At 60.0% G+C, this 57,022-nt stretch carries 52 protein-coding genes and 1 pseudogene (1 of these 53 cut by a window edge); 34 read left to right on the top strand and 19 right to left on the bottom strand.

Annotation, left to right across the window (positions count from 1 at the left end; translation table 11 throughout):
• From C2134_RS01530 to C2134_RS01520, 3 genes are all read right to left on the bottom strand, one after another.
• On the bottom strand, positions 1-2,767 hold the 5' portion of the coding sequence (locus tag C2134_RS01530) for an NACHT domain-containing protein (protein ID WP_103316974.1). Its footprint begins 1,394 nt before the window's first position; 2,767 of the gene's 4,161 nt are visible here — the first part of the coding sequence; the start codon lies at positions 2,765-2,767; its stop codon lies beyond the left edge, outside the window.
• A gap of 404 nt (positions 2,768-3,171) precedes the next feature.
• Positions 3,172-3,492 (bottom strand): helix-turn-helix domain-containing protein, encoded by a 321-nt coding sequence (locus C2134_RS01525; protein ID WP_199179845.1) that lies wholly within the window; start codon positions 3,490-3,492, stop codon positions 3,172-3,174.
• A 313-nt stretch (positions 3,493-3,805) separates the two neighbouring features.
• A complete protein-coding gene (locus C2134_RS01520; protein ID WP_103316972.1) occupies positions 3,806-4,018 on the bottom strand; it encodes a hypothetical protein in 213 nt (70 codons plus the stop codon).
• Between the two features lie 173 nt (positions 4,019-4,191).
• Here C2134_RS01520 and C2134_RS01515 point away from each other — a divergent pair, with 173 nt between their 5' ends.
• From C2134_RS01515 to C2134_RS01495, 5 genes are all read left to right on the top strand, one after another.
• Positions 4,192-7,050, top strand: a complete 2,859-nt coding sequence (locus C2134_RS01515) for a type VI secretion system Vgr family protein (RefSeq protein WP_103316970.1) — start codon at positions 4,192-4,194, stop codon at positions 7,048-7,050.
• Complete coding sequence (locus C2134_RS01510) at positions 7,050-8,228, top strand: VRR-NUC domain-containing protein (protein WP_103316968.1); 1,179 nt, start codon at positions 7,050-7,052, stop codon at positions 8,226-8,228. The genes C2134_RS01515 and C2134_RS01510 overlap by 1 nt, the downstream gene beginning before the upstream one ends.
• 15 nt (positions 8,229-8,243) lie before the next feature.
• A complete protein-coding gene (locus C2134_RS01505) occupies positions 8,244-9,422 on the top strand; it encodes a type VI immunity family protein (protein ID WP_103316966.1) in 1,179 nt (392 codons plus the stop codon).
• Between the two features lie 327 nt (positions 9,423-9,749).
• Positions 9,750-14,309, top strand: a complete 4,560-nt coding sequence (locus C2134_RS01500; RefSeq protein ID WP_103316964.1) for a PDDEXK-like endonuclease domain-containing protein — start codon at positions 9,750-9,752, stop codon at positions 14,307-14,309.
• 70 nt (positions 14,310-14,379) lie between these two features.
• Positions 14,380-15,474, top strand: coding sequence for a DUF4236 domain-containing protein (locus C2134_RS01495; protein WP_103316963.1), 1,095 nt, complete (start codon positions 14,380-14,382; stop codon positions 15,472-15,474).
• Positions 15,475-15,945: 471 nt separating this feature from the next.
• Here the strand turns inward: C2134_RS01495 and C2134_RS01490 are convergent, their stop codons facing one another.
• The 6 genes and pseudogenes from C2134_RS01490 to coaBC form a co-directional block, all read right to left on the bottom strand.
• Positions 15,946-16,386, bottom strand: coding sequence for a hypothetical protein (locus C2134_RS01490; protein ID WP_052370317.1), 441 nt, complete (start codon positions 16,384-16,386; stop codon positions 15,946-15,948).
• On the bottom strand, positions 16,373-18,172 hold the full coding sequence (locus C2134_RS21045) for a hypothetical protein (RefSeq protein ID WP_146042050.1): 1,800 nt from the start codon (positions 18,170-18,172) through the stop codon (positions 16,373-16,375). Before C2134_RS21045 ends, C2134_RS01490 begins: the two co-directional genes overlap by 14 nt.
• A 125-nt stretch (positions 18,173-18,297) precedes the next feature.
• Positions 18,298-20,166 carry a hypothetical protein gene (locus C2134_RS21040; protein WP_146042049.1) on the bottom strand — a complete coding sequence of 623 codons (1,869 nt, stop codon included), beginning with the start codon at positions 20,164-20,166 and terminating at the stop codon, positions 18,298-18,300.
• 101 nt (positions 20,167-20,267) lie between these two features.
• Complete coding sequence (locus tag C2134_RS01480) at positions 20,268-21,479, bottom strand: tyrosine-type recombinase/integrase (RefSeq protein ID WP_158248663.1); 1,212 nt, start codon at positions 21,477-21,479, stop codon at positions 20,268-20,270.
• A gap of 525 nt (positions 21,480-22,004) precedes the next feature.
• Positions 22,005-22,256, bottom strand: a pseudogene (locus tag C2134_RS01475) (dCTP deaminase/dUTPase family protein); the annotation flags it as partial.
• 52 nt (positions 22,257-22,308) lie between these two features.
• A complete protein-coding gene (gene coaBC / locus C2134_RS01470; protein ID WP_103316958.1) occupies positions 22,309-23,490 on the bottom strand; it encodes a bifunctional phosphopantothenoylcysteine decarboxylase/phosphopantothenate--cysteine ligase CoaBC in 1,182 nt (393 codons plus the stop codon).
• A 158-nt stretch (positions 23,491-23,648) separates the two neighbouring features.
• On the opposite strand from coaBC, the gene radC reads away from it, so the two are divergent.
• The 7 genes from radC (at position 23,649) to C2134_RS01435 (ending at position 28,197) form a co-directional block, all read left to right on the top strand.
• Complete coding sequence (gene radC, locus C2134_RS01465; protein WP_043626032.1) at positions 23,649-24,323, top strand: RadC family protein; 675 nt, start codon at positions 23,649-23,651, stop codon at positions 24,321-24,323.
• Positions 24,324-24,437: 114 nt separating this feature from the next.
• Positions 24,438-24,689, top strand: coding sequence for a hypothetical protein (locus C2134_RS01460; protein ID WP_043626035.1), 252 nt, complete (start codon positions 24,438-24,440; stop codon positions 24,687-24,689).
• A gap of 153 nt (positions 24,690-24,842) precedes the next feature.
• Positions 24,843-25,217, top strand: a complete 375-nt coding sequence (locus C2134_RS01455; RefSeq protein ID WP_043626038.1) for a Gfo/Idh/MocA family oxidoreductase — start codon at positions 24,843-24,845, stop codon at positions 25,215-25,217.
• 224 nt (positions 25,218-25,441) lie between these two features.
• Positions 25,442-25,861 (top strand): DUF2844 domain-containing protein, encoded by a 420-nt coding sequence (locus tag C2134_RS01450; protein ID WP_158248662.1) that lies wholly within the window; start codon positions 25,442-25,444, stop codon positions 25,859-25,861.
• Positions 25,862-25,872: 11 nt separating this feature from the next.
• Entirely contained in the window at positions 25,873-27,096 is a 1,224-nt protein-coding gene (locus C2134_RS01445) for a DUF3443 domain-containing protein (RefSeq protein WP_103316954.1), read from the top strand.
• Positions 27,097-27,332: 236 nt separating this feature from the next.
• A complete protein-coding gene (locus C2134_RS01440) occupies positions 27,333-27,593 on the top strand; it encodes a hypothetical protein (protein ID WP_103316951.1) in 261 nt (86 codons plus the stop codon).
• A gap of 43 nt (positions 27,594-27,636) precedes the next feature.
• Positions 27,637-28,197, top strand: a complete 561-nt coding sequence (locus C2134_RS01435) for a flavin reductase family protein (protein ID WP_103316949.1) — start codon at positions 27,637-27,639, stop codon at positions 28,195-28,197.
• Positions 28,198-28,269: 72 nt separating this feature from the next.
• On the opposite strand, the gene tyrS is transcribed toward C2134_RS01435, so the two are convergent.
• Positions 28,270-29,544 carry a tyrosine--tRNA ligase gene (tyrS, locus tag C2134_RS01430; RefSeq protein ID WP_103316947.1) on the bottom strand — a complete coding sequence of 425 codons (1,275 nt, stop codon included), beginning with the start codon at positions 29,542-29,544 and terminating at the stop codon, positions 28,270-28,272.
• Positions 29,545-29,773: 229 nt separating this feature from the next.
• Here tyrS and C2134_RS01425 point away from each other — a divergent pair, with 229 nt between their 5' ends.
• Entirely contained in the window at positions 29,774-30,430 is a 657-nt protein-coding gene (locus C2134_RS01425; RefSeq protein WP_103316945.1) for a cytochrome b/b6 domain-containing protein, read from the top strand.
• 69 nt (positions 30,431-30,499) lie between these two features.
• On the opposite strand, the gene C2134_RS01420 is transcribed toward C2134_RS01425, so the two are convergent.
• Positions 30,500-30,943: a c-type cytochrome gene (locus tag C2134_RS01420; protein WP_103316943.1), complete on the bottom strand. Its 444-nt coding sequence runs from the start codon at positions 30,941-30,943 to the stop codon at positions 30,500-30,502.
• Between the two features lie 66 nt (positions 30,944-31,009).
• Entirely contained in the window at positions 31,010-31,438 is a 429-nt protein-coding gene (locus tag C2134_RS01415) for a c-type cytochrome (RefSeq protein ID WP_103316941.1), read from the bottom strand.
• 145 nt (positions 31,439-31,583) lie between these two features.
• Here C2134_RS01415 and C2134_RS01410 point away from each other — a divergent pair, with 145 nt between their 5' ends.
• The 6 genes from C2134_RS01410 to C2134_RS01385 are packed head-to-tail and all read left to right on the top strand — an operon-like array spanning position 31,584 to position 35,663.
• Complete coding sequence (locus tag C2134_RS01410; RefSeq protein WP_103316939.1) at positions 31,584-32,018, top strand: Fur family transcriptional regulator; 435 nt, start codon at positions 31,584-31,586, stop codon at positions 32,016-32,018.
• A gap of 16 nt (positions 32,019-32,034) precedes the next feature.
• Positions 32,035-32,952: a CobW family GTP-binding protein gene (locus tag C2134_RS01405; RefSeq protein WP_103316938.1), complete on the top strand. Its 918-nt coding sequence runs from the start codon at positions 32,035-32,037 to the stop codon at positions 32,950-32,952.
• Positions 32,949-33,134, top strand: a complete 186-nt coding sequence (locus C2134_RS01400; protein ID WP_103316936.1) for a hypothetical protein — start codon at positions 32,949-32,951, stop codon at positions 33,132-33,134. The genes C2134_RS01405 and C2134_RS01400 overlap by 4 nt, the downstream gene beginning before the upstream one ends.
• On the top strand, positions 33,131-33,874 hold the full coding sequence (locus tag C2134_RS01395; protein ID WP_103316934.1) for a metal ABC transporter ATP-binding protein: 744 nt from the start codon (positions 33,131-33,133) through the stop codon (positions 33,872-33,874). The genes C2134_RS01400 and C2134_RS01395 overlap by 4 nt, the downstream gene beginning before the upstream one ends.
• A complete protein-coding gene (locus C2134_RS01390) occupies positions 33,874-34,749 on the top strand; it encodes a metal ABC transporter permease (RefSeq protein WP_103316933.1) in 876 nt (291 codons plus the stop codon). The genes C2134_RS01395 and C2134_RS01390 overlap by 1 nt, the downstream gene beginning before the upstream one ends.
• Positions 34,750-34,766: 17 nt before the next feature.
• Positions 34,767-35,663, top strand: a complete 897-nt coding sequence (locus C2134_RS01385; RefSeq protein ID WP_103316931.1) for a metal ABC transporter substrate-binding protein — start codon at positions 34,767-34,769, stop codon at positions 35,661-35,663.
• On the opposite strand, the gene C2134_RS01380 is transcribed toward C2134_RS01385, so the two are convergent.
• Positions 35,644-36,321, bottom strand: a complete 678-nt coding sequence (locus C2134_RS01380) for a sulfite exporter TauE/SafE family protein (protein ID WP_103316929.1) — start codon at positions 36,319-36,321, stop codon at positions 35,644-35,646. The genes C2134_RS01385 and C2134_RS01380 overlap by 20 nt on opposite strands.
• Positions 36,322-36,679: 358 nt before the next feature.
• On the opposite strand from C2134_RS01380, the gene C2134_RS01375 reads away from it, so the two are divergent.
• From C2134_RS01375 to C2134_RS01355, 5 genes are all read left to right on the top strand, one after another.
• Entirely contained in the window at positions 36,680-37,465 is a 786-nt protein-coding gene (locus C2134_RS01375) for an enoyl-CoA hydratase (protein ID WP_103316927.1), read from the top strand.
• A gap of 170 nt (positions 37,466-37,635) precedes the next feature.
• On the top strand, positions 37,636-38,535 hold the full coding sequence (locus C2134_RS01370) for a LysR family transcriptional regulator (protein WP_103316925.1): 900 nt from the start codon (positions 37,636-37,638) through the stop codon (positions 38,533-38,535).
• Between the two features lie 31 nt (positions 38,536-38,566).
• Complete coding sequence (locus tag C2134_RS01365) at positions 38,567-39,022, top strand: hypothetical protein (RefSeq protein ID WP_103316923.1); 456 nt, start codon at positions 38,567-38,569, stop codon at positions 39,020-39,022.
• Positions 39,023-39,095: 73 nt separating this feature from the next.
• Positions 39,096-39,512, top strand: coding sequence for a GFA family protein (locus C2134_RS01360; protein ID WP_103316921.1), 417 nt, complete (start codon positions 39,096-39,098; stop codon positions 39,510-39,512).
• A 78-nt stretch (positions 39,513-39,590) separates the two neighbouring features.
• Positions 39,591-40,220, top strand: a complete 630-nt coding sequence (locus C2134_RS01355; RefSeq protein ID WP_103316919.1) for a glutathione S-transferase — start codon at positions 39,591-39,593, stop codon at positions 40,218-40,220.
• A 48-nt stretch (positions 40,221-40,268) separates the two neighbouring features.
• Here C2134_RS01355 and C2134_RS01350 read toward each other — a convergent pair whose 3' ends face one another.
• The 3 genes from C2134_RS01350 to ptsP are packed head-to-tail and all read right to left on the bottom strand — an operon-like array spanning position 40,269 to position 45,419.
• Positions 40,269-41,936 carry a PTS fructose transporter subunit IIC gene (locus tag C2134_RS01350; protein ID WP_103316918.1) on the bottom strand — a complete coding sequence of 556 codons (1,668 nt, stop codon included), beginning with the start codon at positions 41,934-41,936 and terminating at the stop codon, positions 40,269-40,271.
• A gap of 28 nt (positions 41,937-41,964) precedes the next feature.
• Entirely contained in the window at positions 41,965-42,921 is a 957-nt protein-coding gene (pfkB, locus tag C2134_RS01345) for a 1-phosphofructokinase (RefSeq protein ID WP_103316916.1), read from the bottom strand.
• Complete coding sequence (gene ptsP, locus C2134_RS01340; protein ID WP_103316914.1) at positions 42,918-45,419, bottom strand: phosphoenolpyruvate--protein phosphotransferase; 2,502 nt, start codon at positions 45,417-45,419, stop codon at positions 42,918-42,920. The genes pfkB and ptsP overlap by 4 nt, the downstream gene beginning before the upstream one ends.
• A 191-nt stretch (positions 45,420-45,610) precedes the next feature.
• On the opposite strand from ptsP, the gene C2134_RS01335 reads away from it, so the two are divergent.
• Positions 45,611-46,597 (top strand): LacI family DNA-binding transcriptional regulator, encoded by a 987-nt coding sequence (locus C2134_RS01335; RefSeq protein WP_103316913.1) that lies wholly within the window; start codon positions 45,611-45,613, stop codon positions 46,595-46,597.
• A 3-nt stretch (positions 46,598-46,600) separates the two neighbouring features.
• Here the strand turns inward: C2134_RS01335 and C2134_RS01330 are convergent, their stop codons facing one another.
• From C2134_RS01330 to aroA, 3 genes are all read right to left on the bottom strand, one after another.
• Complete coding sequence (locus C2134_RS01330; RefSeq protein WP_103316911.1) at positions 46,601-47,146, bottom strand: cytochrome b; 546 nt, start codon at positions 47,144-47,146, stop codon at positions 46,601-46,603.
• An 83-nt stretch (positions 47,147-47,229) separates the two neighbouring features.
• Entirely contained in the window at positions 47,230-47,658 is a 429-nt protein-coding gene (locus tag C2134_RS01325; protein WP_103316909.1) for a pyrophosphohydrolase domain-containing protein, read from the bottom strand.
• Between the two features lie 64 nt (positions 47,659-47,722).
• The gene (gene aroA, locus C2134_RS01320; RefSeq protein WP_103316907.1) at positions 47,723-49,012 is read right to left on the bottom strand and encodes a 3-phosphoshikimate 1-carboxyvinyltransferase; all 1,290 of its coding nucleotides are present in this window, start codon (positions 49,010-49,012) and stop codon (positions 47,723-47,725) included.
• Positions 49,013-49,205: 193 nt separating this feature from the next.
• On the opposite strand from aroA, the gene cmk reads away from it, so the two are divergent.
• From cmk to C2134_RS01275, 9 genes are all read left to right on the top strand, one after another.
• Positions 49,206-49,874 (top strand): (d)CMP kinase, encoded by a 669-nt coding sequence (gene cmk, locus C2134_RS01315; protein ID WP_103316904.1) that lies wholly within the window; start codon positions 49,206-49,208, stop codon positions 49,872-49,874.
• A gap of 95 nt (positions 49,875-49,969) precedes the next feature.
• Positions 49,970-51,661 carry a 30S ribosomal protein S1 gene (rpsA, locus tag C2134_RS01310; protein WP_103316903.1) on the top strand — a complete coding sequence of 564 codons (1,692 nt, stop codon included), beginning with the start codon at positions 49,970-49,972 and terminating at the stop codon, positions 51,659-51,661.
• A gap of 7 nt (positions 51,662-51,668) precedes the next feature.
• A complete protein-coding gene (locus C2134_RS01305) occupies positions 51,669-51,983 on the top strand; it encodes an integration host factor subunit beta (protein ID WP_103316901.1) in 315 nt (104 codons plus the stop codon).
• 130 nt (positions 51,984-52,113) lie between these two features.
• Entirely contained in the window at positions 52,114-52,407 is a 294-nt protein-coding gene (locus C2134_RS01300) for a LapA family protein (RefSeq protein WP_103317006.1), read from the top strand.
• A gap of 56 nt (positions 52,408-52,463) precedes the next feature.
• Positions 52,464-53,621 (top strand): lipopolysaccharide assembly protein LapB, encoded by a 1,158-nt coding sequence (gene lapB / locus C2134_RS01295; RefSeq protein WP_199179844.1) that lies wholly within the window; start codon positions 52,464-52,466, stop codon positions 53,619-53,621.
• 69 nt (positions 53,622-53,690) lie between these two features.
• On the top strand, positions 53,691-54,428 hold the full coding sequence (pyrF, locus tag C2134_RS01290) for an orotidine-5'-phosphate decarboxylase (protein ID WP_103316897.1): 738 nt from the start codon (positions 53,691-53,693) through the stop codon (positions 54,426-54,428).
• A complete protein-coding gene (locus C2134_RS01285; protein ID WP_103316895.1) occupies positions 54,425-55,744 on the top strand; it encodes a UDP-glucose dehydrogenase family protein in 1,320 nt (439 codons plus the stop codon). The genes pyrF and C2134_RS01285 overlap by 4 nt, the downstream gene beginning before the upstream one ends.
• 11 nt (positions 55,745-55,755) lie before the next feature.
• Positions 55,756-56,718, top strand: coding sequence for a D-glycero-beta-D-manno-heptose-7-phosphate kinase (gene rfaE1, locus C2134_RS01280; protein ID WP_103316893.1), 963 nt, complete (start codon positions 55,756-55,758; stop codon positions 56,716-56,718).
• A 30-nt stretch (positions 56,719-56,748) separates the two neighbouring features.
• A partial coding sequence (locus C2134_RS01275; protein WP_146042047.1) for a DUF924 family protein occupies positions 56,749-57,022 on the top strand: 274 nt, incomplete at its 3' end.

Genomic DNA, 57,022 nt, shown 5'->3' with positions numbered 1-57,022 from the left:
GATAGCGAGCAATAGCCTGTGCCCACTTCACGACGAGTTCAGAAAACTCGTCGTTATTACCATGGCCGGTGGAGTACAGGAGCACCAATGCTGCGATACCGGCAGCTTCGTACGGATTCATCTGATTTGCTGCGAGATTTTCAACTGGGCCTGTAGCGTATAAATACGCTCGAGCAACCGCCATAAGCTGATGTTGCGTTATGGTATTTAGCTTTGCCCAAAGTGGGGTAGTAGTTACTTCGAGGCCGGGCCAGCCGTAGCACTCGAAATGTTCTTCGTAGCGTAGATAGCATAGGATATTGACCCACTCCCACGTGTCCCCGTTTTCAGCACGCGACAAAGCGGCCAAGAGTAAGTCTATTGACCGCATTTTCACAGTTGCAGGCTTTGCCGGCGAGGCGTTCTGGGACATGTAGGCCCATGTTTTCCTAAGGTTGTCCGCTTTAGGCGAGTCTAGCAGCACGGGGTTAACATAATCGCTAGCCAATTCTGCCAGCAGAATGTCTCGATTTTCAGCACTCGGGCTGGCCGCGTTCAGTAGCCACTCTCGAACAGCACTATTGTCATGGACATGCCAGAGGGCCAGATGAGCGATGATTTGCTGCTTTGCTTTGGAACCTTGCTCACGTTGGTACGCGTCAATCAAATATGGTCCATCAGTGTCACTGAGTAGCCCTGTCCCGTGGCGTAGCTGCCCAGCAATGTTCTGGGGCTCGCCTTTTGCGGCATTTAGAATTGAATCCAGTAGCCGTAACCGTCTATCGGGATGCTCCTCGAGCCCCAGTCCTTTATCGAAACCTTGTTCCTCGCGCGAAACGGAGAGCTTGTAATGGTTGGCGATGGCAAGCCAAGCCGCTTTTCCTAAAGCCTCCCACTCCTCGTCGCTGGATATGACAGCCAATGCGGCTTTACTAAACATGTGGGCGACAAAATCTTCCCATCCAATGTCCATCCTGTCAGCTTCTTGCTGAAGCTGCAGCACCAACCAAGATAGAAGCGGGAGTATGTCGGTGGCCTGCGTGTCCGTGGTTTCCAACCGCCTCAGGGCTAATGCGTACATGCCACTTAAATTTGAGCGTCTTTCCTTTGTGATGAAACCAATGAGTTCTCCTATTGACGCACCAGAATCCAGCGCACAAAGCAGCGCAAGACCTCTCAACTCATCGTCAATGTCTTCGGGATTGTCGTCGGTAAATAGTGGCCGCAATGCGTTTTTTGCTTTTTGAGAGCCAGTTGACACGGCCTCCACTGCACTTTGTCGAACTTGGTAGTTTTCGGACGCATCTAGGGCAATATCGATGAGTTCAGGGAGGCAGTCAACCATTTCGCACTGTCGCGCCACATCCGCGGCAAACTGGCGCAGAGCAACCGGTCTTGTGTTGTTTGAGAGAATCTCTCGTAGTTTTTCGAGCAATCCAGAATGACGTAACTTATGGTAGGCGCTAATTTGTCGACGGTCGTATATCGGTAGTTTGTGCCGCTCAACTAAAGAGGCTAGTTCATCAAAGATTGCCGAAATGTGTGCCTCGTCCGTAAGCGATATACTACTGTCAAAGACTATCTCTGGCTCAGCGTTCAATATCAAGCCAAGCAGCTCCGGATTACTGTGCCCAAGCCATGCTGCAAGCTCTCGAAGTTGCGGTGCCAAGCGTCCCGAGTTATCGGGGAGGGTGAGAACAGCCATGACTTGTCTGGTTGGGAGATGCAGTGCAGAAATGAAGTGCGCGGCAAGAAATTCTGCGTATGTTCGGTGGGCGAAAACAAATACGCCATCCTCTTTTGTAATGAACAAGCCAGACTGTAGGGTTTCCGTATACTGTGCAATCGTGGCATGCCAGTCGTCACCACAGGCCTCAAGAGGAACCGTCAGTAGTCGCGCCACATCCAAGCATAGCGCCTCGGCGGGTGCAAAGTCGCCGGTGTTGTCCAGCACGATGTCGGAGTTGTTGGTTAGTAGTACGCAGGTTGCAATTAACCCCGCCAGCTGTAGCCGGGATTGGACATTAGGCAAGCAAGAGCTGGCTCCTTCCAATCGGCGCGAGCTATTTTCTTTCAGAAGGGCAGCACAGCCTCTTTCATAAAGCTCCCATCGGCTTGTCGAGAATGTCGAGCCATCTTTGAATTGGGACATCAAGAATTTGAGCCCTAGAGGTTGTCGGGCTAGTCCGTGTGCATTTGAACTGTCTATGGCTTCAAAGAAACTGTCTTTATCGAGGTTCTCTTCAGCTAGGCGTACCAGCACTTGCTCTCGAGAGTAAGGCGCAATTTCGAAAATTGAAACCGAAGATTCTTTGGTGCTCTTATTTTTCCAGTGCTTTTGTAGAAACTCTGTTAGCGAGTCGGGCCAGGCCGGCGTACGGCAGGTAATAACCAACTGTAGTAAGCCAGGAGAAACATCAAGTAGCACATCCTCAAGCACGGTTTCTGCACACTTAATGTTGACTCGAGACTCATCCAGGGAGTCGAGAAAGAAGACGGTAGGGACTCCATCGTTCATGCAGGCTCTCAGCTCGCGTCGCAATGCGGCATCCAAGAGTGCAGCGTCGGAATATCTGCCTAAGTCTAGATAAGATACGTGCCGACTCGCTACCTCATGCGCCCGTGTCTTGAGAAGATTGAGTTCGAAGGATTTGCCGGAACCCGGCTCGCCAAGGAGGACGACAACGTCTGACACATCCTGGAGCTCGTTTGTGAGTTTTGCATCAGTGTTGTAGTACGCACGCCATTTCCCGCTAACGAACACTGTGTAGCCTTGCTCATCAGCCATGACGGGCTGCCCGCGTGGAGCCCAGAGTCTGCTTCCTTCCTGTATAGCGCTATCCATATTGGGTCCGTATTTTCAATTTTTATAAATTAACAATGTCCCGGCAACTCTAGTCGGCACAAATTCTGGTACCAGTCCGTTATTGCGCAATCCCTGTCTCATGGCAACTCAAAGGGGAGCCAGGCGGATGGCTAGCTTAAACGGTCTGATTCCTGTCGGACTGCCCCATCAAGCCAAGTCGTTTTGTCTGAAAAGTGTTCTATTCAGCGTGATGTTGTCTGAAAATTGTATGATTCAGGTTATGGTACAGGGGACGGTACCCAGAAAGGTATCTAGCCACACATTGGGAACGACGCTTAGGTACTGGCATTTGGGCTGGGTCGTGTGCAAGCTCGTACTGGCCAGCTTCACTTGGGCTTCCTGGGCGCGCTGGCCCGCTGACGGGGCACGGCTGCCCGTGTCAGCATCAGTGGATTAATGCTCGGAACAGGAGCAATCGTCTCGAACCACGACTCCCGTCCCAAGACCCGAACCACCTGAATCAGCGTGCGCAACGATGACCCACTGCCGCTTTCCAAGTTTCGCAGTGTGCGGACGCTGATGCCGGCGCGGGCGGCAATCGTTTTTTGGTCGAGGTTACGATGTATCCGCAGTGTCTTCAGGTGTTCGCCTAGCTCCGCTTCTATCTCTTCGGCCGTTTGAGACTTGAGAGCCTTGTTCATCACCATAGCCATCTCCTAAAAGCTGTTCACAACAATAGGCAATATTCTTCCTCTTGTACATGGAATTGGCTAATAAGAAGCACATTTTTGCTGGTTGTTGCGAGTTCGAATCCCTCCGCTACGGCCTGGGTCAGCGTATGTCTTCACTTGACGCGCGACAAGCCCATCAGTTGCAGCACGCTCGGATTTCCCTTGGCCAACCGCTCCACTTCGGCTAAGTAACCAAATCGTTGATGTAGTGCCAGGGCAATGGCGCATGAACGGGAAAATCCACCTTCGCAATGCTCTACTAATGAATGAACGTTATCTGGCTGGCCATTCACGAAGTCGAGGATTTGGGCGGCTTGGGCAGGCGTGAACGCATCTTATGTTTTTGCTGGGCCTTCTTGGAGAGCAAGGGATTCAGGAAGTCCACGTCAGTGAAGCTCAGGCGGAACAAGTACGCGAAGCCGTCAACAGCCGCAATCGGTCGCTCGGGCGCGGTAATGGCGGACGATAGACTTGCTGCCTCAGGCGAGAAAGCTTGTTGCATTTTTCACCTGTACAAAAGGATGGATTTTGGACGGCAAGCCAGGTCGTGCCGATGTATGCCTTGTTGGGTCGGTGAGGGAAACTTAAAGTATTACCGCCATCTAAATTACGTAGCGTCACGACCGTCACCCTCCTCACAGAGGGTGTTTCTTATTCTGCTTCCAGGATTTGTCGATGGACCTCAGCTCCCTGCTTGCCAGTTTTGCTTCCGCGTTCGACCAGAGCCAACGCCTGCTCACCCTGCAGTTGGGAGACGGGCATATCGCGAGCCAGCAGTTGTTGCCGCAGCAGCTGGAGGGCGGGGAAGGGGTCTCGCAGGGCTATCGTTATCAGTTGACCTGCCTGTCGCCGGATGTCGGCATCGAACTCAAAACCCTACTTGGCTTGCCGGCACGCATCGGCATCGTCGGCGCCGATGGGGTGGAGACGATGCGCTGCGGCGTGGTGAGCCAGGCTCAGCTGTTGGGCGCTGATGGCGGCTTCGCGCAGTATGGGCTGACGATTGAGTCCCCGTTTAGCTTGCTGCGGTTTCGGCGGACATCTCGCGTGTTCCAGGACCTGTCCGTGCCAGACATCGTGCAGCAGATTTTTGCCGAGCATCAGGCCGCCAATCCGGTGTTTGTCCGTGTCCAGACCTTGGCCTTTGACGCCGCCAGCCTGCCGCCCCGCAGCTACTGCCTGCAATACAAAGAAAGCGACTTCGATTTCATCGTGCGCCTGCTGCACGAGGAAGGCTTGGCATGGCGCTTCGCCCATTTGGAGGAGGATGATGGTCCCAAGGTCCAGCTGGTGGTGTTTGATGACGCGCACAACCTGCCGCAGGCCGCGGTAGCGCGCGTGCGCTTCCATCGCGCCGACGCGACCGAGCAGGAAGACGGCCTGACAGGATGGGAAACACAACGGCAGGTGGTGGCTGGCCAAACGGCGTTGGCCAGCTTCGATTATCAACCGGTCACCACTCAACATGTCGCGCAGACGAGCCCGCTACAGCAAGGGCAAGGCGGCATGGCGCTGCAATCCAGCTTGCAGCATTACGATGCGCCAGGACTGTATTACGCCAGCGATAGCGAACAACTGGGACGCTATGCCCAGTTGCGGCAGCAAGCCCAGGACCTGCAAGCCAAGCAATTCTCTGGCAGCGGCGCTGTCCGCGGTCTCTTGGCCGGCGCATGGTTCCAGTTGGACGACCATCCCGCGCACGCGGCCGATGCCCCTGAAAAGCGCGAATTCGTTGTTACCCGGCAAACGTTCCGAGCTCAGAACAACCTGCCGGCCGACTTGAGCCAGCAACTGCTAATGGTGGCGCCGCGGCTCAAGCTGGCCCCCGAGTCTGCCAGCCCGTCTCCATTCCAGACCACCTTCCAGGCGCAACGCCGCGGGATTCCGCTGACGCCGCTGTACGCGAATACTGCGCATGCCAAACCGACCAGCCTGGGGAAGCAGACCGCCACGGTGGTGGGGCCGGCGGGCGAAGAGGTCTACACCGACGCGCAGGGCCGCATCAAGGTACAGCTGCATTGGCAGCGTCGCGAAGAACACCCCACTATTGGCGCCGGCATGGATGAGCATTCCTCGTGCTGGCTGCGCGTCGCCATGCCTTCCGCCGGCGCCGGCTTTGGCCACCAGTTCATTCCCCGTATCGGTCAGGAAGTGCTGGTCGACTTCGTCGAAGGCGACATCGACCGTCCCCTCATCACTGGCGTGCTGTACAACGGTAGCCATCCGACGCCGAGCTTCAGCGGAGCCGGCGCGCTCCCCGCCAACAAGACCCTGTCCGGCATTAAGTCGCAGGAACACCACGGCGGCCAGTACAACGAATTATTGTTCGACGACACGCCAGGCGAAGTGCGCGCCAAGCTCAGCAGCGAACCCGGCAAGACGCAGCTCAACCAAGGCTTCCTCACCCATCCACGCAGCAATGGCAAAGCGCAGCCGCGCGGCGAGGGTTTCGAGCTGCGCACCGACCAGCATGGTGCCATCCGCGCCGCCCATGGCCTGCTGATGAGCACCGAGGCGCAGAACGGCGCCAGCGGCAAACAACTGGCGCGCGAACATGCCAGCAGTCAGCTGCAGTCGGCGCTGGCCCTCAGCCAGGTGCTGGCAGAAACCGCGGAAGCCCAGTTGGCGGAGGCGATGGAAACCGGGCCCGAGGAAATCACCGCCGACAACGCCAAAGGTCGTAAACGCCCTGAAGGCCATCTGCAGCACCAACTCGACGCGCTGAAAGCCTGGGAGGCGGGGACCAATACCGACCCGGACGGCAAGACAGCGGCGGGCGACCAGGCTGGCCAGCAGCCATTACTCGTGCTGTCTGCGCCAGCCGGCATTGCGAGCGTCACCGAACAAAGCCAGACCCTGGCTGCCGGCACCAATTTGGACCTGGTGGCACAGCGGGATATGAACCAGACCACGGGTCGACGCTGGCTCGCCAATGTCGGCAAACACATCAGCCTGTTCGTCAGCGGCGTAGCAAACCAGGCCGCGATGAAGCTGATAGCCGCCAAAGGCAAAGTCCAGGTGCAGGCCCAAGCGGGCGAAATAGAGCTGACGGCCGACAAGGACGTGACCATCACCTCGTGCAAGGACCGCGTCACCATCGCCGCGCAAGAGGAAATACTGCTGACCTGCGATGGCGGCTATATCCGGTTGGCCGGCGGCAATATCGAGGTGCATTGCCCCGGCACCGTCAGCGTCAAGGGTGCCAGCCATGCGCTAAGCGGCCCGGCGAGCGTATCGATGCCGATGCCGACGATGCCCAAGGGCTATCAGCGCAGCTATATCCTGCAAGACGAGAAGAGCGGAGAGCCGCTGGTCGGACACGCCTACCGGCTCAAGCTGCCCAATGGCCGTACGCTGCCCGGCTACACGGACTGGGAAGGGCGCACCAGCACGGCCTTCACGCCCAATGCCCAGCCCGTCAAACTTGAGGCGCCCAAGCCGCCGGTCGAGGAAAACCACCAACTGTATGGCTATGGCACCGGCCAGGCGGAGCGCGGCCTGCAGTTGAAAGACGACAACGGAGAAGATGCCTGATGGCCAAGTATCAACCCGCAGGCGGCACGATGACCATCGTGGAGGAGCGTCCCGAATACGCACGGCTGCCGCAACCGGACAACAAGCCCTACCTGACCGAGAAAGCCGACGTAGCGGTTCTGGCACCCAAGTCGGTAGGCGTAACGAGTAAAAAGACCGGGCGCACTTACAATCTCAATATGCGGCAAATCACCATGTCGAACCTGATTCGCCTGGATGAGTACAGCCATGAGTACAAGTGGTTCTACAAGGCAGAGGTGAGTTTCGACCTGACGCGCAACCCGCCAGTGCCTTTCCTCAGCTCGAGCCTGCGCGCCGACGGCGCGAATCGCCGGCATACCATCAACCCCTTTCCCAAGGGGCTGTCAAAAGGCTATTTGCGTCGTCCCGACCTGATTATCGTGAAGGACAAGGGGACGCGCTGGCCAGGCAGAGCGGCTGCTGACCACGATGGCGTAGCTCACGGAGACAACCTTGCACGGGTGGTTGAAATCAAATTTCCTGGTGACGAATTTGGGCGGGGGCAAGAAGATGCCTACAAACGGATTGCTGGTGGTGATGACCGTTTTACTGTCCTTGATGTACTTGATAAAAAGAAGAAAAAGGAAGCCTCGGAGTCGGTAAAAGCGCCTGTTTTTAGCCCCCAGCCCCAGGCAAAATCTAAATCCCAAAGCCAACGTGTACCCGCGCCCATCTACAGTCCCGTTCCGGTCTCAACCCCAGGCTACATCCAGGATTGGGGTCTACAGCTACAGCGCGAGTTGAATGAAATGTGGGCTAACGCCAAAAAAGGCATGACAGGTCTGGCGCAAGACACCCAGGCTTGGCTGGCCAGTGAGGCGGCTTGGCTGCTAGAGTCAGGCCGCTGGGTTCGCGACCAGGCGAGTCATGCCTGGACCTGGGTCAACGAGCAGGGGCAGGTGCTAGCGCGTTGGACCGAAGAGCAGCTGAAGGCGGCGTGGGCTAAAATTGAGCGCTACTGCGACATCGCCTGGGACGAGATTCGTCAGATTGAGTGGGGGCAGATTTTGCTCAACGTGGGCAAGGTGGTCGTCGGTATCGCCCTCGTGGTCTCGATGGCTGTGGTCATGGTGCTCGCATTGCCGGCAGAGCTGGTTGCGGGCTTTCTGGCCTGTGTAGGGATACTTGGTGGCGCCACAGTCGCGTCAGCCGCATGAGTTAGGGATTGCACAATGGAACAAAAAGAGATGCCGCAGCCATTGCTGCGACTTCGCCAGTATCAAGATGAGCTGACTTGGAATTTGGGGTCTGATGATAGCATCGTCATCAGACCTGGTTTGATTGCTACTTTTTTCTTTGAGAAGGGCAGCACTATTGAGGTTAGGAAAAAACTCATCGAGTGTTTCGATAAGTTTTATTCACTCTTTGGCGGGAAGCTAAAGGGGCAAAAATATATGGATGCCAAAACTAAGAAGATGGGGGCATCCGACTATCAAAAGTCCAGAAATAAGATATTGGAAATCACTGACCCGCATGAGCGGATTGAGTGGTTTGTAAGTAGCGAAGCCGTGCCTGACTTGGCACCGGAGTACTCAGTCTCCTGCTTGACGCAGCAAAGTATCCATGAAGGATGGGGTGACAAATCGTTTTTCAAAATGGTGTTGCCTGCCACTACTGTGTTCGACGAAGCAGAACTTGGTCAATACCAGGAGTTGGTCACATTTATATGCGAGGCTTTGCAACCTGTCCATGGTTATGGCGGTTTGTCCCCCATTCTGCCCTATGACTATCATCGGTATTTGCCCAATGAGTATGAGCTTGCGCAGCGTTTCATTGGCTTAAATATCGATACCCGCTCATTCAGTGCTGGTGGGTTCGAACTGAAGAGCCACATTAAGGGTGTAGATTGGTACACGATTCTGGGAAACGAGTTTGTACAGCAGCTCAATGGTGAAGAGGCAATTCGAGCTACACTGGCACCTTGGCAAGACATAATAGTACGTCGTCATTCTGGCGGACTTATTATTCAGGCGGGGCGTTATCCAGACTTGGGTGCGCCAGACAATAGCCCTCCTGAGTCCTATGTGATTGTCAATCACTTGCTGAGGTCGATACGTACCACGGAACCGGGCTCCCTGCATTACTACCTGCCTCAACGGAATGGGTTTGATAAGGCGGAAACCGTAAGCTGGTATGCGCGATTTGACTCGGTGCCACTGCCGGAGGCAGCGCTCGAGTCGGCACCCGCTATCGAAGGTATGCGCTGTGAAGCTGACAAGCCGTGCCCGGAAAGTGGCTACTGGTGGACCCCTGCGATGGAGAATTCACGCCGTCACTTTAGCCAGGGTGAGTTGATGCCGAATTTCCCGAACTCCACATATGGCAGCACGATTTGGTATTTAGAAAAGTAGTAATCTGACCTTGTATCATGGAGGAGTGTGCAGCTAAGTGCTTAAGCCGTGAAGCAAGGCCCCATAAAATGATAATTTTATGGGGCCAATTCCATTGATAGTTTCGTAAAATATATGGGCGTCCGAAGCAGTCTTCTTGACTATATCCGAAGAGCTATCCCCGCTGCAGAACTATGGAAGGTTTGTTGGACAGGAAAACTATCGAGCCTCTCTATTCGTGGCGGGGAAGCACAGGAGTCCGGCATTGCCTCTGCACGCATCCATCTTCAAGCTAACTTGCTAGCCGTTCACAATAGCTGCACCAGAACATCATGAACAGGAGGGACGATGAGCCCAAACAGTTTGCTTAACAAACTTCTGGACTACGTCCTGGAGCAAGACAAAGAAATCGACCCTCGTGGCTTCACGCTGCAGGGCTGTAAGGGCTTTCTGAAGGGGAGGCCTGACCTCCAAGGACTCCCGGGCGTTGATTTCGATATTAAGTTGGATGGTGACCACATTTGGATGGAAGTGGCACGGCTGGAAGCGAAGGCTCCGCCGGCGCTACCCGCGGAACAGTGGAAGGGAATCATCGTCGTCAGCGACAACCCGGAAGGTGCCGCACCACGGATTGACGAGGCCACGCTCAAGAGCCGTATCTTGGCGGAAAGCCAGACCAAGTCGGAGGAGCAGCAGCCCTTGGTTGAAGCTCGGTGGCAGTCGTCGTCCCAACAAGTTTTGGCGCAGTACGCGCCCTTGTGGGCGGCCTGGGCTGCGGGTGAGATTCCGCGCCGCAAGACGATTTCCCTCTACGGCGACCTGTTCGCCATCAAGCACCAGCTGGAGTCCGAAGAGACCGCCAAGCCGCACGAGCTGGTTTGGGGTGTTGGTGTTGCTGCCTGGAAGCTCAACTATGCGGAACGCTTCGGCAGTACCCAGGTGGACTTCCAGTACCCGCTTCTGACCCAGGCCATGGAGCTAGCCTTGGACGAGACTACGCTTGCCATCGCGCTACGCCCCCGGTCCGTTGACCCTCGCTTCGAGTTTGATGCGTTTGCTGCGTGCTTGCTTCCGAGCACTGCGGACGTCGAGCGCGCCGCCCGTGAGGCCCTCGCCAAAGGTGCCGACCGCCCCGTGACTCCGTTCGACCCAGGCAGCTATGAGCATCTCCTGAAGCTGGTCGCCGGGAACCTGCATGAGAACGGACGGTTCGTGAACGGTATCGAAGCGTTCCCGACGCCGACCGACGAGCTGGTGGTCAGCGACAGCTGGGTGGTTCTTTCGCGTCCTCGGCCGAACAACTATCTGCACGAAGACATCGAGCGCCTGAAGCAGCGTCTTGCCGACAACTGCGAGATTCCGCTCGGCCCATTGGCCTTGGTGACGCCTCCGTCGGACCAGCACATGACCTACGAGCCGGTGGCCTTCCGAGGACTGTCTGGCTACACCGGCGGCGCCGGAGCGAAGGGCGAGTCGCGCGAGCTCTACTTCCCCTTGCCGTACAACCAGGAGCAGGTGACCATCGTTGAGCAGCTTGAGCGCTCCGATGGCGTCGCGGTGCAAGGGCCTCCTGGCACCGGCAAGACCCACACCATCGCCAACATCGTCTGCCACTACTTGGCCACTGGGCGGAAGGTCCTCGTGACCTCGAAGGGCGAGCAAGCCCTCGAAGTTTTGCAGTCGAAGATTCCCAAGGAAGTGCAGCCGCTGACGGTTGCTCTGCTGGCAGGCGACCGCGAAGGGATGCGGCAGTTTCAGTCGTCGATTGAAGCCATCATCCACAACGTCTCGCAGCTGAACCCTGAGGTCGTCCGGAAGCAGATTTGCACCTTCCAGAGCGCTATCGAGCGGGCGCACGTGGAGCTCGCGGCCATCGACCGGCGTGTCGATGAAATCGCCCAGTCGCAGCTGTCCGACGTTGAAGTCGATGGCGTCCCGATGCGGGCACAGAAGATGGCCGAGCTTGTGCTCCACGGCAATGAGCAGCATGGCTGGTTCGACGACACCATTTCTCTTGTTCCAGAGAATGCCCCACCGCTGACTGGCGAACAGGCCGCGGCCCTTCGCGAAGCCAGGCGACGCCTCGGACAGGATTTGGTCTACGTTTCTGCGCGTATCCCCTCGAGCTCAGGGCTGCTACCGGCCGCCGATGTTGGCCAGCTGCACCAGGCGCTGGTGGACATGCGGGAAATAGAGGAGACCGAAGCTCAGGGGCGCTTGCTTGCCCTTCGCTCCTCGACACCGGATGTGCTTGATAGCGCACGCAGCCTCCTGCCCCTTGTGGTGCAGGCTCAAGAGCTCGCCCATGAGCTTGAAGCGACCGGTGAGGTCTGGACAGAGCAGCTTCGTAAGAAGTGCGGCCTGCCAACGTGCCAAAGCGAGCGTAAAGCCTTGGAGGCGCTTGTCGGCGAGGTCGAAGCCCTTACCGAAGCGCGCGCCGCGTTCCTGAAGCGTCCCGTTGAGGTGCCCGAGGAAGCCTTGGTCTCGGTCAAGACCCGCGAGGCCATTGCGCGGGGTGCGAGCACGGGCAAGCCGTTCGGCATGATGGCGTTCGGGGCTGGCGCAGCGAAGGAACACGTTGCTACCATCACGGTTGCCGGCCTGAGCCCGGCGAGCGCGGAGGACTGGGGCCATGTGCAGCGATACGTCGAGCTTCACGCGCAGGTGCTGTCCTTTAGTGTTCGCTGGAATGAGTTCGCCGATGTGCTGTCGGTACCAGCGGTACGCGGCGGAGTCTTTGGACTGCGCAACATCGAGCTGGTCACGACCCTCGCGCTGAAAGCGCACAAGCTGGCAACGCAGTTCGATGCCAAGCTGCCGGCCCATGCCGAGCGCGTTTTCGCGCAGGCGCCCGTGGCACAGCTGAAGGGGTCCGCAGCGGAACTTGCGGAGGTGCAGCAGCACCTGCGTCACCATCTCACGCGCGCCGACCTGGCCAAGGCAGCCACCTCGCTCGCGACGCTCCAAGAGAAGCTAGCGGGAACCTCCGGGCCGGCCTCCGAGTCGTTGCGGGCCTTCGTCGAGAACGACCTCGGTGCTGCGCGTCTGCCGGTCGAACGTGCTGTGGCGCGGTACGCAGAGCTGGTTGGTGAGGTTCGGCGCATTGAAGGCCTGGCGCACGACCTCTCTGTGGTTAACCAGCTGGCAGACCAAGTTGAACGCGCTGGTGGGCAGAAGCTGGCCGCGCGCATTCGAAGCATCCCGGTTGAGGCCTCCGGCGATGACAAGGCGATGCCGACCACCTGGCGCGACGCCTGGAACTGGGCACGGGTCAAGAACCACCTGGACACCATTGAAGCCCGCGAGGAGTTTCGAACGCTGGCTGCGCGCCGGCGGGACCTGGAAGTAGGCTTGGCTCGCCTGTATGAGGACCTCGTTTCCAAGTCGGCCTGGCTATCCACAAAGCTGGGCGCCTCTCCAAAGGTGCTGTCAGCACTGGAGACCTACCGCACGGCCGTCCGGCGCATCGGCATGGGCACCGGCCCCAATGCGACCCGACACCGTCGGGATGCTCAGAAGGCGATGAACGATGCGCAGGGTGCTGTCCCGTGCTGGGTCATGAGTCATGCCAAGGTCTCCGAAACGCTGCCGTCTCAGCTCGGGTGCTTTGACCTAGTCATCGTGGACGAGGCCAGCCAATCAGACCTGTGGGCGTTGCCTGCCGTGTTGCGTGGGAAGAAGATTCTGGTCGTTGGCGACGACAAGCAGGTCTCGCCGGACGGCGGCTTCATGTCCGCGGTTCGCATCCAGGAGCTCAAGGACCGCTTCCTGTTTGACCAGCCGTTCGCCACCGTCCTGACGCCCGAGAAGTCGCTCTACGACGTCGCCTCGACGGTGTTCGCTGCCCAGAAGGTGATGCTGCGAGAGCACTTCCGGTGTGTGCCGCCCATCATTGCCTACAGCAACAGGTTCTACGACGGATTCATCCAGCCTCTGCGCATCCCCAAGGCCTCCGAGCGCCTCGACCCGCCGCTGATTGACATCTACGTCGAAGGCGGCAAGCGCGGTGTCAGGGATGAGAACCGTCTTGAGGCCCTGGCCATAGCTGAGGAGATTGCCGCCCTAGTCGCTGACCCGAAGTTCGCGGGACGGACGCTTGGCGTCGTGTCGCTGCTGGGCCCGGACCAGGCGAAGTACATCGACACGTTGGTTCGCTCCCGCGTGAGCGCCGTGGAGCTGCTGCACCGCAAGTTCGAGTGCGGAGATGCTCGCCTGTTCCAAGGCAGCGAGCGGGACATCATGTTCCTGTCCATGGTTGTTGACCCAACAAACTGCAAGGCCTTGTCGGGTAACACCTTCGAGCAGCGATTCAACGTTGCGGCCAGCCGTGCGCGGGACCGTATGTATCTCGTCCGCTCTGTCCATCTGGCGGACCTCTCTCATGTGGACCTGCGTCGAGGGATGCTGGAGCACTTTACCAAGCCGCTGGATGGCAGCGTCGAAGAGACCAAGAGCCTCATCGAGGATTGCGAATCCGGTTTTGAGAAAGAGGTCTACACCGCGTTATTCAGCCGGGGCTACCACGTGGTACCGCAAGTCAAGGCCGGTTCATTCCGCATCGACATGGTGGTGGAAGGGGCCGACGACAGCCGACTGGCCATCGAGTGCGATGGTGATGAGTTCCACGGTCCGGACCGGTGGGCTGCGGACATGGGCCGGCAACGCGTCCTAGAGCGGGCAGGTTGGACGTTCTGGCGCTGCTTTGCTTCGACCTGGTCGCTTCGCAAGGACGAGGTACTGCGGGACTTGCTCGACCGCCTGGCCGCAATGGGCATCGAGCCGATTGGCGCTATCGAGCGAATCCCATCTCTCGTCGAAACCCGCACGTGGAAAGCTGGGCAGCCCGCGAACGCTGTGAACGACGCGGTAGCTGAGGCTTTGGAGGCTGCCATCGCGGCCGGCAAGTAGAACTTAAACCAACCCAATACCGGTGAAACAGCTCTCGACTGAAGGGCACAACAGTCATCAAGGAGGACGTATGGGTCTCAGCTTTTCTCGCAGCGTGAAGTTCGGCGCTGTGCGCTTCAACTTCTCCGGTTCCGGCATTGGCATGTCGGTTGGCGTCCCGGGCCTTCGTATCGGTACCGGGCCGCGCGGCGCGTACATCAGCGGGGGAGTAGGTGGTTTCCGCTATCGCAAGAGCTTGAACGCTCGGCAACCTGCTGGGGTACAGCCTGTCGTGATGCCTGGGCGCCCACAGGACGTGCAAGTTGTCGCCGACGACAATATTGTCGCCACCGTCGAGCATGGGACGAAGAGCGTCCTCGAACTGCGCGACTCCACCAGCGATGCGCTGCTGCAGTCAATGAACGAGCAGCGTGCCAAGCTTCCACTGTGGCCCATGGCCGCGGTTGTGGTCTTGCTGCTGTTCTACATACTCTACCCCGCCAGCGAGACATGGCCGTCTTTTATTCGACTGACGGCCTTCGTCATTGGCGTAGGGTTGATTGGCTGGGTGTATTGGCGCGACCAGATGCGCAAGCTGACCGTGCTCTTCTATGAGCCGGACCAGGCAACTAGCGACTTGTTCGAACGGTTGTCAGGTGCGGTCTCCCATGCCGCGGCGGCGCGCAAGCTTAAGTCCATCACCACCACGTCACGCTACGCCGATACGAAGTATTCGGCGGGGGCGAGCCAAGGTCTGAAGTTTGGTGCCGCTAGCCTGACCTTGGGCCAAGCTCCAGGGGTTGTCGCGAACATCCCTGTACCCGTTCTGACCGCAGAACGTACTACGCTGGCGTTCTTTCCTGACCGTGTCCTAGCTTTTCAAGGGAAGTCCGTAGGTGCCGTCGACTACGCACGCCTCCACGGTGTCAGCGAATTCGTGCGGTACATCGAGAGCGAGTCAGTCCCGGGCGATGCCCGCATCATCGACCAGACATGGCAGTACGTGAACAAGAAGGGTGGCCCCGACAAGCGCTTCAAGAACAACCGCCAACTGCCCATTTGTGCCTACAGTCAGTTCAACCTCTCGACGTCGGACGGTTTGGATATTCGTTTCCTTGGTTCGAAGGAGGGCGGCTTCGATGCGTTGGAGCAGGCATTGGCAGCGATTCGAGCGGCCCAGCGCTAACCCGGGTGAGATGCGATGCGCAGAATCTCAATCTCGAAGCCAACCTGTGCCCACGCCCATCTACAGCCCTGTTCCGGTGTCTACCCTGGGCTACATTCAGGAGTGGGGGCTACAGCTACCACGTGAGTTGAATAAAATGTGGGGAAGTGCCAAGGAAGGCATGTCAGGACTGGTGCAAGCTACCCAGGCTTGGCTGGTTAGTGAGGTAGCTTGGCTGCTAGAGTCGGGTTACTGGGTAAGAGGCCTGGTGAGCTAGGGCTTGGACCTGAGCCAACGAGCAAGGGCGTGTTGGTACGTTGGACCGAAGCGCAGTTGAAGGCGATGTGGGCCAAAATTGAGCGCTACTGCGACATCGCCTGGAACGAGACTCCCCAAATTGAGTAGGGGCCGATTTTGCTCAACGTGGGCAAGGTAGTCGTTGGAATCACGTTGGTGGTGGCAGGAACCTGCGGTGTTGATGCTCGCCTTGACTCATCCTAATTGTTGCGGTAGATGAATGATTGATGGTGCTGGCAGTAGCTTCCTCAAATTCTTATTCTCAGTTTCCAAGCGCTGAATCTCCCTTTTAAGGATGAATATCATGTTGGCGCTCAGCTTTTCCTTATGTTCCGAGCGCTGCTTTTCCTCTTTCAGGTTGTCCCTCAGTTGTTTGATTTCTTTTTTCGCCGCCAGGAACGCCTCGTGCAATGTTTGTGGGGGCTCCTGGGTCTGATTGAGGCCATTCTTCTTCAGCTTTTCAAACTTTTCTTTAAGGGCGGCGTGCTCGTCGAAGCATCGATAGACCGTCGCACGGCCAACTTTCGCCTCCTTCGCGATGTTCACATGAGTAATCTTCCCGTCGGTTAGTTTGGCTGTTCCGTTTGCGTGCCGCTCTATAGCGGCATCAATGGCATCGTAACTACTCTGTTTCACCTTGTACGTCCTCCACAATCTTTCTAATTTTCGAAGCCTCGTTGGACAGAAGCTGCTTCGCGATTACTGATGCTTTGGGATGGTGAATTGCCTCCTCAACTTGCTTGAGCTGGGCCGTCCACAATGGAAGATGCCTTTTGGTCACACAGGCGTTCTTGCAATTTTCAGGTTCACACCTGTTGAGAATTGGGGCATCCTTAATTTCAGAGTTTCGAAGGCAGCGAGCTTTCGTCGGTTCGAAATAGCAAAGGTTGAGATTGCCGATAAAAAGAGTTTTGTTTGTGCTAGCTAACCATTTGGCAATTGTCGATGGGGAGAAATCCTCCGCACGACCTTTGAACTCAGTCTCGAAGGCTTGCTTAATCTGAATTCCTGCCTCTCCAGCGACAGCTTCTGAGGACAATGAAATCGCAATTTCATCGATGAAGTCGAACTGAGCGAGCCCTCGTTCTTCACCGACCATGTCTAACCATTCAGTGTCGACGCCAGCGTAGCCTTCAAAAATCGCTACTTGAACGTGTTTGTACTGGCGCATCCCTGCGATAACCCCGAAGGGTTGCCGTGCAATGTAGCGCGCTAACGTTCTTCGAAACTGTCGAGTATTAAATTTCCAAGGTTTTTCAACACCATCTTGGTCAGTCCAAAGTGGAATGGGTGAGAAGTTGAGATTTTCATTCACATGTTGTCGAAACTGCTCAATGCCCTCTAACAGCGTCGAAGAGTTTAATTCGACAAAACCATCAGTATCTTCGATAGTTTGAACGTTAAAAAATTGATTGTCACTTCTGCCCAGAAGTAATCGTTTCGTCCCAAGAGCCTTTCTGGCGTGCTTAGTGATTTGTTCGAGAATGCTTATCGCTGTGACTACCTCTTCAACTATTACCCATGTATCCATCGAGCCTTTATGGCGATGTTTCCGCAGTACGGTGTTTAAGTAGTTTATTTTTTTTCCATCTTCGGTTTCGTCCATTACGCAGCAATTTTCTTCAATCGAAAATAACTCGGAAGCACGAACGCCGGAGTAAGCTAAGATAACTAGAATGCAAGCAATGCGGAGGCGATATAGTTCAACGTACAAATCGCGTCTGCCTTTCCATGCAACTTTTCGCCAGGGTGATGTGTGTTTTTTTAGAATAATTGTTGCTGATTTTGTAAGGCGCTTTTCTTTTCCACTGGGTCCAATGGTTTTATTTTTAATTTGCGTGTTCCATATTGCTTGAAGGTCTTTCCATGCTTCCAAAATCGTAGCGCTATGTTCCAATACATAACCTAGGCTTGCAGTCATTAGTGGTGCATAAATATATTCCGGAATAGGAGGTGTCTTGTTCTCACAGGGATTGCCATTTCTAGGTATGTCCGATAGCATTTCTTTTTTGCTGCGCCCGAATGGTAGTTCGGGGAGTGGTTCACTAAGCCTCGAAGAGTAAGTCCAGACCTTGTATAGCATGCTGATAAGTGTTTTTCTTCGTTCAACCGATTTCGCTTCCCGTTCTTCATTGCCATACATAAGCACATTGATGTATTGCGATAGAAGCTCTTGGCTCACATCTGAGAATCGATAGCAGCCCATTGATGCTGAAAATTCCGAGAAATCCTTTATGGAGTATAAAATTTGGATAATACTCAGCCAGGTCAGAATGTTTTCTGAATCAACGGGGTCCTTGAGCATCGCGTAAGCTAGCTCAGCTCCGGCTAGAGCGAAACCATATGGAAACCCAGGTAAAGTTTCAAAACTCCATGAGTTGCATCTTGGCCCAAGTCCTGGTAGCTCAACATACTCAGCCATAAACCATTTTGAGTGGGCGAATATCGAATATATTGACACTCGCGTGTCTGGAGGATAAATCTTGCTAGCTCCGAGGGTAGGGTTGCAAGCGATTTCTTTCTCGGCGAAAGACGATAGCAATATATTCATTGGCGTGTTTTGAAATATATTGGAATGTAGAAGTCCATGCTTGCTGCATGTCGTTCCGCTTCTTGTACTACTTCAGCCAGAAAATTAGGAAGTATTTCTCGAGCAATGATGTCAAGTGCGCTGCCAAATTTTCCTAACCATTCCTCAGGGGGTAGAGTGCGTTTTTCGTTGACGATAAAGTCACGAAAAGCAATTAATCTAGGTAGCACATGGCGAGTTATAACTGCGTTTTTACAATAAAGGCAGCCCCATGGCTCGTCACACGGTGTGTTAGGCTCTGCACCTGGTCGATTTAAGAAGTCACGGCATGATGCAATAAATACGTCCTTTTCCCCACTAAGCATCTTTTTTGCTTGCTCTTCATCTATTGAAAGTTTTTTTGTGGCTTTTGAAAGGTCGTTTTCTGGAATGACCGTTGGAAGGCTAATTGCTTTTAATGAGCGAATTCCATCGGCGACAGCGAGGTCATGAATTACCTTTGTGCTGTCATTGTTGATATAGTGTTTGATAGTTATGCTAGCTGAAGCATGAGCTCCCTTTCTCATTGTTTTTTTATAGTTTCCTGTTTTCAGGTAATTTTCGCTAAGGTTTGACACGCGCAGTGCTCGGCTATGGAGTTTCAAGGTCTCTCCATGCTGATTTTTTAGTTTATGTTGCTCAGCCCAGCCTCCGGAGCGATTCATCAGGTACTTCGCATAGCAGGCATCAATTGGTTTTACGGGGTTGGCTCCCTTTGCGCCCACAGTCAGGCACAAAAACAAATAATCTTTATTTGAATCATCAGCCAACCGTACCAGAGGTTCGGTTATATGCAACAAGGTCTTTATTATGGAGACTGCCGAATAGGGACCATCGTCGTACAACTTGTCTTGCAATAGACGTTTTGAGCTTCTTCTTTTTTCGTAGTCTAGGATGTAGCCAGCACCTAATGGTCTAAGACAATTTCTTTTCAGCTCGACAAGCGACGTTTCGTTTATTCCCAATCTTTTTTCCAACAAATTTAGGAACGGTAGCATGTCATGGTTTAACGGATAAAGATGCCCATATATATCGACCATACGATATTCCCCGCCGAAACCTCCATTTGCTGATTTGACAAACGAGGAATGGCCGTTTCTTAATTCATCATTTTTTATATACCGACCATCGAGAATGTTCTGAACATACCAAAGTAGATTGGGGAGCTGGTTCCAAGGGCGTAGTTTATCATCTACTTTTAAAATGCTACCGTTAATATAGTTGCGGCCTAAGTGTACCTCTCTTGGGTTTTTTCCTTGGGTGACGAGAGTTTTTCCTCGCTCGATTCGAGAGCAAATTTCATTTATGGAATTCCGGCAGGCCGCTTCGAGGTCTAATAACTCTGACGCCATGTATGGCTGGGTTTTGTCGCCGTCCGAAATGCACTTGAAATTTCGCGGGGGTGTATTTTTTATGTCCCATAAACCAATGGTTTTCCCCGCTTCCAATAGTCTTGTAATGTCACCATATCGACGTCGTCTTCTCTCTGATTTTCGATGCAATGTCGAACCAACGAGATAGGACTTGTATCTTCGGAGGAATTTGTCATCAATGTCTTTCATCCGCATATCCGAGGGGAGATTGTTTTCCTCACAGTATTTAAGAAAATCTCGTATTCCCGCAAAGTACGCCCCGAGGCTTCGCGCCTCAGAAATATTGGCTAAATTGACGTGTTTATACAGTGAGGCAATTAAATCACGAGCCAATTCAGGATTTTTTTTGAACTCTTTCAGGTCAAGTTTTGCTCCAGGCCCCTGCAAATCTGGGTGGTTGAAAATCAAACTCCCTAGGATTTTGACGTTGTTTTTTACGGAAGGGAGGTTCTTAAATTTAGATTCTTTTCCCATTTTCAAAATTCCAGTCAGAGCTATTATTTTGATTGTGTTTTGAGTTGCTACTGTCAGTGGCCGGGTAATGCTACTGTAGCCTGGTTATTTGTATTAGCAGATTAGGTCATCATTTCTGTCCAGTTTGTCAGGGCTTCTTCGACCATTTCTCGTGATTCGGATGTGAACTCCAGGTATGTGAAAACTGTTTCGATGGATTTGTGACCAAGGAGCTTTTGAAGGGTGTGAAGAGGGTCGCCGATGAGCATTTCGTACTTATCAGCTCCTGAGCCTTCAATACTTGGCTTCCTCATCTGCACAATCTCGATGAGCGCAGAAAGCATGATGGTCGAGTAGATGTGGCGGCAGCCATGTGGTGTCAACTTGATTCCTGTCGCCTTGGATGCTTCTTGGAAGATGTCTTCAACCATGCGTTTGGTTAGAGGACTTCCGCTCTCGGATAGAAACACCTTCGTCGGAACCATCTTTGAGCCGTACTTCTTCACGCGCTTTTCAACAGCAGCCTCTCGGTCTTCTTCCATATAAAATTGGATTGACCGGATGATGCGCTTCGGTATTGGTACTGTGCGCTTCTTCTTACCTTTACCAACGACAGTAATTGGGACGACATTCCGTCCGACGTATATGGATGAATCAGGGTCGGGAATTGTGTAGATAGTTAGGCCTAATGCCTCGGAAATACGAAATCCGCTGCAGATAAGTAATTCAATAAGCGCAATGTTACGCTGAGAGTGTTCTTTTAGAGCAAGAAAGGGACGCCAATGGTGTTTGAATTGATTAATGCTTATGAAATTAATTGGCTTGGGTGTGAACTTTATCAATAAGTCACTAACGTTATTTTTCTCTCCGCGGTGACGAGAATGTGAAATTCGATATGAAAAAGGTAGCTCGGATATAAGCTTCTGTTTTAGTGCATATTCATACATATGTACCAGAACAATCTGAATGTGATTCCATGTGTTACCTTCCACTTTTTTGAGTGTGGTAGTTCCTAGGGTTTTTATTCTATAGTAATCATTTAAATGCTCACTGCTCGCATTTAGCCACGGAATAGAGCGAGCATCTGAGAAGTCCAGATATTCAGCGGCAGTGTAGGCGTAGCTTTTCCAAGTATTCGGGCTATCTCTTCGTGGGACAATTAGATATCGGCAGAATCCGTTTAAATGCTCATCGTAACTGAAGTCGTCGTCGAGAAAAAAGGGATGGCCATCCGGGATGCCCAGATTTCTTTGTATTTTTAGATACTCGTCACGCTCCCGCTTGGGAAGTGCCTCGAATAGTTTTGACTCTAAAAAATGTAAGTTCGGCCGCATGATGAGACATCTCTTTCGGAAGATTTGTCTCATAAGCTAAAGCACTGCGAACAGAAAGTGGAGTGATACGGCGCTGTTTTTGAAATTTTCCCGCAGTGTATAGCGTGAAATTTATTATTTGCAAAGTGATTTGTTGCAAAAATGACGCGGTTAACCTAATGGCTTGCGCAGATATATGTCGATACGCATCAACCGTTGGCCAATTTTTGAGCGCTACCTGGTTATGCCGCCAGGCTCAGAGAATTCGTCAGCTACCTGCTGCCCAGGTGTTTAGCAAGTATTCGAATGTGGAGAGAGGGAGGCGTACAGCAAGCATGGCTACCATATTGGTCACAATAAAATATTTCTGCTTGTCTGTCATCGAGATGCCGTTCTCGAGCTTTGCGTTTAGGCTCGAGGCTATTCGTTTACTGATACAGCTGAGACAGTTCTCATGACTGCGTTAATAAACGAGAAAGGATTGAATTTATGCTTTGATTCAGCCTATTTGAGGCATTTGAGACAGGTATTCTAATTGCGCATAACCACCAGATTGCCCAGCACGATGCCGTGCTTGTGGCCCAGGCCGGAGCGCGGCAGCAGCATGGCGGCCAGGCCTGGATCATTCAGGTGGATGGCGATGCCGGTTGGAATCAGCTTGGTTTCGCCCGGCTGGATGGTCATGGTCTCTTCGGTGGCGGCGCGCAGATCTAGGCCGGCCGAGCCAGCAGTGGCGTAGGCGGGCAGGTTGTCGCGCAGGCGCGCGTCCAGGATCTTGACGTCGATAACGGCTTGCATGGTGTTTCCTTGTGATGCGATGGCGGCCGCGCGGACCGCCAGGATGGTTGATTCAGCGTTTGGCCAGCAAGGCGGCCAGATGGCGGACGATGGCGGCGGCCACGTCATCCTTGGGCATGGCGGGCAATGGGTGCTGGCCGGCGTCGTCCAGCAGCACCACTTGGTTGTCGTCGGCGCCCATGGCCTGCTGCGCCAGGTTGGCCACCAGCAAGGGCAGCTTCTTGCGCCTGCGCTTGGCCTCGGCGAATTCCAGCAGGTTCTGGCTTTCGGCGGCGAAGCCTACGCAGAACGGCGCGGCCGGCAGCGAGGCGACGGTGGCCAGGATGTCCGGATTCTCTGCCAGTTCTATGGCGGGCGTGCCGGCGGTTTTCTTGATCTTGTGCTCGCTGCGGTTCTTTACCCGGTAATCGGCTACCGCCGCCACGGAAATGAACACGTCGCTGCGGCCGACTTCGCTGAGCACGGCCTGTTGCATTTCGGCGGCGCTTTGCACGTCTATCCTGGGGACATTCATCGGCGCGTCCAGATGGGTGGGGCCGGAGACCAGGGTGACCTCGGCGCCGGCGTCGCGACAGGCGCGCGCCAGCGCATAACCCATCTTGCCGGAGCTGATATTGGTGATGCCGCGCACCGTGTCTATGGCCTCATAGGTGGGGCCGGCAGTCAGCAGCACTTTTTTGCCGGCCAGCAGCTTGTCGGCAAAGAAGCCGTGCAGCAGCTCGACGATCTGATGCGGCTCCAACATGCGGCCGTCGCCGGTTTCGCCGCAGGCCTGGGCGCCGTTGCCGGGGCCGAACACGGTCACGCCATCCGCCTGCAGCTGCTCGATGTTGCGCTGGTTGGGCGGGTTCTGCCACATCTGCAGATTCATGGCCGGCGCCACGATCAGCGGGCAGGTGCGGGCCGCGGCCAGCGTGGAGATCAGGTCGTCGCAGCCGCCATGCGCCAGTTTGAACAGCAGGTTGGCGGTGGCAGGGGCGATCAGGAACACATCGGCGCGGCGCGATAATTCGATGTGCGCCATGGCGTTGCTGGGGCGCGGGTCCCACAGGTCGGTGTAGACGGTGTGGCCGGACAGCGCCTGGAAGGTGGCGGGCGTGACGAAGCGGGTGGCCGATTCGGTCATCACCACTTCCACCTGGTGGCCGGCCTTGACCAGCAGCCGGGTCAGCTCGGCGGACTTGTAGGCGGCTATGCCGCCGCTGATGCCGAGGAGAATGCGTTTGGCGGTCATCGTTGGGTTCTTCGAAGCCGTAAACTGGCCATTTTAGCGGATTTAGTCCATCAAGTGGCTCTGGTCTGGCTTAATGGTGGCATGTTAATGTCATTGCTTGTTGCTATCTTGTTGGCCTGATGACACAAACAATGCTATAGCCAGAAGAGGGATGCGCCATGTCGATCGCCCATTGGCCGGAAGCGGAGCGGCCGCGCGAGAAATTATTGCGGCAGGGAGCCGCCACCCTGAACGATTCTGAGTTGCTGGCCATCTTCCTGCGCACCGGCGTCAAGGGCATCAATGCGGTGGAGTTGGCCAGGTCGCTGCTGCAGGAGTTCGGCTCCTTGACCGGTTTGCTGGGCGCCAGTCTGGAGCAATTCAAGGCCAAGCCCGGCCTGGGGGAGGCCAAGTATGCGCAGTTGATGGCGTGCACGGAGTTGGCGCGGCGGGCATTGTCCGAGCCGATGCGGCTGGGTGACGCGCTGTCCAGTCCGCGGCAGGTGCGGGATTATTTGCGTTTGAGCATAGGCCGGCGCGACGTCGAAACATTTGTTGTGATATTTTTGTCGGCACAAAACCGTTTGATTGAAGTCGAAGAAGTATTCAAGGGAACGCTGACCGAGACCAGGGTGTATCCGCGGGAAGTGCTGCGGCGGGCTTTGCAGCACAATGCGGCGGCGTTGATCGTGGCGCACAATCACCCTTCCGGTGTCAGTGAGCCTTCAAATGCGGATAGAATATTGACCGATACGCTCAAGCGCGCTTTGGAACTGGTCGATATCAGGTTACTGGATCATTTTGTGGTAACCGGCGGGCACGCGGAATCGTTCGCCGAACGTGGTTGGCTGTAGATGCAGGTTTTCGGTGTGATGGCAGTTTGACAGTGCCGCCATCAGGTACGGGGCTTGTGCAGTGCAACTGTCTGTTTGACCTTGTTCCCCTCACCGCATCACAAGGAGGTCATCATGAACATCCTGCGTTTGCTGAATGAGTCCGACTACATCCAGGTCAACAATCAATTCGTCAAGCCGGACTTCCATTCGGTATCGGAAGAGTTCTCCGACGACGACGACGTGGTGCTGGAGGCGAATCTGGATGGCCAGGAGCTGGTGCTGACCGTTGCCGACCTGACCGACGCCACGCCCTTGGCCGACGGTGGATTCTGGCTGGAAGGTCTGGGGTATCTGCGCTTTTTGTCGCAGCAGAATCTGCATTGAGTCCCGCAAGTATTTTCCTATCATGGCCCGGCGCAAGTCGGGCCATTTCATTTGCATCGCGCCGGACTTGACTTGCCTCAACTCCGTTTCGTCATGTTTGCACTACAGTGACACTGGTTATTTGTAAGTCATAAATGGAGAGGCGGGGTGCTTATGCAAAAGTTCAGAATCGGCATGGTGGGCGTGGGGGAGACCGGCACGCCGTTGCTGAAGCAGCTGCTGGATGCGCCATTTGTCGAGATGGTGGGCGTGGCGGATCTGGACCTGCAGTTGCCCGGCGTATTGCTGGCCAAGGAAAGAGGCGTGCCGGTGACCGACAATTTCATCGAGATCGCCGAGCAGGGCAGCCGGGTGGACATCATCATCGACGTCACGGGCTCGCGCAAGGTGCGGGAAGATCTGCGCCGTTATATGCAGTTTTCCGGCAATACCCATACGGTCATCGTGCATGAGCGGGTGGCATTGCTGATGTTGTCGTTGGGCGCCGGGCGCTGGGTGGAAACCCGGCACGACGAAATGACATATTGATTCTGTTGATGTGGTAGCTGTGCGGTCGGCCGTAAATCGCGGAAGACCGAACGAGGGGATGCGGGGGGCTTAAGCCTCCCGCTTTTTTTAACAAGATTGCGCAAGATTGCCGTTTGCATTTCTAGTATGCTCAATTTGTAGTGCGGGCTTTGTCGCCGTGGCTCAGGATAAAACAGATAACTGAGAGGTGGAAAATGAAAAGACCCTGCTTGTTCGTTTTTCTCTTGGCGCTGCTGGCACCGGGGGCGCATGCCGCTTTGGGGCAGAAGTTTGACGCGCCTGCGGCGTCTGCCGCCGGGCATACATTACTGGCGACCCGTCCCGCCGTCATAGGCGGCGCGTACACCGTCCAAGACAGCCTGGATGCCTCCGGACGACAGATCCGACAGTATGTTTCCCTGGATGGAACGGTGTTTGCCGTGGCCTGGAGCGGCCAGACCCATCCTGATTTGCAGTCGCTGCTGGGAGACTACTTTCCGGCCTTTCAACAGGCGCAGCGGAATAATCGCAGTGGCCGCAATGTGCTGAGAGGACAGGTGGGCAGTTTTGTTGTCCATTCTTATGGCCGGATGGGCGCCTTCAACGGTTTTGCCTATGACTCCACCTTATTGCCGGCAGGGGTGACGCCGGATCAATTGAAATAAAGGGAGCGAACATGAAAAGACTTCTGGTCAGCCTGTTTTCCCTTGCCTTGTTGCTGAGCGGTTGCGGAGGGGGCGGCGGCGATGCCGGCTCGTTCTCCAATGGCGGCAATAGCGGCGGCGCCACGTCCAATAGCGTAGCCATGATTGTCGATTCTGGTCCTGCCGGCGCGACGGGGCAGTTGAATCTGCCTTACGTGACGGTCAATGTTTGTGTCCCCGGAACCAATACCTGCACGGCAGTAGACCATGTTCTGGTCGATACAGGCTCCAGCGGGCTGCGCGTGTTGGCTTCGGCGCTGCAGAATGCGCTTCCTATTCAGACTGTCGGCGTCCGCCAGGTGATGGAGTGCGCGCAGTTCGCCGATGGCTTCACCTGGGGAGCGGTCAGTGCTGCCGATGTGAAGATCGCAGGAAAGACAGCTAGCGCCCTGCCGATTCAGGTGATCGCCGATGGCGCCTTGCCTTATCCCGTGCCGGCGGCCTGCTCGTCGACGGGCAGCAATGAGAGCAGCTTGGCGGCGTTGGGCGCCAAGGGCATTATTGGCGTGGGTTTGAGCTCAAAAGATTGCAGCAATTGCGCTATTGTGAGCAGCAACGGCATTTATTATCTATGCAGCGGGCAGACTTGCCAGCAGGGCACGGTGCCGCTGGCGCAGGAGGTGACCAATCCGGTGACGGCTTTCTCCGGCGACAACAACGGCGTTCTATTGCAACTGCCTAGCATAGACAACTATGGCGCGCCATCCGCGCAGGGCACGCTGACATTCGGCATCGCTACGCAATCGAACAATGCCATCCCCAGTACGGCCAAGGCTTACCCGGTATCCAGCGACGGTTTCACCATCACCACGGTTTACAATGGCCAGAGCTATCCCGGCTTCTTGGATAGCGGATCGAACATTCTTTACTTCCCTAACGATGGCAGCGTTGCGACCTGCTCGGTGGGCGGGTCGACATGGTATTGCCCCAATGTTTCGTCGCCGCAGACGCAGAGTCTGAGCGCGCAAGTGTCGGCCAGCAACGGCAGCAGCAGTACGATCAATTTCAACCTGATCAATGCGTCCATTCTCAACAGCAGCAACTATGCCGCCTTCCCCAGCCTGGCGGCGCCGATGACGGGAACCTTTGCCGGTTATTTTGACTGGGGCCTGCCTTTCTTCTATGGACGCAGCGTGTTCATCGGGTTTGCTGGTAGCAGCAATCCACAGGGAAGCGGGGCGATGTATATTTTCTGATATCGATCATCTTGCAGTGCAGCAAGCTGTCGCCTATAACTGCAGTGTCATCACGATGACATCTCCTCTGTCTTGATGCTTGAGCATGATAGCAAACAGGCCCGCGCGTTCCGCCCGGGCCTTTTTTTATATCGACATCACTAAATGTCAGTTACTGAATTATTTATTTCATGCTACTTTTTTATGTCATCTTTATTTTTGGAATGGTAGTGAACGCGGCAAAAAGAATAAGACAATTGCTCGAGCGGAAGGTAGACCCGGAGCAGGTGGCTGTATTGGCGGAGTTGGCGGTGGAGTTGCAATTGGGGCGGCCGTTTGATTTGCGCCGTTTGTGCCGGCTGGATCCCGAGTATTTCGAGCTGGGCGTGGATCTGATGCGCGACTGGCGCTTCAATTACCATATCGCGGCGCGCAGCAAGCTGTTCGAGGACATCCTGGCCCGTGACCATGGCTTGCAGAGCCGGATGTGCCATCTTGGCTCGGCCGCTGCGCATTGATCATTGCTGCTAGAATCGTTTCTTTGCCCAAACGGAGACGACGATGCTGGCGGATGTTGAATTGGCCAAGGCCTACCGGCTGCTGAATCATGGCCCCACCGTGCTGGTCAGCAGCGCGGCGGGCGGGCGGCGCAATGTGATGGCGGCGGCTTGGGCCATGCCGCTGGACTTCGATCCTCCCAAGGTGCTGGTGGTGATAGACAAGTCCACCTATAGCCGTGAACTGATCGAGCAGAGCGGCGAGTTCATACTCAATATTCCGTGCCGCGCCCAGGCGGCGCAGGTGGTGCAGGTCGGCAGCGAGACCGGCCGCGATGATGATAAATTCGCCGCCAGCGGTTTGGCGGCATTGCCAGCGCAACGCGTGGCGGCGCCGCGGGTGGCGGGCTGCATCGCCTATCTGGAGTGCAAGGTGGTGCCGGAGCCGCATAATCAGCAGCGCTACGACTTGTTCATCGGCGAGGTGGTGGCGGCGCAGGCCGACGACGCGGTGTTTCGCGCCGGCCATTGGCATTTTGAAGACGCAGACGCCTCCCGGCGCAGCGTGCATTACATCGCCGGCGGCGCCTTTTTCGCCACTGGCGAGGCATTCAGCGTGGCTTGAGTCCGGCCCGCGGCATCACAAAAAAGCCCGTCTCGACGACGGGCTTTCGCATTTTCGCAGGCAGGGAAGGGCTTATTGCCAGTCCACCAGCGCGTACAGCTTCTTGCCGCGCTTGAGCAGCGAGTACTGGCCGAACAGGCGTTCATTGTCGCCGATGGCGTGCTCCAGGCTGTCTACCTTGATGCCATTGACGCTGACCGCGCCGCTCTGGATGAAGGTGCGCGCCTCGCTCTTGGACTTGGCCAGGCCACCTGCCGCCAGCGCGTCGATCAGGCCGTTGGCGCTTTTGTCCAGTTGGATGGTCGGCAGGCCGTCTTGCGCCAGTTGGGCGAAGTCGTCGGAGGTCAGGCTGGACAGGTCGTTGCTGAACAGGCTGTGGGTGATGCGCTGCGCCGCTTCCAGCGCCGCCTTGCCGTGCACCAGCTCGGTGACTTGTTCGGCCAGGATGCGTTGGCCTTCCGGCTTGCCTTCGCGGGTCTTGTCGGCCTCTTCGATGGCGGCGATCTCGTCCACCGACAGGAAGGAGAAGTAACGCAGGAACTTGTACACGTCGGCGTCGGCGGTGGACAGCCAGAACTGGTAGAAGGCGTAAGGCGAGGTCTTCTTGGCGTCCAGCCAGATGGTGCCGGATTCGGTCTTGCCGAACTTGGTGCCGTCGGCCTTGGTCACCAGCGGCATGGTCAGGCCGAATACCTGGGTCTGGTTCAGGCGGCGGGTCAGATCGGTGCCGGCGGTGATATTGCCCCACTGGTCGGAACCGCCGATCTGCAGCTTGCAGCCCAGGCGCCGGTTCAGTTCGGCGAAGTCGTAACCCTGCAGCAGGCTGTAGGAGAATTCGGTGTAGGAAATGCCCTGATCTTCGCGGGCGATGCGTTGCTGCACCGCTTCTTTCTTGATCATGGCGTTGACCGAGAAGTGCTTGCCGATGTCGCGCAGGAACTCCAGCGCGTTCATTTTGCCGAACCAGTCGTAATTGTTGGCCATCAGCGCCGCATTGTCGCCTTCGAAGCTGAGGAAGGGTTCGACCTGCTTGCGGATCTTCTCCACCCAGCTTTCGATGACATCCGGGGTGTTCAATTTGCGCTCGGTGGCCTTGAAGCTCGGATCGCCTATCATGCCGGTGGCGCCGCCCACCAGCGCCACTGGGCGGTGGCCGGCGCGCTGGAAGCGCTTCAGCATCAGGATGGGTACCAGGCTGCCGATGTGCAGGCTGTCTGCCGTTGGATCGAAGCCGCAATAAAGCGTAACCGATTCCTTGTTCAGCAGTTCTTGCAGCGCAGCCATATCGGTGGTTTGCGCGATGAGGCCACGGGCCTCCAGATCCTGAAGAAGGGCGGTTTGCGTCATTTGACTGGGTCTCCAACACGGTAAGTAAACGGCCAGCCGGCCGCTGGAAAAAAACTGCTCCAGCGGGCGCTTGCGGCATCCGGCTGGAGTGGGAAGGCTTATCTTAACCGAAATTGCCGCAAAATGGCGGGGGTATTGTCCGTTTTGTATGGGTAAAATCGCGCGCGGCTTCAAGCGTCCGCCTCATTGCGGCAGAATGTGCGCAGATAAAGTATGGAAAGGGAATGTGATGATGCAGCAAGTCAAGGTATGGGACGTGCCTACCCGGTTGTTTCACTGGGCGCTGGTCGTTCTGTTTGGCGCCATGTGGTTATGTGCCGAGCAAGGCGGGGATTGGCTGCAATACCATATCTATTGCGGCGTGGCGCTGGCCTCGCTGCTGGTGTTTCGGCTGATCTGGGGCGTGGTGGGCAGCCAGACCGCCCGTTTCTCCAGCTTTGTGCATGGGCCGCGAACCATTGTTCGCTATCTGAAAGGCGAATTGCCGGAGCGCGAGGCGCCGGGGCACAATCCGCTGGGCGGCTGGATGGTCGTGGTGATGTTGCTGGCGCTGGGTACGCAGGTGCTGACCGGTTTGTTCGCCGCCGATGTGGACAGCTATCTGTACGACGGCCCGCTGGCCAAGCATATCGACAGCGGCCTGGCGGAGTCAGCCACCGGCGCGCATAAACTGCTGTTCAATGGTTTGCTGGGGCTGGTGGCGCTGCATCTGACAGCCATCGTGCTGTACCGCCTGGTGAAGAAACAGAACCTGGTGGGGCCGATGCTGACTGGCTACAAGAAGATCGCCGGCGAGCAGCCCCGGCTGCATTTCGCCCACGGCGCGCTGGCGCTGGCGGCGCTGTTGCTGTCCGCGGGCGGGCTGTATTTCGCGTTGCTGCGTTGAGCCGCCGCTTCCTGCTTGCCTGAATCGAAAGCCGGCTAGATGCCGGCTTTGGTTTTTGCAGTCGTTCGCTTACTTTTCCGGTCCGCGGAAGGCGTCGTGACAGGTTTTGCAGCTTTGCGCCACTTGGCCGTAGCTCTTCTTGATCGCGGCCAGGTCGCCGCTCTTGGCGACGATGGCAAGGTTGTCCACCGACTTCAGGAAGGCGTCCTTGTCGGCCTGGAATTTGGCCGGCTGGCTCCAGATTTCCGGCTTGGCGCGGCTCTTGCCGGTGATGCTGCCGGCCGGGAAGTGCTTGAACGGCTCGGCGGCCAGCGTCTTCAGCGCTTCGGCTTGCTGCGCGAACTGGGCCTGGTTGTACGGCGCGCGTTCCCGCACCGCCATGCCCATGGGTTCGAAGGATTGCAGCAGCATCTTCTTGAACGCCTTGGTGCGGACTTCGGCCGGGGTGTCGTCGGCGTGGGCGGCGGGAATGGCGATGGCTGCCAGCAGCAGCGCGGTCAGTATCTTGTTCATGGCATCTGAGTGGGAGTGGGCAGTCAATGGCGGCGCTGAGCGCCGCCGGGCATGCAAGGAGTGGAATCAATCCTTGCGGAAGTCCTTGTGACAGGCTTTGCAGGTCTGCTGGGTGGCGCCGAACTGGGTCTTGATCGCGGCCAGATCGCCGGCCAGCGCCACTTGTTTCAGCTTGGCGGTGGCGGCCTTGTGGTTGTCGATGGCTTTCTGCCAGTCGGCCGGCTTGCTCCAGATCTCCGTCTTGGCGTCGGTCTTGCCGGCGTCGCTGCCGGCCGGGAAGTATTGCCAAGGCTGTTGCGACAATTGTTCCAGCTGGGTGGCCAGCTTGGCGAATTCATCCTTGTTGTAGGGCGTGTCGCCCTTCACCATCTTGCCCATCGCGCCGACGACCGGCTTGTATTGCTTGAAGACATCCTTGCGCTGGCTGATCGGATCCGCGGCGAAGGCCTGGCTGGCCATGAGCAGCGCCAGTGAGGCCACCAACATCTTTTTCATCGAAATCCCCTGACTAAGGCATGGAAATGGAACGTGCCAGCGTATCACAGCGCCGCGGCATCCAAAACTCGCAAAGTGTAAAGGGTTGGCGTGGTGGATGTTATAAAGTAACATTGTCTGGTTTTCGACTGAAGCGACCCCGCGCATGGACCGATCCCACTATCTTGCCGCCGCCGAGCGCCATTGCGCCGCGCGCGGCAGCAAGCTCACAGATTTGCGCCGCCAGGTGCTGGAACTGGTGCTGAACCACCGTGGCGTGGTCAAGGCCTACCAAGTGCTGGCCGACTTGCAGCAGCAGCGCGGCTCCGCCGCGCCGCCCACCGTCTACCGCGCGCTGGACTTTCTGGTGGAGCACGGCCTGTTGCACAAGGTGGACGCGTTGAACGGCTTCATCGTGTGCGAGCACTTCGACTGCCAGCACGAAAGCCTGATCCTGGTGTGCGAGCAATGCGGCCGCGTCAATGAAGTCGACGCCGCCGGCGGGCTGGCTGGCCTGCGCGACATGGCCCAGGCGGCCGGTTTCACGCTTAGCCCGCAAAATCTGGTGCTGGCTGGCCGTTGCCAGTCCTGTACCGCTTGAACTGCGCAAGAATTCCATGAAAAAAACCAAAGTTAATCTGTTCACCGGCTTTCTCGGCGTTGGCAAGACCACCGCGCTGCGCCACCTGATCGCCAACCGGCCCGCCCATGAAAAGTGGGCGGTCATCGTCAACGAGTTCGGCGAAGTCGGCATCGACGGCGCCGCGCTGCTGAATGACGAGCTGGCGGTGGCCGAAATCGCCGGCGGCTGCCTGTGTTGCGTGGCCGGCCCGCAAATGACCGCCACCGTGGCCACGCTGTTGCGCCGCGAAAAGCCGGACCGCCTGCTGATCGAGGCCAGCGGCCTGGCCCATGCCGCCGGCGTCATCGACGAATTGCGCGCCAAGCCCTTGGGCGAGGCGCTGGAAGTGGCCGCCGTGCTGACCCTGGTGGATCCGCGCCAGTTCATCCAGCCCGATTACCATCGCCAGCCGCTGTACCGCGACCAGATTTCCATCGCCGATGTGCTGGTGGCCAACAAGATAGACACCGCCGACATTCCGACCATGGAGGCCTTCCGCCAGCAGGCTGCCGCGCTGTTTCCGCCCAAGTCCCTGGTCGGCGAAGTGCGCGACGGCCAACTGGACGTGGCCTGGCTGGACGCCGAGCTCGCCGCCAAGCCGCGCTACCGCCCGGCGGTGCTGCCGGACAATACCAGCGCCTGGCAGTCGGCCGGCTGGACCTTCGATCCCGAGCTGAACTTCGACGGCGAGCGGCTGACGCGGCTGTTTGACGATCTGCCCAAGCGCATTCCCGGCCTGGTGCGCGCCAAGGGCGTGTTCCGCGTGCTGGACAGCTGGGTGTGGCTGAACTGGGCGGCCGGCCAGTGGGGCGCCGCGCAGGTTTCGTGGCGGCGCGACAGCCGCTTCGAGCTGATCGCGCCGGCGTTTGAGGCCGAGCAGGTGGAAGCCTGGCTGAAGGAGTGTCTGGAATGAGTCAAACGCATTCTCACGGCCATGATCATGCGCATGGCGGCCATCAGCACCTCACGGCGTCCAATCTGCGCCCGCCGCTGAGCCTGCTGTCGATGTCGGCCGGCCAGCGCGTGCTGCTGACGCTGCTGCCCTTGGCCGGGCTGTGGCTCCTGGTGTGGTGGGCTGTGCAGGAGTTGGCATGAGCATAGTGTTGAACAACCTGACGGTATCCTACCAGCGCCACCCGGCGGTGCACCACATCAGCGGCCGCTTCGCCGAAGGCGAAGCCACCGCGATTTGCGGGCCGAACGGCGCCGGCAAAAGCACGCTGTTGAAGGCGATGATAGGCGCGCTGACGCCCGATTCCGGCAATGTGGACCTGAACGGCTACCACCGCGCCGACATCGCCTATCTGCCGCAGCAGGCCGAAATAGACCGCAGCATGCCGGTGAGCGTGCTGGAGCTGGTCGGCACCGGACTGTGGCACAAGAGCGGCCCGTTCGGACGGGTGGGGCGCGACGGCCATGCCCGCGCCATCGACGCGCTGGAGCAGGTGGGGCTGGCCGATTTCGCGCTGCGCCCGATCGCCGCGCTGTCCAGCGGCCAGTTCCAGCGCGTGCTGTTCGCCCGCATTCTGGTGCAGGACGCGCGCTTGATTTTGCTGGACGAGCCCTTCAACGCGGTGGATGCCAAGACCACCGAGGACCTGTTGCAGCTGATCGCGCGCTGGCGCGCCGAACAGCGCACCATCATCGCGGTGTTGCACGACGCCCTGCAGGTGAGGACGCATTTTCCGCACACCTTGCTGATGGCGCGCGAAGTGATCGCCTGGGGTGACAGCGCCTCGGCATTGAGCGAAGACAATCTGCGGCGCGCGGTGGAAACCGCCGCCCACTGGCAGGCCCAGGCGCCGGTTTGCGGCCTGGATGGAGTGAGCGCCTGATGCAACATTTGTACGATCTTCTGGTTTCGCCGTTTGTCGAGTTCGCCTTCATGCGCCGCGCCCTGGCCGGTTGCCTGGCGCTGGCGCTGGGTTCCGGCCCCATCGGCCTGTTCCTGGTGATGCGCCGGATGAGCCTGATGGGCGACGCGATGAGCCACGCGGTGCTGCCCGGCGCCGCCATCGGCTTCATGTTCGCCGGCCTCAGCCTGCCGGCGATGAGCCTGGGCGGTTTCTTCGCCGGCGTGCTGGTGGCGCTCCTTGCCGGCCTGGCCACCCGCTTCACCAGCATCAAGGAGGATGCCAGCTTTGCGGCCTTCTATCTGTTGTCGCTGTCGCTGGGCGTATTGCTGGTGTCGAAAGGCGGCAGCAATGTCGACCTGATGCACATCCTGTTCGGCTCGGTGCTGGCGGTGGATAACGCGGCGCTGTATCTGGTGTCCGGCGTGGCCACGGTGACATTGCTGACGCTGGCCATCATCTATCGGCCCCTGCTGCTGGAAAGCCTGGACCCGGTTTACCTGCGCGCGGTGGGCGCACGCGGCGCCTGGTGGCATCTGCTGTTCCTGATGCTGGTAGTGCTGAATCTGGTGGCGGGCTTCCAGTCGCTGGGCACGCTGATGGCGGTGGGCTTGATGATGCTGCCGGCCATCACCTCGCGGCTGTGGACCGAGCGCATCGAGGCCATGCTGGCCTTGTCGGTGGGCATCGCCTTCGCCAGCGGCCTGGGCGGCTTGTTGCTGTCCTATCACTTTGAACTGCCGTCCGGCCCGGCCATCATCCTGCTGGCCGGCATGGTCTATCTGTTGTCCTTGCTGTTTGCGCCCGTGGGCGGAGCGCTGCCGCGCTACATCCGCGCGCGCCATCTCGAATCTTGAACCGAAGGAGAAGCCTCATGAAGAAGACTCTAGCCGCATTATTGCTGCTGGGCATGCCGGCATTGGCGCTGGCCAAGCTGCCGGTGGTGGCCAGTTTCAGCATCATCGCCGATATGACCCGCGAAATCGGCGGCGACCGCGTGGAAGTGGTGTCCTTGGTCGGTCCGGATCAGGACGCACACGTGTTTCAGCCGTCTCCGGCCGATATCAAGAAAGTGTCCGCCGCCAAAGTGCTGGTGGTGAACGGCCTGGGCCTGGAAGGCTGGATGTCTCGGCTGGACAAGGCTGCCAATTTCCGCGGCGTGACCGTGGTGGCGTCCAAGGGCATCAAGACCCGCCAGGCGCCGGAAGAGGAGCATGCCGAAGGCGATCACGACCATGATCATGGCGACGTCGATCCGCATGCCTGGCATGATCCGTCGCGGGTGCAGACCTATATCCGCAACATCAGCGCCGGCCTGATCCAGGCCGACCCTGCCGGCAAGGCAGAATACCAGCGCCGCGCCAGCGAATACGCGGCCAAGGTGCAGGCGCTGGACGACTGGGCCAAGCAGCAGTTCGCCAGCGTGCCGGCGGCCAAGCGCAAGATGTTGACGTCGCATGACGCTTTTGGCTACCTGGGCGAACATTACCAGCTGCAGGTGCTGGCGATTCAGGGCGTCAGCACCGAATCCGAAGCCTCGGCCAAGGGCGTGGCGCAACTGACGCGCCAAGTGCGCAATGAGCACGTCAAGGCGGTGTTCATGGAGAACATGACCGACGCGCGCCTGCTGAAGCAGCTGTCCACCGAAGCCAAGGTGCAGATCGGCGGCAAACTATACGCCGACGCGCTGTCTGGCCCCAAGGGTCCGGCTGCCAGTTATCTGCAGCTGATGCGCTACAACGTCGAAACCATCATGAAATCGTTCCGCTGACGAGTTGAGTCAGGCGCCAAATGCCGATTCCCGCCACGCCCAGTCCGGCCGCCAGCCGTATTGGGCGTTGTTGCATCCAGCGGCGCAAGGCGTCGGCGAAGACACCCATCAGCAGCAGGTTGGGCAAGGTGCCCAGGCCGAAGGCCAGCATCAAGCCGGCGCCATGCCAGGCCGAGCCGCTGGCCAATGCCGAGATCGACGCGCTGTAGACCAGGCCGCAGGGCAGCCAGCCCCATACCGCGCCCACCGCCAGCGCGCCGGCTATGCTGCGCACCGGCAACAGCCTGCCTACCAGCGGCTGCAGGCGCCGCCAGACCGGCTGTCCCATTTTTTCCAGCAAGATGATGGCCTGGCCGAAGCCCGCCAGATACAGGCCCATGGCCACCAGCATCAGATTGGCCAGGGCCAGCAATGCCAGTTGGTAGGGATGGGATGAGGCCAGGCTCAGTCCGGCGGAGGCGAGCCCGCCCAGCAGGGCGCCGATTAGGGTATAGCTGGCGAGCCGGCCCAGATTGTAGCCGGCCAGCACGCGCCAACGCGCCGCGCCCGCGGGCTGCTGCAGGGTGAGGGCGGCGACGATGCCGCCGCACATGCCGACGCAATGGCCGCCGCCCAGCAGGCCGGCCGCCAGCAGAATCCAGAAATTGGTTTCGATCATGCCGCAAATCGTGGATGAAAGCTCTATGGTAACAGAGCGGCATGACGAAGATGCAGGGCCGGCCGCTTGGGCTTGACGTGCGGGTGAGGCCAGCCGCTGGTGGATTCTTTTTGGCATTGTTGAAACGAACATTCTACAAAAAAGGTTGGATATAATTGTTTCGCCTACTGGCCAAAAGGACAGTTTGCAAAGAAAATGTCACGTCGGGCGAAACAGGGAGGCGATGCCGCCAGCAGGCGACACGTACTTCCGGCCCAGATTCGGACCGCGCATTGGGAGCGGTCGGCGCGCTCTCGCGCCGCTCGGGGCGGTCCGGACTGCCAACGAAAGAAAACGGGGATACAGTGAGGAACACAATATGGCCAGGTATTTAACACTTGAACGGCTGGGCAAATCAGCCATCGTCACGCTTTCCAACCTGCCTGCCAATTTGCTGACGACCGACGGTCTCAACGAATTGGCCTCGACGCTGCAGGCGTTGAACGCTGACGACGGCGTGCGTTCGGTGGTGATTACCGGCGCCGGCGATACGTTTTTTTCCGCCGGAGCGGATTTGAAGCAATTCGCTTCGGGGAATAAGGCGGAAGCGGATGTCTTGTTGCAGGCCTTCGCCAATGCGCTGCAGGCGATTCGCAATTACCGCGGCGTCACGGTGGCGGCGGTCAATGGCTTCGCCCTGGGCGGCGGCCTGGAGTGCGCGCTGGTGTGCGACTACATCATCGCCGAGCGCGGCGCCAAGCTGGGGCTGCCTGAAGCCAAGGTCGGCCTGATTCCGGCCGCCGGTGGCACCAAGACCCTGGCCGACAAGGTGGGCGTGTCCTGGGCCAAGCGCATCATTCTGGGCGGCGAGCAGGTCAGCGCCGAGCAGGCGCTGCAGATCGGCTTGATCGAGGAGGTCGTCGATCAGGGCTTCGCCAAGATCGTCGCGGTCAGTCTGGCCAACAAAGTCGCCGGCCAGGCGCCGAGCTCGGTCGCCGCCGCGCGCAAATTGATAGAGGACAGCCCGAATCTGACGCTGGACGAACATCTGAAGCGCGAGCGCGCCGCCACCCTGAACCTGATCGGCGGCGACGAGCAAGTGGAAGGCGTGGCGGCCTTCCTGGCCAAGCGCGCGCCAAGCTGGATGCAGGACGATGACGATTAAGGCCGCCGGCCTGCGCGCGCCATGAGCAAACCGCCTGTCTACATGCATTGTGGCAGGCGGTTTGTCTTTGAGCGAAGGCGGAACCCTGTGCTAGCCTAGACGGCGTTTGGCCTATCCCGCCGACGCGCGGCTACGACGCGGCCCGGGCAGTGGAAGAAACAGGGGAGAACATGGAAATCTACCAGTTGCGGACCTTTGTCACGGTGGCTCAGCAGGGCCACTTGACGCAGGCAGCCGAACTGTTGCACCTGTCGCAACCGGCAGTGACGGCGCAGATCAAGGCGCTGGAAGAAGAAGTGGGCATGCCGTTGTTCGAGCGCAGCGCCGGCGGCGTCAGCCTGACGCGCGCGGGCCAGGAGCTGCTGCCGCAGGCGCAGGGCGTGCTGACGGCGGCGCGCGACATCATCCATCACGCGCGCGAGCTCAAGGGCCAACTGGCGGGCCAGGCCAGGATAGGCGTGACGCTGATGCCCGACGTTCTGCGGCTGGGCCCGTGGGTGGCGGCGCTGGTGGACAAGTATCCGCTGCTGGAAGTGCAGCTGAGCCACGGCGTTTCGGTGGATGTGCTCAATCTGGTGCGCAAGAAAGAGCTGGATGCCGGCTTCTACCTGGGCAAGAACCCGTATATGAACGTCAACACCGTGCCGTTGCAGACGCTGGCTTTCCGCGTCGCGCTGCCGGCGGCCTGGGCCGGCCAATTGGCCGAGGGCAGGCTCAAGGAATTGGGCAAGCTGCCCTGGGTGGGCATTTCGCAGTTTTCCAGTCTGTCCAAGATCACGGCCGAGTTGTGGCGCGAACTCAATATCTCCCCCAAGAAAGTCGCCGAGAGCGACCACCTGTCGGTTATTCTGGAGCTGGTGGCGGCCGGCGTCGGCGTGGCCCTGGTGCGGGAGGAGGACGCGCTGGCCTGGCAGGCCAGCGGTCGCATCTGGCTAGTGCCGGAGCTGCGCAAGACCGCCGACCTGCAGTTTGTCTATCCGGCGGACCGCGATGGCGATCCGGTGCTGGAAACCCTGTTGCGGGAGCTGCTGGCGGTTTGGCGGCTTCCCTGTCCGCAATCCGCGGCTTAAGGCGCTTGGCGCCGTCTGATGAGGAGGTTCCATGGTCAGCTTGCTGGTCGATGCGGTGGAAAGCTGTTGCGGCGCGATGGAAAGCGGGCACAAACGCTGGCTGGAGGCGCAGGAGGAAGTCTATCGCCACTGGCTGTGGCCGCTGGCCCCAAGCTTCTCCTTGTCGAAAGGGGAAGTGGAGCGCCGCGTGGACGGCAGCTTGCTGGCCGGAGCCGCCTTATGGCAGGCCCAGGCCGATACCCAGCGCGAACTGATGCTGGCGGTCGAGAAGTTGTGGCTGGAAATGGGGCGTAATCTGCAGCAGCAGCTGCCCGACGGCGACGCCGCGCCGATTGCCGTGATGCGCCGAGCCCTGGAAGTGGGCTGTGCTTCCGGCGCCGCCCTGTCCACGGCGTCGCGCCAGGCCGGCCACTTTGCCGCCACCAATTTTTCCGGCACGCCGCTGAAGGCCGCGCGGGATGTGCGCAAGGTGTTGACGCAGCGCTGAACGAATCGCCGCGCAAATTGCGTGATATGCTTTGCGCATTATTGGCGCAAGATGCCACATTGCGGAGCGTTCCATGCGGATTCACGGCAGTTGCCACTGCGGCAATATTTCTTTCGACCTCGATTGGCCTGATGCGCAGTCCATTCCCGCCCGCCGCTGCGGCTGTAGCTTTTGCCGCAAGCATGGCGGCGTGTGGACTGCGGCCCCCGCGGCGGGCTTGGCGGTAACGATGCGCGACCCGCAGCGGGTGTCGCGCTACCGTTTCGGCACCGCCACCGCCGATTTTCACATTTGCTCCGATTGCGGCGTCGTTCCGTTGGTCAGCAGCGAAATCGAAGGCCGGCTGTACGCTGTGGTCAGCGTCAATGCGTTTGAAACGCCTGATCTGTCGATCAGCGCCGCGCTGGATGTGTCGTTCGACGGCGAGAGCGAGGCGGATAGGTTGGCGCGGCGGGCGCGCAACTGGATAGCCGATGTCGGCTTTGTCTGACGCTCATCCCGCCCCGCTTGCTGAATTGACGGGACCTTGGCCGAGGACTGTCGTTTTTCCCCACGCTGGAGAAAAATCATGAAACTGATAGGCATGCTGGATTCGCCCTTCGTGCGGCGCGTCGCCATTTCGCTGCAATTGCTGGAGCTGCCGTTCGAGCACCAGTCGGTGTCGGTGTTCAGCGGCTTCGACCGTTTTCATGAGATCAATCCTGTGGTCAAGGCGCCGACGCTGGTGTGCGATGACGGCACCATCCTGATGGATTCGACGCTGATTCTCGAGTATGCGGAAGGGCTGTCGTCGCGCAGCCTGATGCCGATGGAGCCGCAAGCCAGGCTGGCGGCCTGGCGCCGCGTGGGCTTGGCCTTGGCGGCTTGCGAAAAGAGCGTGCAGGTGGTGTACGAGCGCCAGTTGCGGCCGGCGCGCAATGTGTACCAGCCCTGGCTGGACCGGATCGGCGGCCAATTGCTGGCCGCCTTCGACGCGTTGGAGAAGGAGCTGGAAGTGCCGCAATCCTTGCGCGGCGACACCATCGACCAGTCCTTGCTGTCGACGGCCGTCGCCTGGCATTTCAGCCGGCAGGTGGTCCCGGACATCGTGCCGGGCGGGCCTTATCCGCGGCTGGATAAATTATCGCGGCAGGCCGAGGCGCTGGATGCATTCCGCGCCGCGCCGTTTGGCGATGGCGTGTATCCGGTCAGCAAATGAACAATGCGGCGCCCTGGCGCCGCATTGCATGTGCGCCCTTGTGTTTCTTTAGGCCGGCACTGCCGGCTTTTTCAATAGCCGCAGCATCAGCGCGGTGACGGCGGTGCCGGCGGCCAGCGCCACCAAATAGCTCAGCAGATGCTCCACCGCATTCGGGATGGGCAGCACGAATACGCCGCCGTGCGGCACTTTCAGCTCTACGCCCATGGTCATGGAGATGGCGCCTGCCAGCGCGGAACCGGTCATCAGCGCAGGGATCACCCGCAGCGGGTCGCGCGCGGCAAACGGGATGGCGCCTTCGCTGATGAAGGCGAGGCCCAGCACGCCGGCCGCCTTGCCGGCTTCCTGCTCGTCCACGGTGAAGCGGTCGCGGAACAGCCGGGTGGCCAGGGCCAGTCCCAGCGGCGGCGTCATGCCGGCGGCCATCACCGCGGCCATCGGCGTGTATACCTGGCTGGCGATCAGGCCGGTGGCGAAGGCGTAAGCCGCCTTGTTGACCGGGCCGCCCATGTCGAAGGCCATCATCGCGCCCAGCAGCGCGCCCAAGGCCAGCGCGCTGCTGCCCTGCATGCCTTTCAGCGCGTCGGTCAGCGCCGACAGCAGCGCGGCGACGGGCTGGCCCACCACGTAGATCATCAGCAGGCCGGTCAGCAGCGAGCCGAGCACCGGCAGGATCAGCACGGGCTTCAAACCGTCCAGATGCTGGCCAAGCTGGATGCGGCGGTTCAGCTCGCGCGTGGCGTAGCCGGCGATGAAGCCGGCCACGATGCCGCCGAGAAAGCCGGAACCCAGGCTGGCGGCCAGCATGCCGCCCACCATGCCGGGCGCGATGCCGGGGCGGTCGGCGATGGAGTAGGCGATATAGCCGGCCAGTATCGGCACCATCAGCGCAAAGGCGGACTTGGCCCCGATCTGGAACAGCGACCAGGCCAGCGTGCCCTTGTGCGCGTCGTCGAAGGCGTAGATGCCGCCCAGGGCGAAGGCGAGCGCGATCAGGATGCCGCCGGCGGTGACGAAGGGCAGCATGAAGGACACGCCGGTCATCAGGTGGCGGTAAGGGCCGTCCTTGGACTTTTCCGGCGCGGCTGTTTTGGCGGGGTTTGCGGCGTTGTTCGCCTCGCCCCACGGTTGCGCCTCGGCGATGACGCGGCGGAGCAGGCCCTTGCCGTCGCCGATGGCGGCCTTGGTGCCGCTCTTGAACAGGCGCTTGCCTTGGAAGCGGTCCAGTTGCACCTGGGTATCGGCGGCGATCACCACCAGGTCGGCGGCGGCGATCTCCGCGGCGGTCAACGCGCTCTGCGCGCCGACCGAGCCCTGGGTTTCCACCCGGATGGCGTGTCCCAGGGCCTTGGCGGCCTGGGTCAAGCCTTCCGCCGCCATGAAGGTGTGGGCGATGCCGGTGGGGCAGCCGGTGATGGCCACGATTTTCAGCGGTGGGCCGGATGCGGCGGCGGACAGTTGCGCCGCCGGATCGGCCAGCACTTGGTCCAGTGTGGCGTGGCGGACGGGCAGTTGGCCGAAGCGGCCGTCGTCCGGGCTGTCCACCAACAGCACCTGGCGCGCGCCGGTCAGCTGTTCGGCAGCCAGGGCGGGGTGGCCGTCGATTTCAATCGCTATGCCTTGACCGTGTTTTTGCGCGGCCTGGCGCAGCGCTTCGGCGGCAAGCCGTGCCTGGGTGCTGCGTTCGCCGGAGCGGATGATGGCGACGATGCTCATGTCTCTCCCCTTTATCGATAGGGCGGCCTCAGGCCGCCTCGAGCTTTTTCAGGCTGACGGCGGCGGCCAGCGCTTGGATATGTTGCGGCGGCGGCAGGTGAGGGCCGACGCGTTGCAGTTTGGCGGCGGCGAAGGCTACCGCCAGCCGCAGGCTGTCTTCCGCGCCCAGCGCCTGATGGCGAGCGGCGGCGAGGCCGGCGACCAAGGCGTCGCCGGCGCCGACCGTGCTCAAGGGGCGCTGCGGCGGCAGACTGGCCAGCAGTGTCTGTTGGCTGTCTACCAGCAGGGCGCCTTGTTCTCCCAGCGACACGATGACGCGATCGATGCCAAGTTTTTGCAAGGCCTGGGCGCACTGCGCGACGTCGTTCAGCGCGGGCAGTTCGCGGCCTGCCCATTGCTCCAGTTCCTCGCGGTTTGGTTTGATGCAGTCCGGCAGCGCTGGCGGGGGATTGGCTAAGGCGGCCGCCAGCGCCGGGCCGCTGCTGTCCAGCAATACCCAGGCGCCTTGCCGCTTCAGTTGGCGGCACAGCCGCGCCCAGGCGTCGGCAGGCAGGCCGGGCGGCAGGCTGCCGGCCAAGATGGCGATTTCGCCGGCGGCAATATGGTCCAAGCCGGCCGCCAGCGCCTGCAGGTCGGCCTCGCCGGTTGCGGGGCCGGGCAGGTTGATGTCGGTGGTGTCGCCGCGGCTCAGGTCGGCCAGCTTGATATTGGTGCGCGTCGCGCCGGCCACGCGCAGCATGCGGTCGTCTATGCGCTTGTCGGCGAATAGTTGTTCGAAAGGCGCGGCGTTGTCGCGGCCGAGCAGGCCGTGGGCGCAGGCGCGCAGTCCCCAGTCGGCCAGGCAGCTGGCCACATTGACCCCCTTGCCGCCGGCGTTGACCGAGGCGGCGCGCGCCAGGTTGACGGCGCCTATGTTCAAGGCGTCCAGCGTGACGGTCTGATCCAGCGCCGGGTTGGCGGTGACGGTATGAAGAGCGCCGCTCATGCCAGCGCCTCCAGCAATTGCCGCACTTCGTCGGCGCTGTCGCAGGCCAGGGCCTGCTCGGCCAGGTCCTGCAGCCGGACGTAGTGATGGCGGCGCAGCATGGCTTTGACGGCGGCGATATCGTGCGGACTCATCGACAGCTCGTTGACGCCCAGACCTGCCAGCACGGCCGCGCCCAGCGGATCGCCGGCGATGCCGCCGCACACACCCACCCAGCGGCCGTGCGCCGCAGCGCCCTGCACGGTCTGGCGGATCAGCCGCAATACGGCCGGGTGCAGGCTGTCGGCCTCGGCCGCCAGTTCCGGATGCTGGCGGTCCATGGCCAGCGCGTATTGAGTCAGATCATTGGTGCCGATGGAGAAGAAGTCGACGTAGGGCGCCAGTTGGTCGGCCAGCAGGGCCGCGGCTGGCACTTCCACCATGATGCCGATCGGCACTTGCGGCGCGTCCAGCTCCTTGCGCAGGCTCTCGCAGATGCCTTTGAGGCGGGTGATCTCCTTCAGCGAGCTGATCATAGGGAACATGATGGACAGCGGCTTGCCGTTTTTGGCGGCGCGGTACAGCGCGCGCAGTTGCGGCTCCAGCAGCTCGCGGCGCGACAGCAGCAGCCGCGCGCCGCGCATGCCGAGGAAGGGGTTGTCCTCGCGCGGCAGGTTCAGATACGGCACCTGCTTGTCGCCGCCTATGTCCAACGCGCGGACGATCAGCGGCCGGCCTTGCAGCGCCAGTTGCATCGCCTGGTAGGTTTGCAGCTGTTCTTCCTCATTGGGCGCGGCGTCGCGCTCCAGGAACAGGAACTCGGTGCGCATCAGGCCCACGCCTTCGGCGCCGGCTTCCAGCGCGGCGGCAGTCTGATCCGGCCGATTGATATTGGCGGCGATCTCGATGCGCTTGCCGTCGGCGGTTTGGCCTGGCTGCTGTCGTTCCGCCTGCTGTTTTTCGCGCGCTTCGCGCTGCTGTTGCTGCCAGGCCCGGGCGGAGGCGAGATCGGCTTCGCCTGGGTTCAGGTACAGCCGGCCGCTATCGCCGTCCAGAATGGCCGGGCTGCCGTCGGCCACGTCCAGCAAGGCCGGCCCAGCGGCGACCACGGCGGGCAGGCCCAGCGTGCGCGCCAGAATGGCGGTGTGGGCGGTGGGGCCGCCGTGGGCGGTGGCCAAGCCCTTGATGCGGGACAGGTCCAGGCTGGCGGTGTCCGACGGCGCCAGATCGGCGGCCAGCAGCAGGGTGTCCGCGCCGAATTCGGCGGGCGCGTGGCCTTGCAGCGATGGGTCAAGCTGGAACAGCACGCGGCGGCCGACGTCGCGCAAGTCTGCGGCGCGTGCCGCCAGCAGCGGGTTGCCCAGCGCGGATATTTTTTCGGCCAATCGTTCCACCGCCTGGTGCCAGGCCCATTCCACGCCGTGGCCGGCCACCATCAACTGGCAGCTCAGGGTGATCAGATCGGTGTCGTTCAGCAGCTCGGACTGGGCGCGGAAGATGCCTGCCTCGGCCGCGCCCAGCGTGGCCTGAGTGGCGTCGGCCAGTTGCGACAGTTGGCGCCGGGTGGCGGCCAATGCCTCATGCAGCCGGTCGCCGCCCTCGGCCAGGCTGATCGGGCGATCCGGCACTTGCAGCAGCTGGCTGGCCAGGACGCGCACGGTGCCGATGGCGAGGCCAGGGCTGGCGGCGATGCCGGGCAGCGAGATCAATTGTCCCGCGGGCTGCCAGCCGGCGCGCGGGCGCTGCGCCGCTGCGCGTTGGGCGGCGATGGCGGCGGCGGTCTGCTCCGACAAGCTGGCTTCGCGCATCGCCCGCAACAATTGGCGCACGCCGTCTTCAGCCTGCGGACCGCGGCCGGATACGGCTACCAGATCGCCCTGGCGCAGGCCCAGTTGCAGCAGCGAGATCAGATGCTTGGCGTCGGCCGTGGCGTTGCCGTGGCGCACCTGCAGCTGCGCCGCGCTGCGCCGCGCGGCCTCCACCCATAGCGCGGCCGGGCGGGCGTGCAGGCCGTTGGGGTAGTCCAGCCGCCACTCCTCGCACACGTCCAGATCGTGGGCCTCGGCGTCCGGCGGCAGATTGTCCTCCGGCTGGCGCAGCGCGGCGATCAGGTCGTTGCTGTCCTGCGTGACGAATAGCGGCAGCAGCTTGGCCTCATCCTGCAGCAGCCGGGTCAGCTGGCGCAGCATGGCCAGATGGTCGTCGGAACGGGCGGCGATGGCGCACAGCAGATGCGTGCGCTGGCCGGGGTTCCATTCCAGTCCGTCCGGGATTTGCAGAATGGCGATGCCGGTGCGCAGCACCAGCGCGCGGTCTTCCACCATGCCGTGCGGGATGGCGATGCCATTGCCCAGATAGGTATTGGCCACCGCCTCGCGTCTGAGCAGGCTGTCTAGGTAGTCGGGGGCGATGCAGCCTGCGTCGGCCAGCATCTGGCCGGCCTCGCGAATGGCGGCCTCCTTGCTGGCGGGGCGGCAGCCCAGGCGGATCAGTTGCGGATTGAGCAGGGCGTCGGACACGGTGCGGACCTCATTCTCGGACTCGATATGGCAGGCATTGAAAACGATTACATTCCGACTGTCAATCCAGAGTGTTTGACCTAAGTCTGAAAAATAAAGGGTTTTTGCAAATCCAAGATCATGGCCGACTTGCCAGCGCTGCAGGACTGGTGCAGCATCGCGGCTATCGATTGAAAACGTTTTCTCATGCCATGACTACCAGCATCAAGGATGTGGCCCTGTTGGCCGGCGTATCGGTGGCCACCGTATCGCGCGCGCTGGGCAATGGGCCTGTCAGCCCGACTTTGCGCGCCAAGGTGGAGGCGGCGGTCGTCCAGTGCGGCTATCGGCCCAATCTTTCCGCGCGCCGTTTGCGCTCGCAGCACACCCGCACCGTCGGCTTGATCGTGTCGGACATCTGCAATCCCTTTTTCACCGCGGTGGGCCGCGCGGTGGAGGATGTGGCCTATCGCGCCGGGATGCGGGTGATTTTGTGCAATACCGACGAGAACCCGGACAAGGAAGCGATGTACCTCAGGCTGATGCAGGAGGAGAGGGTGAGCGGGGTGATCTTCGCAGCCACCCGCGCCACGGCGGATGCGCTGGATACGGCCGAGCTGGGTTTCCCGGTGGTGATGATAGACCGCGCCGGCGCGGCGGCCCGCTGCGACGCGGTGCTGCTGGATAACCGGCTGGCGGCGGCGCAGCTGGTGGAACATCTGCTGGAGCGCGGCTATCGCCGCATCGGCGGCTTGTTCGGCAATACCAGCAGCACCGGAGCGGAGCGCCATGCCGGCTTCGCCGAGGCCCTGCAGCGAGCGGGGCTGCCGGTGGCGGCGCGCTTTGTCGCGCCCAGCGCCGCGGCTGCCCAAGCCGAGTTGGCTGCGTGGTTGCGGGAGGCGGCGCCGCCGGAAGCGCTGGTCGCCAGCAACGGCCTGCTGCTGCTGGGCGCGGCCAAGGCGGTGCGCGCCGCTGGCGTGGCCGTGCCGCAGCGGCTGGCACTGGCCGGTTTCGACAACGATAGCTGGACGGAATTGGCCGAGCCGGGCATGACGGTGATCGAGCAGCCGGTGGAGGAGATCGGCCGAGTGGCGATGGAAATGTTGCTGGAGCGGCTGCGGCAGCCGGAGCGGCCGCCGCGCAAGGTGGTGCTGGCTGGCCGGCTGGTGGCGCGCGGCTCCAGCCTGGCGCGTGCTTGAGCTTCAGCGCAAGGGGCCGATCAGACGGGTGACGGTGTTGTCCTTGACCACGGCATGGTGCCAGACCGCGGCGGCGGCGTGCAGGATGCTCAGCCACAGCAAGACATTGCCCAGCAGTTCATGGATGTTCTTCAATTGCTTGCCCAGGGCTGGGTCGGGCGACAGCAGCTGGGGCAGCGCCAGTCCGAAGAGTGCCACCTCGCGGCCGCCTGCCTGGATGAAGGCGATGCCCAGGATGGGCAGGGCCAGCATCAGCGCGTACAGCGCCCAGTGGCCGGCATGGGCCAGCAGCTTCATCAGGGCGCTCGGCGCGGGGTCGATCGCTGGCGGCGGGTTGCCCAGCCGCCAGGCCAGCCGCGGGATGACCAGCAGCAGGACGATCAGGCCGGCCTGGATGTGGCCGTAGCTCAGGCCGCTGCGGACCGGGTCGCCTTTGGGGAAGTTGCCTTTCAGCTCGATGAAGACCAGCGCGAGTATCACAGCCAGCGCGCACAGCCAGTGCAAGGCGCGGGCGACGCGGCCGTAGCTCAGCTCGGAATTGCGCAGCATGTCGACTCCTGTCTTGGTGGAAGATGGAGTCAGCATAGCGCGCCAATCTTAAGTTGGACTTAATTCAACTCAAATGTGGAGGTTCAGGCTGGGCCGGCTTCGGCGCGCCGGATCACGCCCAGCTTGTCGGCCGGCAGCCAGCCTTCCGGTTTCAGCACTTTGCCGTCGGCGCGGCGCACCACCTTGCCGTCCACGCATTTGCGCAGATTGGCCTCGTGTATCGCCTGGCACATCGCCTCCAGCGGCAGGCCTTGCGACAGCAGCAGTCCGCATACCACATTGAGCACGTCTACCGCCTCGGCGGCCAGCTCGGCGCGGCTGTGCCGCTGCTGTTCGGGCGATTGTTCGGGCAAGCGGCGATAGTCGGCCAACGCCTGGCGCAGCTCGGCCAGCTCTTCATCCAGCATGGCTTGCCACATCGCCAGCTGTTGTGGCTGGAATTCCGGATGGGAGGGGGAGGGGAGGTCGAAGCGCCGCATGAAATCGCGGCGCATCTGGAACAGGTCGTTCATCGATAGACTCCTTTGTAAGGCCTATATTGTGTAGTCTATCGATTTATTCATCAATATATTGTGATTATGGCGCCTGCAGCGCCGCCAGCGCCTCGAAGTAATCGGGGAAGGTCTTGGCTACGCATTTCGGATCGTTGATGATGACGGGCGCGCCCAGGAGCGAGACCAGGGAGAAGCACATCGCCATCCGGTGATCGTCGTAGGTGTCGATCTCGGCGTTCGGCGTCAGCTCGGCCGGCGGCGTGACGCGGATATAGTCCGGGCCTTCTTCCACCACGGCGCCCACCTTGCGCAGCTCGGCAGCCATTGCGGACAGGCGATCGGTTTCTTTCACCCGCCAGCTGGCGATATTGCGCAGCGTGGTGGTGCCGTCGGCGGCCAGCGCGGCCACCGCCAGCGTCATCGCCGCATCCGGAATGTGGTTGCAGTCCAGGTCGATCGCCTTGAGCTTGCCGGCGGCCTGGGCCTCTATCCAGTTGTCGCCGCGCTTGATCGATGCGCCCATCCGCTCCAGCGCTTCGGCGAAGCGCACGTCGCCTTGAATGCTGGACGAGCCGACGCCTTCCACCCGGATGGGGCCGCCGGCCAGCGCGCCTGCCGCCAGAAAGTAGGACGCGCTGGAGGCGTCGCCTTCGACGTAAACTTCGCCCGGCGAGATGTAATGCTGGCCGCCGGCGATGACGAAGCGCTGCCAGCCTTCGCGCTGTACCGTCACGCCAAAGCGCGCCATCAGGTTCAGCGTGATTTCGATGTAAGGCTTGGAAATCAGCTCGCCTGCCACTTCGATGACGGCTTGTTCGCCGGTCAGCGGCAGCGCCATCAGCAGGGCAGTGAGAAACTGGCTGGAAACATCGCCCTTGACGCGGATAGGCTCGACGCAGCGCACTTGCGCCGGCTCGATCGCCAGCGGCGGAAAGCCGGGCTGGCCCAGGTACTGGATGCGCGCGCCGGCGGCGTTCAGGGCGTCCACCAGATCGCCGATTGGCCGTTCGTGCATGCGCGGCACGCCCGATAGCTGGTAATTGCCGTTCATCAGCGCCAGCGCGGCGGTCAGGGGGCGGAAGGCCGTGCCTGCGTTGCCAAGGAACAGGTCGGCGTTTTTTACCGGGAAGGCGCCGCCGCAGCCGTGCACGCGGAAGTCGCGGCTGTCGCCCTGCTGCTCGATCTTCACGCCCAGCAGCTTCAAGGCCGCCAGCATGTGGCGGATATCGTCCGAATCCAGCAGGTCGCGCACCAGCGTGCTGCCGCCCGACAGCGCCGCCAGCAGCAGCGTGCGGTTGGAAATGCTCTTGGAGCCAGGCAGCTTGATGGCGCCGCAAAGACGGGGGCGTGGAGAAAGATGCAGTTGTTCCATATTCTTTGAAGTTGTGCGCTGTGAACGGTGTGAGGGAACACTGTAACCGCCCGCGCCGGCTGCGCGCAATCATTCGGCAGCCATTCCGGCCACTTAACCATTGCCGCTTGCGTTACAATGCGCGGTTTGGCCGTCCGCTCGTTTTGTTTGGCGCGGCGGCTTCATCAAGATTGCACACAGGATTCAGATTGTCATGACAGTTCCGGTGATAACCATCGACGGTCCTTCCGCATCCGGCAAGGGCACGGTGGCGGCTGAGGTTGCCGCGCGCCTCGCATTTCATTACCTCGATTCCGGCTCGCTCTACCGCCTGCTAGCGTTGTTTGCGCGCCGTCATGGCATCGCCTGGGACAATGAAGCGGAACTGGCCGAGGCGGCCATCGCCTTGCCGGTGGAGTTCTCCGATGGCGCGGTGTGGCTGGAAGGCAACGATGCCAGCGCGGACATCCGCGCCGAGGAGATCGGCATCGGCGCCTCGAAGGTGGGCGCGCTGCCCAAGGTGCGCGCCGCGCTATTGCAGCGCCAGCGCGATTTCCGGCTGGAACCGGGGCTGGTGACCGATGGCCGCGATATGGGATCGGTGGTGTTTCCGGACGCCGCGCTGAAGATTTTTTTGACGGCCAGCGCCGAAGAGCGGGCGCAACGCCGTTATAAGCAGTTGATCGGCAAGGGGGAATCTGCTAATCTCGCACAGATTATGCAAGACATTATCGATCGGGACGCGCGCGATGCCGCCCGGCCGGTAGCGCCTCTGCGCCAGGAGCCGGACGCCTTTTTGCTCGATACCACGGAGCTGACCATAGACCAGGCGGTCGACAAGGTCCTTGTGTGGTTCGAGGAAAGACAGGTTTCCGGCCATTGATTTTTTTAGCGGCCGTTTTTGCTGCAATGCAAAAGCGGCCGTGTGTTCAACCCTAACCCCGCACGCCGTGAGGCGTGCAACCGAGAGTACGCTTGATGACTACCCTCTCCATGGAAAACTTTGCCCAGCTGTTCGAAGAAAGCTTGACCCTGCACGACATGCGCGTGGGCGAAGTGATCACTGCCGAAGTTGTGGCTGTTGATTCCAACTTTGTAACCGTGAACGCCGGCCTGAAGTCCGAATCCCTGATTCCGGCCGAAGAGTTCAAGAACGACCAAGGCGTGGTCGAAGTGGCTATCGGCGACTTCGTCACCGTCGCCATCGACGCGCTGGAAAACGGCTTCGGCGAGACCAAGCTGTCCCGCGAAAAAGCCAAGCGCATGGCCGCCTGGGTTGAGCTGGAAGAAGCTCTGGAAGCTGGCACCATCCTGTCCGGCCTGATCAGCGGCAAGGTCAAGGGCGGTCTGACCGTCATGGTCAACGGCATCCGCGCCTTCCTGCCGGGCTCCCTGGTTGACGTGCGTCCGGTGAAAGACACCACCCCGTACGAAAACAAGCAGATCGAGTTCAAGGTTATCAAGCTGGATCGCAAGCGCAACAACGTCGTGGTTTCCCGCCGCTCCGTGCTGGAAGAAACCCTGGGCGAAGAGCGCAAGGCTCTGCTGGAAACCCTGAAAGAGGGCGCTGTTATCAAGGGTATCGTCAAGAACATCACCGACTACGGTGCGTTCGTTGACCTGGGCGGCATCGATGGCCTGCTGCACATCACCGACCTGGCATGGCGCCGCGTGAAGCACCCGTCCGAAGTTCTGGCCGTGGGCGACGAAGTGGAAGCCAAGGTACTGAAGTTCGACCAAGAGAAGAACCGCGTATCCCTGGGTCTGAAGCAACTGGGCGAAGATCCGTGGGTGGGTCTGTCCCGCCGCTACCCGTCCGGCACCCGTCTGTTCGGCAAGGTGACCAACCTGACCGACTACGGCGCGTTCGTGGAAATCGAACAAGGCATCGAAGGCCTGGTGCACGTGTCCGAAATGGACTGGACCAACAAGAACGTACACCCGTCCAAGGTGGTTCAAGTTGGCGACGAAGTGGAAGTCATGATCCTGGAAATCGACGAAGACCGTCGTCGTATCTCCCTGGGCATGAAGCAGTGCTTGGCCAACCCGTGGAACGAGTTTGCCGACAACTTCCACAAGGGCGACAAGCTGAAGGGCGCGATCAAGTCCATCACCGACTTCGGCGTGTTCGTTGGTCTGCCGGGCGGCATCGACGGCCTGGTTCACCTGTCCGACCTGTCCTGGAACGAAGCTGGCGAAGAAGCCGTGCGCAAGTTCAAGAAGGGTGACGAGGTTGAAGCCGTTGTTCTGTCCATCGATGTGGAAAAAGAACGCATCTCCCTGGGCATCAAGCAACTGGAAGGCGATCCGTTCAACAACTTCGTTGCCATGAACGACAAGGGCGCGCTGGTCAAGGGCACTGTTAAGTCCGTTGACGCCAAGGGTGCCGTTATCGCTCTGGATACCGACGTTGAAGGCTACCTGCGCGCTTCCGAACTGTCCCGCGACCGCGTGGAAGACGCTCGCTCCATCCTGAAGGATGGCGATGCAGTCGAGGCCGTGATCGTTGCCGTGGATCGCAAGTCCCGCAACATCAGCCTGTCCATCAAGGCTAAGGACGCTCAAGAAGACAGCGCCGCTCTGAAGAACCTGTCCGTTGACAGCGCTTCCGCTGGCACCACCAACCTGGGTGCTCTGCTGAAGGCAAAACTGTCCGGTTCTAACGAGTAATCGCGTCATGACCAAATCTGAGCTGATCGCGAGGCTGTCCGAGAGACTCGCCGAGCGCAATTCTCAGTTGGTCTACAAAGATGCTGAGTTGGCCGTCAAGACCATTCTGGACGCGATGGCCAACAACCTGGCGCAGGGCAGCCGGATCGAAATCCGCGGCTTCGGTAGCTTCGACCTGAACTACCGTCCGCCGCGTGTCGGCCGCAACCCCAAGTCGGGCACCAGTGTCTCGGTTCCTGAGAAATACGTGCCTCATTTCAAGGCCGGCAAGGAACTGCGCGAGCGTGTGGATCTTTCCATTGTGGAGCAGACCCAGGTCTGAGCGCAGTTTCCCGGTTTTATGCTGAAAAGCGCCGCATTATGCGGCGCTTTTTTCGTTTTGCGTGTCCGGGCTTGGGTTGTGGCCGGCTATCGTTTAAAATTGCACTCCGGCAAACTCATTGAGCGAATCCATGCGATATTTGTTGCGTATCGTCGAACTGGCGCTGTTGCTGCTGTTGATCGCCGTCACCGTGCAGAACAGCCATGCGGTCGAATTTAAATTGTTCTTCGGCCAATCCTGGTCGGCGCCGCTTATCGTGTTCCTGCTGCTGTTTTTCGTGGCCGGCGCGCTCGTGGGCTTGCTGGCCACCTTCAGCTTCTACCTGAAAACCCGCCGCGAGTTGTCTCAGCTGAAAAAAGAGCTGCGCAACCGCCCGCCTGCCCGCAAGACTGTCAATGACCCCAGCGACGCGCTGGCTGATTGAGCTTGTCCCCCGGGCCGCTCAGCCGGCCTGGATTTCTCATCCCGAAAGGATTGCTGTTGGAACTTGATTTGTGGTGGCTGCTGCTGTTTCCGGCCTTTTTCGGACTCGGCTGGTTTGCGGCGCGCGTCGATATGCGCACCGTGCTGAAACAGGCGAAGTCGGTGCCGATTGCCTATTTCCGCGGTTTGGACGCGCTGGTCGAGGACAAGACCGATGTCGCGGCCCAGGCGCTGGCCGAGGTGGCGCGTCAACAAGGTTCGGCGTTGGAGTTGCAGCATATCCTGGGCAAGTTGTACCGCAAGCGCGGCGAGAATGACCGCGCCATCCGCCTGCATCAGCAGATGCTGGATTCATCCGACCTGCCCAGCGAGCAGCGCGATCTGGTCCGCAACGAGCTGGCGCAAGACTTCCGCAAAGCCGGCCTGGTCGACCGAGCCGAGGAAATCCTGCTGAAGTTGCTGAACGGCAATATGGCGCTGGCGGCGCGGCGGCAGCTGCTGGACATCTACCAGCAGGACCGCGACTGGAAAAAAGCCATCGAAACCGCGCGCGAACTGCGCAGCGACGCTCACTCGTTCCAGCATGAAGTGGCGCAATTCTATTGCGAGCTGGCCCAGGGCGAGTTGTACCAGTCGCATCACGGCTTGGCCCGTCAGTATGTGGCCGAGGCCATCGCGGCCAACCGCAAATGCGTGCGCGCCAGTCTGATTCTCGGCGACATCGAGTTCGCCGAGGGCAATCTCGATGCCGCGATCGCCGCCTGGCAAAGCATAGAGAAACAAAACTATGAATACTTGTCGATGGCCGCCGAGCGGCTGTTCGACGCTTACGAGAAGCAGGGCAGGCCGCTGGAAGGCATCGCGTTGCTGCGTGGCTACCAGCGCACGTTCCCGCAGTTGGAACTGACCGATCTGTTGTACCAGAAAATCGCCACCTACGAGGGCGAGGCCAAGGCGCTGGAAGGCGTGCGCGAGGCGGTGCATGCGCGGCCCAGCCTGGCCGGCGTATACCGGATGATAGAAGCGCAGATGGACGAGTTGTCGCCGGAAGGGCGGATGGATGCCGAAGTGGCGCGCGCCTTGCTGCTGAAGCACTCGCAGCGGCTCAGCGTGCATCGCTGCAAGTGCTGCAACTTCCGCTCCCGCGCCTTCTTCTGGCATTGCCCGGCCTGCGGCGAGTGGGAAAGCTTTACCGCCAACCGCTCGGAAGCCTGATACAGATTGCAGTGCCGCGCCGTCGGCGGGGACCGGCGCGCGCGGAATAGAATAAATAATGGAGCATCGATGAATCCTTTGATTGCAAGCGCGGACGCGCGAGACGTCTCTCCGGTTGTCGTGGCGCTGGACTTCGCCGACGCCGCCGAGGCTTTGGCCTTCGCCAGCCGGCTGGACCCTGCCGAATGCCGCTTGAAAGTGGGCAAGGAATTGTTTACCTCCAGCGGGCGCAGCCTGGTTGAATCGTTGGCGGCGCGCGGGTTTCAAGTTTTTCTGGACATGAAATTCCACGACATTCCCAATACGGTGGCCCAGGCCTGCAAGGCCGCTGCCGATTCCGGCGTATGGATGGTCAATGTTCATGCCTCGGGCGGCCGCCGCATGATGGAGGCCGCGCGCGAAGCGCTGGCGGGCTTCAGCCAGCGCCCGCTGTTGATCGCGGTGACGGTGCTGACCAGCATGGAGGCGTCCGACCTGGCAGAGATCGGCATTGACGCCACGCCGGAGCAGCATGTGCTGCGGCTGGCCACGCTGACCCGCGATTGCGGCCTGGACGGCGTGGTGTGCTCGGCGCAGGAGGCCAAGCTGCTGAAGCAAGCGCTGGGGCAAGAATTCAAACTGGTCACGCCTGGGATTCGGCTGGCCGATGGCGCTAACGACGACCAGCGCCGTGTGATGACGCCGCTGGCGGCCTTGGATGCCGGCTCCGATTACCTGGTGATCGGCCGCGCCATCACCGGCGCGCAAGATCCGCTAGCGACGCTGCGTGCCATCAATCAAGATATTTTTCAGGCTAAGAAATCATGAAAATCACTGTCATTGGTTCGGGCTATGTGGGCCTGGTGACTGGCACCTGCCTGGCTGAGACCGGCTATCACGTCTGCTGTCTGGATGTGGACCCGCGCAAGATCGAGATTCTGCAAAACGGCGGCATTCCGATCTTCGAACCCGGTTTGGAAGACATGGTGAAGCGCAATGTCGCGGCTGGTCGCCTGCATTTCACTACCGACGTGGCGGAATCTGTCGCCTTCGGTGACGTCCAGTTCATCGCCGTCGGCACGCCGCCGGACGAGGATGGCTCGGCAGATTTGCAATACGTGCTGGCCGCGGCGCGCAGCATCGCCCGTCACATGACGGACTACCGCGTGGTGGTGGACAAGTCCACCGTGCCGGTGGGCACGGCCGACAAGGTGCGGGCTGCCATCGCCGAGGAACTCGCCGCTCGCGGCGCCGATATCCCTTTCAGCGTGGTGTCCAACCCAGAATTCCTGAAGGAAGGCGCGGCAATCGACGACTTCATGCGCCCCGATCGCGTGGTGATCGGCGTTGACGACGAGCGCGCCGCCGAGATCATGCGCCGCCTGTACAAGCCGTTCCAGCGCAACCACGAACGCGTGCTGTTGATGGATGTGCGTTCGGCCGAACTGACCAAGTACGCCGCCAACGCCATGCTGGCCACTCGTATTTCATTCATGAACGAGCTGGCCAACCTGGCGGAAACCATGGGCGCGGACATCGAGCAGGTGCGGCTGGGCATGGGTTCCGACCCGCGCATCGGCTACCACTTCCTGTATCCCGGCGTTGGTTATGGCGGTTCCTGCTTCCCGAAGGACGTCAAGGCGCTGGTGCAGACGGCCAAGGAAAACGGCCACACGCTGCGCGTGCTGACCGCGGTGGAAGAGGCCAACGAGGTGCAGAAGCTGCGCCTGGTGGAAAAAGTCGTCGCGCGTTTCGGCGAAGACTTGTCCGGCCGTCGCTTTGCGCTGTGGGGCCTGGCGTTCAAACCCAATACCGATGATATGCGCGAAGCGCCGAGCCGGGTGGTGGTGGAAGAGTTGAGCCGTCGAGGCGCCAAGGTCACCGCCTTCGATCCGGTGGCTACGCATGAGGCGCAGCGCGTGATGGGCGGCATCGCAGGCCTGTCCTTTGCCGACAATATGATGGGAGCGCTGGATGGCGCGGATGCCTTGCTGATTGTCACCGAGTGGAAGATGTTCCGCGCGCCGGACTTTGATGCAATCAAGCGTAGCTTGAAGCAGCCGCTGATCTTCGACGGCCGCAATATGTACGATCCGGCCTGGCTGCGCGAGCAAGGTTTCGATTACCACGCCATCGGCCGCTGAAAGATAGAATCATGGGTGTGATGCAAGATCTGGGGCTGAACGCCGCCATGCTGGCTGAAAAACTGGCGGCGGCCCGCGTATTGGTGGTGGGTGACGTGATGCTGGACCGCTATTGGTTCGGCGACGTGTCGCGGATTTCGCCGGAAGCGCCGGTGCCGGTGGCCAAGATCGCGCGAAGCGAAGAGCGTGCCGGCGGCGCGGCCAATGTGGCGCGCAATATCGCCGGGCTGGGCGGCAAGGCCAGCATTCTGTCGGTGGTCGGCGACGACGAGGCGGCCAACGCGCTGGAGGCGCTATTGGTGCGCGATGGCATCGCCACTTCGCTCAAGCGCGACGCCAATATCTCCACCACGGTGAAGCTGCGGGTGGTGGCGCGCCAGCAGCAGCTGATCCGGCTGGACTTTGAAGACACGCCCAGCCATGAAATCCTGGCCGACAAGTTGCAGGAGTTTGCCGCTATCGTGGGCGAACATGATGTGGTGATCTTGTCCGACTACGGCAAGGGCGGCCTGACGCATGTCGAAGAGATGATCCGTCTGGCGCGCGCGGCCGGCAAGCCGGTGCTGATCGACCCCAAAGGCGACGATTACAGCAAGTACGCCGGCGCCACCTTGCTGACGCCGAACCGCAGCGAGTTCCGGCAGGTGGCCGGCAGCTGGCGCGACGAGGACACGTTGACCCGCAAGGCGCAGGATTTGCGCGAAGAGCTGAATCTGGATGCCCTGCTGGTGACGCGCAGCGAGGAAGGCATGACGCTGTTCCGCGCCGAAGGCGCGCTGCACCAGCCGACGTTGGCGCGCGAGGTGTACGATGTGTCCGGCGCCGGCGATACGGTGATCGGCACGCTGGGCCTGGCGCTGGCCGCCGGCTTGACGCTGCCGGTGGCGATGAGCCTGGCCAATGCCGCCGCTGGCGTGGTGGTGGGCAAGCTTGGCACCGCGGTATGCACGCAACAGGAGTTGCTGGCTCTGTAGCGAGTAACTGATGAATCTAAAGAGGCGACGATGGCTAAGTTGACGACGGAGCAGGTCGATGCGGTATTGCAGTTCTGGTTTGGCGGCGTCGACGATGCCAGCCTGAGTACACGCCGCAGCGCGTGGTTCGCCAAGGACGAGGTGTTCGACGCCGCCATTCGCCGCCACTTTTTCGACAACTGGCAGCGCCTGCATGCCGGAGAGCTGGCCATCGACGCTGAAGATGCACGCGCCGCGCTGGCCTGGCTGATCGTCGCAGACCAGTTTCCGCGCAATTTATTTCGCGGCGAGGGCAGGGCTTTCG

Source organism: Chromobacterium sinusclupearum (assembly GCF_002902845.1).
GTDB lineage: Bacteria > Pseudomonadota > Gammaproteobacteria > Burkholderiales > Chromobacteriaceae > Chromobacterium > Chromobacterium sinusclupearum.
This window is presented reverse-complemented; position numbering and strand designations above follow the sequence as displayed.

Excerpts from the sequence above, each read along its gene's own strand:
- C2134_RS01525 (WP_199179845.1), bottom strand. The coding sequence starts at position 3,492 with ATGGTGATGAACAAGGCTCTCAAGTCTCAAACGGCCGAAGAGATAGAA.
- C2134_RS01520 (WP_103316972.1), bottom strand. The coding sequence starts at position 4,018 with ATGCAACAAGCTTTCTCGCCTGAGGCAGCAAGTCTATCGTCCGCCATT.
- C2134_RS01515 (WP_103316970.1), top strand. The coding sequence starts at position 4,192 with ATGGACCTCAGCTCCCTGCTTGCCAGTTTTGCTTCCGCGTTCGACCAG.
- C2134_RS01510 (WP_103316968.1), top strand. The coding sequence starts at position 7,050 with ATGGCCAAGTATCAACCCGCAGGCGGCACGATGACCATCGTGGAGGAG.
- C2134_RS01505 (WP_103316966.1), top strand. The coding sequence starts at position 8,244 with ATGGAACAAAAAGAGATGCCGCAGCCATTGCTGCGACTTCGCCAGTAT.
- C2134_RS01500 (WP_103316964.1), top strand. The coding sequence starts at position 9,750 with ATGAGCCCAAACAGTTTGCTTAACAAACTTCTGGACTACGTCCTGGAG.
- C2134_RS01495 (WP_103316963.1), top strand. The coding sequence starts at position 14,380 with ATGGGTCTCAGCTTTTCTCGCAGCGTGAAGTTCGGCGCTGTGCGCTTC.
- C2134_RS21045 (WP_146042050.1), bottom strand. The coding sequence starts at position 18,172 with ATGGCTGAGTATGTTGAGCTACCAGGACTTGGGCCAAGATGCAACTCA.
- C2134_RS21040 (WP_146042049.1), bottom strand. The coding sequence starts at position 20,166 with ATGGGAAAAGAATCTAAATTTAAGAACCTCCCTTCCGTAAAAAACAAC.
- C2134_RS01480 (WP_158248663.1), bottom strand. The coding sequence starts at position 21,479 with ATGCGGCCGAACTTACATTTTTTAGAGTCAAAACTATTCGAGGCACTT.
- coaBC (WP_103316958.1), bottom strand. The coding sequence starts at position 23,490 with ATGACCGCCAAACGCATTCTCCTCGGCATCAGCGGCGGCATAGCCGCC.
- radC (WP_043626032.1), top strand. The coding sequence starts at position 23,649 with ATGTCGATCGCCCATTGGCCGGAAGCGGAGCGGCCGCGCGAGAAATTA.
- C2134_RS01460 (WP_043626035.1), top strand. The coding sequence starts at position 24,438 with ATGAACATCCTGCGTTTGCTGAATGAGTCCGACTACATCCAGGTCAAC.
- C2134_RS01455 (WP_043626038.1), top strand. The coding sequence starts at position 24,843 with ATGCAAAAGTTCAGAATCGGCATGGTGGGCGTGGGGGAGACCGGCACG.
- C2134_RS01445 (WP_103316954.1), top strand. The coding sequence starts at position 25,873 with ATGAAAAGACTTCTGGTCAGCCTGTTTTCCCTTGCCTTGTTGCTGAGC.
- C2134_RS01435 (WP_103316949.1), top strand. The coding sequence starts at position 27,637 with ATGCTGGCGGATGTTGAATTGGCCAAGGCCTACCGGCTGCTGAATCAT.
- tyrS (WP_103316947.1), bottom strand. The coding sequence starts at position 29,544 with ATGACGCAAACCGCCCTTCTTCAGGATCTGGAGGCCCGTGGCCTCATC.
- C2134_RS01425 (WP_103316945.1), top strand. The coding sequence starts at position 29,774 with ATGATGCAGCAAGTCAAGGTATGGGACGTGCCTACCCGGTTGTTTCAC.
- C2134_RS01420 (WP_103316943.1), bottom strand. The coding sequence starts at position 30,943 with ATGAACAAGATACTGACCGCGCTGCTGCTGGCAGCCATCGCCATTCCC.
- C2134_RS01415 (WP_103316941.1), bottom strand. The coding sequence starts at position 31,438 with ATGAAAAAGATGTTGGTGGCCTCACTGGCGCTGCTCATGGCCAGCCAG.
- C2134_RS01410 (WP_103316939.1), top strand. The coding sequence starts at position 31,584 with ATGGACCGATCCCACTATCTTGCCGCCGCCGAGCGCCATTGCGCCGCG.
- C2134_RS01405 (WP_103316938.1), top strand. The coding sequence starts at position 32,035 with ATGAAAAAAACCAAAGTTAATCTGTTCACCGGCTTTCTCGGCGTTGGC.
- C2134_RS01400 (WP_103316936.1), top strand. The coding sequence starts at position 32,949 with ATGAGTCAAACGCATTCTCACGGCCATGATCATGCGCATGGCGGCCAT.
- C2134_RS01395 (WP_103316934.1), top strand. The coding sequence starts at position 33,131 with ATGAGCATAGTGTTGAACAACCTGACGGTATCCTACCAGCGCCACCCG.
- C2134_RS01390 (WP_103316933.1), top strand. The coding sequence starts at position 33,874 with ATGCAACATTTGTACGATCTTCTGGTTTCGCCGTTTGTCGAGTTCGCC.
- C2134_RS01385 (WP_103316931.1), top strand. The coding sequence starts at position 34,767 with ATGAAGAAGACTCTAGCCGCATTATTGCTGCTGGGCATGCCGGCATTG.
- C2134_RS01380 (WP_103316929.1), bottom strand. The coding sequence starts at position 36,321 with ATGATCGAAACCAATTTCTGGATTCTGCTGGCGGCCGGCCTGCTGGGC.
- C2134_RS01375 (WP_103316927.1), top strand. The coding sequence starts at position 36,680 with ATGGCCAGGTATTTAACACTTGAACGGCTGGGCAAATCAGCCATCGTC.
- C2134_RS01370 (WP_103316925.1), top strand. The coding sequence starts at position 37,636 with ATGGAAATCTACCAGTTGCGGACCTTTGTCACGGTGGCTCAGCAGGGC.
- C2134_RS01365 (WP_103316923.1), top strand. The coding sequence starts at position 38,567 with ATGGTCAGCTTGCTGGTCGATGCGGTGGAAAGCTGTTGCGGCGCGATG.
- C2134_RS01360 (WP_103316921.1), top strand. The coding sequence starts at position 39,096 with ATGCGGATTCACGGCAGTTGCCACTGCGGCAATATTTCTTTCGACCTC.
- C2134_RS01355 (WP_103316919.1), top strand. The coding sequence starts at position 39,591 with ATGAAACTGATAGGCATGCTGGATTCGCCCTTCGTGCGGCGCGTCGCC.
- C2134_RS01350 (WP_103316918.1), bottom strand. The coding sequence starts at position 41,936 with ATGAGCATCGTCGCCATCATCCGCTCCGGCGAACGCAGCACCCAGGCA.
- pfkB (WP_103316916.1), bottom strand. The coding sequence starts at position 42,921 with ATGAGCGGCGCTCTTCATACCGTCACCGCCAACCCGGCGCTGGATCAG.
- C2134_RS01335 (WP_103316913.1), top strand. The coding sequence starts at position 45,611 with ATGACTACCAGCATCAAGGATGTGGCCCTGTTGGCCGGCGTATCGGTG.
- C2134_RS01330 (WP_103316911.1), bottom strand. The coding sequence starts at position 47,146 with ATGCTGCGCAATTCCGAGCTGAGCTACGGCCGCGTCGCCCGCGCCTTG.
- C2134_RS01325 (WP_103316909.1), bottom strand. The coding sequence starts at position 47,658 with ATGAACGACCTGTTCCAGATGCGCCGCGATTTCATGCGGCGCTTCGAC.
- aroA (WP_103316907.1), bottom strand. The coding sequence starts at position 49,012 with ATGGAACAACTGCATCTTTCTCCACGCCCCCGTCTTTGCGGCGCCATC.
- cmk (WP_103316904.1), top strand. The coding sequence starts at position 49,206 with ATGACAGTTCCGGTGATAACCATCGACGGTCCTTCCGCATCCGGCAAG.
- rpsA (WP_103316903.1), top strand. The coding sequence starts at position 49,970 with ATGACTACCCTCTCCATGGAAAACTTTGCCCAGCTGTTCGAAGAAAGC.
- C2134_RS01305 (WP_103316901.1), top strand. The coding sequence starts at position 51,669 with ATGACCAAATCTGAGCTGATCGCGAGGCTGTCCGAGAGACTCGCCGAG.
- C2134_RS01300 (WP_103317006.1), top strand. The coding sequence starts at position 52,114 with ATGCGATATTTGTTGCGTATCGTCGAACTGGCGCTGTTGCTGCTGTTG.
- pyrF (WP_103316897.1), top strand. The coding sequence starts at position 53,691 with ATGAATCCTTTGATTGCAAGCGCGGACGCGCGAGACGTCTCTCCGGTT.
- C2134_RS01285 (WP_103316895.1), top strand. The coding sequence starts at position 54,425 with ATGAAAATCACTGTCATTGGTTCGGGCTATGTGGGCCTGGTGACTGGC.
- rfaE1 (WP_103316893.1), top strand. The coding sequence starts at position 55,756 with ATGGGTGTGATGCAAGATCTGGGGCTGAACGCCGCCATGCTGGCTGAA.